52 protein-coding genes (2 of these 52 cut by a window edge) are annotated in these 55,772 nt (G+C 71.5%); 22 read left to right on the top strand and 30 right to left on the bottom strand.

Annotation, left to right across the window (positions count from 1 at the left end; genetic code table 11):
• The 4 genes in view from OWC43_RS16140 to OWC43_RS16125 are tightly spaced (at most 42 nt apart) and all read right to left on the bottom strand, a layout consistent with a single transcriptional unit that may run on beyond the window.
• Positions 1-385, bottom strand: partial view of an ABC transporter permease subunit gene (locus OWC43_RS16140; RefSeq protein WP_137830311.1) — the beginning only. Its footprint begins 392 nt before the window's first position; the window shows 385 of its 777 coding nt (coding positions 1-385); it begins with the start codon at positions 383-385; its stop codon lies off the left edge, out of view.
• Positions 382-1,308 carry an ABC transporter permease gene (locus OWC43_RS16135; protein WP_393957401.1) on the bottom strand — a complete coding sequence of 309 codons (927 nt, stop codon included), beginning with the start codon at positions 1,306-1,308 and terminating at the stop codon, positions 382-384. Before OWC43_RS16135 ends, OWC43_RS16140 begins: the two co-directional genes overlap by 4 nt.
• On the bottom strand, positions 1,305-2,384 hold the full coding sequence (locus tag OWC43_RS16130) for an ABC transporter ATP-binding protein (RefSeq protein WP_137830309.1): 1,080 nt from the start codon (positions 2,382-2,384) through the stop codon (positions 1,305-1,307). Before OWC43_RS16130 ends, OWC43_RS16135 begins: the two co-directional genes overlap by 4 nt.
• Before the next feature lie 42 nt (positions 2,385-2,426).
• Positions 2,427-3,119 carry a Crp/Fnr family transcriptional regulator gene (locus OWC43_RS16125; RefSeq protein WP_137830308.1) on the bottom strand — a complete coding sequence of 231 codons (693 nt, stop codon included), beginning with the start codon at positions 3,117-3,119 and terminating at the stop codon, positions 2,427-2,429.
• Between the two features lie 330 nt (positions 3,120-3,449).
• Here OWC43_RS16125 and OWC43_RS16120 point away from each other — a divergent pair, with 330 nt between their 5' ends.
• The 3 genes from OWC43_RS16120 to OWC43_RS16110 all read left to right on the top strand — a co-directional run bounded on the left by OWC43_RS16120 (position 3,450) and on the right by OWC43_RS16110 (position 7,241).
• The gene (locus OWC43_RS16120; RefSeq protein ID WP_171015509.1) at positions 3,450-3,701 is read left to right on the top strand and encodes a hypothetical protein; all 252 of its coding nucleotides are present in this window, start codon (positions 3,450-3,452) and stop codon (positions 3,699-3,701) included.
• Between the two features lie 82 nt (positions 3,702-3,783).
• Entirely contained in the window at positions 3,784-6,492 is a 2,709-nt protein-coding gene (locus OWC43_RS16115; protein WP_393957400.1) for a DUF2339 domain-containing protein, read from the top strand.
• A gap of 341 nt (positions 6,493-6,833) precedes the next feature.
• Entirely contained in the window at positions 6,834-7,241 is a 408-nt protein-coding gene (locus OWC43_RS16110; protein ID WP_137830306.1) for a hypothetical protein, read from the top strand.
• 113 nt (positions 7,242-7,354) lie between these two features.
• Here OWC43_RS16110 and OWC43_RS16105 read toward each other — a convergent pair whose 3' ends face one another.
• Both OWC43_RS16105 and OWC43_RS16100 read right to left on the bottom strand, forming a co-directional pair.
• Positions 7,355-8,656 (bottom strand): MFS transporter, encoded by a 1,302-nt coding sequence (locus OWC43_RS16105; protein WP_393957399.1) that lies wholly within the window; start codon positions 8,654-8,656, stop codon positions 7,355-7,357.
• A gap of 80 nt (positions 8,657-8,736) precedes the next feature.
• Complete coding sequence (locus OWC43_RS16100; protein ID WP_393957398.1) at positions 8,737-9,912, bottom strand: pyridoxal-phosphate-dependent aminotransferase family protein; 1,176 nt, start codon at positions 9,910-9,912, stop codon at positions 8,737-8,739.
• A gap of 147 nt (positions 9,913-10,059) precedes the next feature.
• Here OWC43_RS16100 and OWC43_RS16095 point away from each other — a divergent pair, with 147 nt between their 5' ends.
• A complete protein-coding gene (locus OWC43_RS16095; protein WP_393957397.1) occupies positions 10,060-10,797 on the top strand; it encodes a GntR family transcriptional regulator in 738 nt (245 codons plus the stop codon).
• 46 nt (positions 10,798-10,843) lie between these two features.
• Positions 10,844-11,062, top strand: a complete 219-nt coding sequence (locus OWC43_RS16090; RefSeq protein WP_393957396.1) for a hypothetical protein — start codon at positions 10,844-10,846, stop codon at positions 11,060-11,062.
• Between the two features lie 167 nt (positions 11,063-11,229).
• On the opposite strand, the gene OWC43_RS16085 is transcribed toward OWC43_RS16090, so the two are convergent.
• The 7 genes from OWC43_RS16085 to OWC43_RS16055 form a co-directional block, all read right to left on the bottom strand.
• Positions 11,230-12,102, bottom strand: coding sequence for an SDR family oxidoreductase (locus OWC43_RS16085; RefSeq protein WP_137830300.1), 873 nt, complete (start codon positions 12,100-12,102; stop codon positions 11,230-11,232).
• 257 nt (positions 12,103-12,359) lie between these two features.
• Positions 12,360-15,284: an FAD-binding and (Fe-S)-binding domain-containing protein gene (locus OWC43_RS16080; protein WP_393957395.1), complete on the bottom strand. Its 2,925-nt coding sequence runs from the start codon at positions 15,282-15,284 to the stop codon at positions 12,360-12,362.
• A gap of 173 nt (positions 15,285-15,457) precedes the next feature.
• Positions 15,458-16,834 carry a polyhydroxyalkanoate depolymerase gene (locus OWC43_RS16075; protein ID WP_393957394.1) on the bottom strand — a complete coding sequence of 459 codons (1,377 nt, stop codon included), beginning with the start codon at positions 16,832-16,834 and terminating at the stop codon, positions 15,458-15,460.
• A 235-nt stretch (positions 16,835-17,069) separates the two neighbouring features.
• Positions 17,070-18,503: an NAD-dependent succinate-semialdehyde dehydrogenase gene (locus OWC43_RS16070; protein ID WP_393957391.1), complete on the bottom strand. Its 1,434-nt coding sequence runs from the start codon at positions 18,501-18,503 to the stop codon at positions 17,070-17,072.
• A 78-nt stretch (positions 18,504-18,581) separates the two neighbouring features.
• Positions 18,582-19,184: a hypothetical protein gene (locus tag OWC43_RS16065; protein ID WP_393957390.1), complete on the bottom strand. Its 603-nt coding sequence runs from the start codon at positions 19,182-19,184 to the stop codon at positions 18,582-18,584.
• 30 nt (positions 19,185-19,214) lie between these two features.
• A complete protein-coding gene (locus OWC43_RS16060) occupies positions 19,215-19,859 on the bottom strand; it encodes a hypothetical protein (protein ID WP_393957389.1) in 645 nt (214 codons plus the stop codon).
• A gap of 95 nt (positions 19,860-19,954) precedes the next feature.
• A complete protein-coding gene (locus OWC43_RS16055) occupies positions 19,955-20,740 on the bottom strand; it encodes a class II glutamine amidotransferase (protein ID WP_137830296.1) in 786 nt (261 codons plus the stop codon).
• A gap of 305 nt (positions 20,741-21,045) precedes the next feature.
• Here OWC43_RS16055 and OWC43_RS16050 point away from each other — a divergent pair, with 305 nt between their 5' ends.
• Positions 21,046-21,432: a response regulator gene (locus OWC43_RS16050; RefSeq protein WP_137830295.1), complete on the top strand. Its 387-nt coding sequence runs from the start codon at positions 21,046-21,048 to the stop codon at positions 21,430-21,432.
• Between the two features lie 92 nt (positions 21,433-21,524).
• Here OWC43_RS16050 and rpsU read toward each other — a convergent pair whose 3' ends face one another.
• Positions 21,525-21,833 carry a 30S ribosomal protein S21 gene (gene rpsU, locus OWC43_RS16045; protein ID WP_137830294.1) on the bottom strand — a complete coding sequence of 103 codons (309 nt, stop codon included), beginning with the start codon at positions 21,831-21,833 and terminating at the stop codon, positions 21,525-21,527.
• A gap of 391 nt (positions 21,834-22,224) precedes the next feature.
• The gene (locus tag OWC43_RS16040) at positions 22,225-23,439 is read right to left on the bottom strand and encodes a polyhydroxyalkanoate depolymerase (RefSeq protein WP_393957388.1); all 1,215 of its coding nucleotides are present in this window, start codon (positions 23,437-23,439) and stop codon (positions 22,225-22,227) included.
• A 382-nt stretch (positions 23,440-23,821) separates the two neighbouring features.
• Between OWC43_RS16040 and OWC43_RS16035 the strand changes: the two genes are divergently transcribed.
• On the top strand, positions 23,822-24,478 hold the full coding sequence (locus OWC43_RS16035) for a glutathione S-transferase family protein (RefSeq protein ID WP_393957387.1): 657 nt from the start codon (positions 23,822-23,824) through the stop codon (positions 24,476-24,478).
• A gap of 109 nt (positions 24,479-24,587) precedes the next feature.
• Here OWC43_RS16035 and OWC43_RS16030 read toward each other — a convergent pair whose 3' ends face one another.
• A complete protein-coding gene (locus OWC43_RS16030; protein WP_393957386.1) occupies positions 24,588-26,078 on the bottom strand; it encodes an ATP-binding protein in 1,491 nt (496 codons plus the stop codon).
• Positions 26,075-26,797, bottom strand: coding sequence for a response regulator (locus OWC43_RS16025; protein ID WP_137830290.1), 723 nt, complete (start codon positions 26,795-26,797; stop codon positions 26,075-26,077). The genes OWC43_RS16030 and OWC43_RS16025 overlap by 4 nt, the downstream gene beginning before the upstream one ends.
• A gap of 349 nt (positions 26,798-27,146) precedes the next feature.
• Here OWC43_RS16025 and OWC43_RS16020 point away from each other — a divergent pair, with 349 nt between their 5' ends.
• The 7 genes from OWC43_RS16020 to OWC43_RS15990 all read left to right on the top strand — a co-directional run bounded on the left by OWC43_RS16020 (position 27,147) and on the right by OWC43_RS15990 (position 31,707).
• Positions 27,147-27,425: a type II toxin-antitoxin system RelE/ParE family toxin gene (locus tag OWC43_RS16020; RefSeq protein ID WP_393958573.1), complete on the top strand. Its 279-nt coding sequence runs from the start codon at positions 27,147-27,149 to the stop codon at positions 27,423-27,425.
• Positions 27,426-27,452: 27 nt separating this feature from the next.
• Positions 27,453-27,809: a HigA family addiction module antitoxin gene (locus OWC43_RS16015; protein WP_393957385.1), complete on the top strand. Its 357-nt coding sequence runs from the start codon at positions 27,453-27,455 to the stop codon at positions 27,807-27,809.
• Between the two features lie 159 nt (positions 27,810-27,968).
• Positions 27,969-28,250, top strand: a complete 282-nt coding sequence (locus OWC43_RS16010; protein WP_137830289.1) for an accessory factor UbiK family protein — start codon at positions 27,969-27,971, stop codon at positions 28,248-28,250.
• 405 nt (positions 28,251-28,655) lie between these two features.
• Positions 28,656-29,162: a YbjN domain-containing protein gene (locus OWC43_RS16005; protein WP_137830288.1), complete on the top strand. Its 507-nt coding sequence runs from the start codon at positions 28,656-28,658 to the stop codon at positions 29,160-29,162.
• Positions 29,163-29,261: 99 nt separating this feature from the next.
• Positions 29,262-30,116 (top strand): pyrroline-5-carboxylate reductase, encoded by an 855-nt coding sequence (gene proC / locus OWC43_RS16000; RefSeq protein ID WP_238308629.1) that lies wholly within the window; start codon positions 29,262-29,264, stop codon positions 30,114-30,116.
• A 68-nt stretch (positions 30,117-30,184) separates the two neighbouring features.
• Positions 30,185-31,027, top strand: a complete 843-nt coding sequence (locus OWC43_RS15995; RefSeq protein ID WP_393957384.1) for a TetR/AcrR family transcriptional regulator — start codon at positions 30,185-30,187, stop codon at positions 31,025-31,027.
• A gap of 101 nt (positions 31,028-31,128) precedes the next feature.
• A complete protein-coding gene (locus OWC43_RS15990; protein WP_393957382.1) occupies positions 31,129-31,707 on the top strand; it encodes a cytochrome b in 579 nt (192 codons plus the stop codon).
• A 10-nt stretch (positions 31,708-31,717) separates the two neighbouring features.
• Here OWC43_RS15990 and OWC43_RS15985 read toward each other — a convergent pair whose 3' ends face one another.
• Complete coding sequence (locus OWC43_RS15985; protein WP_393957381.1) at positions 31,718-32,608, bottom strand: LysR substrate-binding domain-containing protein; 891 nt, start codon at positions 32,606-32,608, stop codon at positions 31,718-31,720.
• Between the two features lie 130 nt (positions 32,609-32,738).
• Here OWC43_RS15985 and OWC43_RS15980 point away from each other — a divergent pair, with 130 nt between their 5' ends.
• Together OWC43_RS15980 and OWC43_RS15975 are read left to right on the top strand one after the other, a co-directional pair.
• On the top strand, positions 32,739-32,957 hold the full coding sequence (locus OWC43_RS15980) for a hypothetical protein (protein ID WP_393957380.1): 219 nt from the start codon (positions 32,739-32,741) through the stop codon (positions 32,955-32,957).
• 152 nt (positions 32,958-33,109) lie between these two features.
• A complete protein-coding gene (locus OWC43_RS15975; RefSeq protein WP_393957379.1) occupies positions 33,110-33,862 on the top strand; it encodes a sulfite exporter TauE/SafE family protein in 753 nt (250 codons plus the stop codon).
• A 115-nt stretch (positions 33,863-33,977) separates the two neighbouring features.
• On the opposite strand, the gene OWC43_RS15970 is transcribed toward OWC43_RS15975, so the two are convergent.
• From OWC43_RS15970 to OWC43_RS15955, 4 genes are all read right to left on the bottom strand, one after another.
• The gene (locus OWC43_RS15970) at positions 33,978-34,886 is read right to left on the bottom strand and encodes an AprI/Inh family metalloprotease inhibitor (RefSeq protein ID WP_393957378.1); all 909 of its coding nucleotides are present in this window, start codon (positions 34,884-34,886) and stop codon (positions 33,978-33,980) included.
• 2 nt (positions 34,887-34,888) lie between these two features.
• Positions 34,889-35,863 carry a 2-hydroxyacid dehydrogenase gene (locus tag OWC43_RS15965; protein ID WP_393957376.1) on the bottom strand — a complete coding sequence of 325 codons (975 nt, stop codon included), beginning with the start codon at positions 35,861-35,863 and terminating at the stop codon, positions 34,889-34,891.
• Between the two features lie 123 nt (positions 35,864-35,986).
• Positions 35,987-37,930, bottom strand: a complete 1,944-nt coding sequence (locus tag OWC43_RS15960; protein WP_137830975.1) for an AI-2E family transporter — start codon at positions 37,928-37,930, stop codon at positions 35,987-35,989.
• Between the two features lie 214 nt (positions 37,931-38,144).
• Positions 38,145-38,519, bottom strand: a complete 375-nt coding sequence (locus tag OWC43_RS15955; RefSeq protein WP_137830976.1) for a response regulator — start codon at positions 38,517-38,519, stop codon at positions 38,145-38,147.
• Between the two features lie 174 nt (positions 38,520-38,693).
• Between OWC43_RS15955 and OWC43_RS15950 the strand changes: the two genes are divergently transcribed.
• Positions 38,694-40,052 carry a pentapeptide repeat-containing protein gene (locus OWC43_RS15950; RefSeq protein WP_393958572.1) on the top strand — a complete coding sequence of 453 codons (1,359 nt, stop codon included), beginning with the start codon at positions 38,694-38,696 and terminating at the stop codon, positions 40,050-40,052.
• Between the two features lie 161 nt (positions 40,053-40,213).
• A complete protein-coding gene (locus tag OWC43_RS15945; protein WP_393957375.1) occupies positions 40,214-42,631 on the top strand; it encodes a response regulator in 2,418 nt (805 codons plus the stop codon).
• A gap of 138 nt (positions 42,632-42,769) precedes the next feature.
• On the opposite strand, the gene OWC43_RS15940 is transcribed toward OWC43_RS15945, so the two are convergent.
• The 3 genes from OWC43_RS15940 to OWC43_RS15930 form a co-directional block, all read right to left on the bottom strand.
• Positions 42,770-43,000, bottom strand: a complete 231-nt coding sequence (locus OWC43_RS15940; RefSeq protein WP_393957374.1) for a hypothetical protein — start codon at positions 42,998-43,000, stop codon at positions 42,770-42,772.
• 405 nt (positions 43,001-43,405) lie between these two features.
• Positions 43,406-44,098 (bottom strand): DUF1013 domain-containing protein, encoded by a 693-nt coding sequence (locus tag OWC43_RS15935; RefSeq protein ID WP_137830979.1) that lies wholly within the window; start codon positions 44,096-44,098, stop codon positions 43,406-43,408.
• 292 nt (positions 44,099-44,390) lie between these two features.
• Complete coding sequence (locus OWC43_RS15930; RefSeq protein ID WP_393957372.1) at positions 44,391-45,308, bottom strand: LysR family transcriptional regulator; 918 nt, start codon at positions 45,306-45,308, stop codon at positions 44,391-44,393.
• Positions 45,309-45,456: 148 nt separating this feature from the next.
• Between OWC43_RS15930 and wrbA the strand changes: the two genes are divergently transcribed.
• Positions 45,457-46,056: an NAD(P)H:quinone oxidoreductase gene (wrbA, locus tag OWC43_RS15925; RefSeq protein ID WP_137830981.1), complete on the top strand. Its 600-nt coding sequence runs from the start codon at positions 45,457-45,459 to the stop codon at positions 46,054-46,056.
• A gap of 258 nt (positions 46,057-46,314) precedes the next feature.
• Here wrbA and OWC43_RS15920 read toward each other — a convergent pair whose 3' ends face one another.
• A complete protein-coding gene (locus OWC43_RS15920) occupies positions 46,315-47,310 on the bottom strand; it encodes an L-threonylcarbamoyladenylate synthase (RefSeq protein WP_393957371.1) in 996 nt (331 codons plus the stop codon).
• A gap of 108 nt (positions 47,311-47,418) precedes the next feature.
• Here OWC43_RS15920 and OWC43_RS15915 point away from each other — a divergent pair, with 108 nt between their 5' ends.
• A complete protein-coding gene (locus tag OWC43_RS15915; RefSeq protein WP_393957370.1) occupies positions 47,419-49,182 on the top strand; it encodes an acyl-CoA dehydrogenase in 1,764 nt (587 codons plus the stop codon).
• A 66-nt stretch (positions 49,183-49,248) separates the two neighbouring features.
• On the opposite strand, the gene OWC43_RS15910 is transcribed toward OWC43_RS15915, so the two are convergent.
• The gene (locus tag OWC43_RS15910) at positions 49,249-51,489 is read right to left on the bottom strand and encodes a glycosyltransferase (protein ID WP_137830983.1); all 2,241 of its coding nucleotides are present in this window, start codon (positions 51,487-51,489) and stop codon (positions 49,249-49,251) included.
• A 10-nt stretch (positions 51,490-51,499) separates the two neighbouring features.
• Positions 51,500-51,820 (bottom strand): cupin domain-containing protein, encoded by a 321-nt coding sequence (locus OWC43_RS15905; protein WP_137830984.1) that lies wholly within the window; start codon positions 51,818-51,820, stop codon positions 51,500-51,502.
• A gap of 101 nt (positions 51,821-51,921) precedes the next feature.
• Here OWC43_RS15905 and OWC43_RS15900 point away from each other — a divergent pair, with 101 nt between their 5' ends.
• On the top strand, positions 51,922-52,089 hold the full coding sequence (locus OWC43_RS15900; RefSeq protein WP_171015543.1) for a hypothetical protein: 168 nt from the start codon (positions 51,922-51,924) through the stop codon (positions 52,087-52,089).
• Between the two features lie 78 nt (positions 52,090-52,167).
• Here OWC43_RS15900 and mutL read toward each other — a convergent pair whose 3' ends face one another.
• Both mutL and OWC43_RS15890 read right to left on the bottom strand, forming a co-directional pair.
• Positions 52,168-54,174: a DNA mismatch repair endonuclease MutL gene (gene mutL / locus OWC43_RS15895; RefSeq protein ID WP_393957369.1), complete on the bottom strand. Its 2,007-nt coding sequence runs from the start codon at positions 54,172-54,174 to the stop codon at positions 52,168-52,170.
• A gap of 56 nt (positions 54,175-54,230) precedes the next feature.
• Positions 54,231-55,457 carry an acyl-CoA dehydrogenase family protein gene (locus OWC43_RS15890; RefSeq protein ID WP_137830986.1) on the bottom strand — a complete coding sequence of 409 codons (1,227 nt, stop codon included), beginning with the start codon at positions 55,455-55,457 and terminating at the stop codon, positions 54,231-54,233.
• A gap of 138 nt (positions 55,458-55,595) precedes the next feature.
• Between OWC43_RS15890 and OWC43_RS15885 the strand changes: the two genes are divergently transcribed.
• Positions 55,596-55,772, top strand: the 5' end (the start) of a protein-coding gene (locus tag OWC43_RS15885; protein ID WP_137830987.1) for an ABC-F family ATP-binding cassette domain-containing protein. It continues 1,686 nt past the right edge of the window; the window shows 177 of its 1,863 coding nt (coding positions 1-177); its start codon is at positions 55,596-55,598; the stop codon falls past the right edge of the window.

Below are 55,772 nucleotides of genomic sequence, written 5' to 3'. Positions count from 1 at the left end.
TGGCGATGCCGCGATCCAGCCCGATGCCGACGAAGAGCAGCAGCAGCGATAGGCCGGTGATGACCTCGGGCATCACCATGGGGGCGTAGAGCAGGCCGGTATAGGCGCCGCGCCCGAAGAACCGCCCGTGCCGGTCGAGGGCGAGGGCGGCGAGGGTGCCGAGCACGCCCGCGATGGCGGCGGAGAGCAGCGCCACCTTGAGCGAGACGAGGGCGGCGGCGAGCAGCGGCCCGTCGGCGAACAGGATCGCGTACCAGCGGGTCGAGAACCCGCCCCAGACGGTGACGAGCTTCGAATCGTTGAAGGAATAGACGATCAGCACCAGGATCGGCGCGTAGAGGAAGGCGAGCGCCAGGGTCAGGGCGGAGCGGGCGAAGGGGCTCATCGTCCCCTCCCCTCGGCCGCCTCCTCCCGCCGCAGTTCCGCCTCGCGGAACAGCACGACGGGCACCACGATCAGGATCAGCAGCAGCACCGCGACGGCCGAAGCGAGCGGCCAATCGCGGTTGGAGAAGAACTCGCTCCACAGCACCCGTCCGAGCATGAGCGTGTCCGAGCCGCCGAGCAGGTCGGGGATGATGAACTCGCCGACCATCGGGATGAAGCAGAGCAGCGCGCCCGCCGCCAGCCCCGGCAGGGCGAGCGGCAGGGTGACGGTGGCGAAGGCCCGCGCCCGCCCGGCGCCGAGATCCGCCGCGGCCTCGAGGAGCGCCGGATCGAGTCGGCTCATCACCGCGTAGAGTGGCAGGACCATGAAGGGCAGGTAGGCATAGGTCAGACCGATCAGCACGCCGACGGACGAATCGAGCAGCGGCAGGGGCCCCGCGATCAGCCCGAGCTTCAGGAGCGCCCCGTTGAGCAGCCCCTCGGGCTTGAGGATCGCGATCCAGGCGTAGATGCGGATGAGGAAGCTCGTCCAGAACGGCACGATGACGAGCGCCACGAGGATCGGCTGCCAGCGCGCGGAGGCCCGCGCCATGGCGTAGGCGGTCGGCGTGCCGATCAGCGCCAGGATCGTGGTGGCGAGGGCGGCGTAGCCCAGGGAGGAGAGGGCGGCGTCGCGGTAGAGCGCGTCGCCCGCAATCATGTGGTAGTTCTGGAAGTCGAGCGCCTGCAGGAACTCGCTCCAGCCCTCGAGCCCGCCCTGCCAGTCGATCACCGGCAGATAGGGCGGCTGCGCCGTGGCGGGCGAGGAGAAGCTGATCTTCAGCGTCACCACGAAGGGCACGAGGAAGAACAGCACCAGCCACAGCAGCGGCAGCCCGCGCACCAGGCCGCGCCCGAGCCTGCGGGTCAGGCGCCCGCTCATGCCGGCAGGATCCGGGCGGAATCCGGCGGGATGGCGACGGTCACGGCCGCGCCCACGGCCGGCACCGGCCCCGGCGCAGGCAGGGCCGCGGAGGCGCGCAGCACCGAGCCGTCGGCCATGGCGATCCGGGAGCGGATGCGGTCGCCGAGGAAGGTCGCCTCGACGAGCGTGCCGGGCAGCCCCGCGGCGGCCCCGAGGCTCAGCCGCTCGGGCCGCACCGCCACCACCACGGCGGCGCCGGCCGCCCCCTCCCCGCTCGCGCGGATCGGCCCCAAGGCCGTCTCGACGGTGCGGAGGCCGCCGGGCTCGGCGGGCCCGAGGCGGCCCTCGATCAGGTTCACATCCCCCAGGAGGCCGGCGACGAAGCGGCTGGCCGGGCGCTCGTAGAGGTCGCGGGCCGGGCCGATCTGGACGAGGCGCCCGCGCTCCATCACGCCGATCCGGTCGGCCAGCGCCATCGCCTCCTCGGGGTCGTGGGTGACGACGACGAAGCTGGTGCCGAGCCGCCGCTGGATCGCCCGCAGCTCCCCTTGCGTCTCCTCGCGGAGCGTCCGGTCGAGGGCGCCGAGCGGCTCGTCGAGGAGCAGGATCTTGGGCTCGCGGGCGAGGGCGCGGGCGAGGGCCACCCGCTGGCGCTGCCCGCCCGACAGCGTGTCGGGTTTGCGGGCCTCGAAGCCTTCGAGCCGCACGAGCTTCACCAGCCCGGCGACCCGCTCGGCCGCCTCCCGCCGGCTCAGGCCCAAGCCCTTGAGACCGTAGCCGATATTGGCCGCCACGCGCATGTGCGGGAACAGCGCGTAGGACTGGAACATCATGTTGACCGGCCGCCGATGCGGCGGGAGCGCGGTCAGGTCCGCCCCGTCGAGCCGGATCGTGCCGGCATCCGGCGCCTCGAAGCCGGCGACCAGCCGCAGCAGGGTGCTCTTGCCGCAGCCCGAAGGGCCGAGCAGGCAGACGATCTCCCCCTGGGCGAGGTCGAGCGAGACCCCATCGACGGCCGTGTGGGCGGCGAAGCGCTTGGTGATCCGCTCGATGCGGAGCAGCGGGGCGGCGGGAAGGGGCGTGGGCGCGTGCAAGGTGATCGGGTCAGGGGCTCGGGGCGACTCGGTCGCTCAGTATCACGCGTCTTCCCGCAGCGCCTCCTGCACCCGCGCCTCCAGCAGGTCGGGGCGGCGGATGACGAGGGCGCCGCGGGTGCGGTCGATCAGCCCCTCGCCCGCCATCACGGTGAACTCGCGGGTCACCTGCTCGCGGCGGCAGCCGATGCGGGCGGCGAGGACGTGGTGATAGGGCGGCGGCGTCACGACCCGCTCGCCCTCGTGTCCGGCCCGCGGCACCGAGAGGCGCAGTAGCTCCGCGTAGAGGCGGTGGCGCAGGTCGAGCAGGGCATGCTCCATGAGCCGCGTGTTCAGCTCGCGCACGCGCTTGGCGAGCAGCCGGAACAGCCGGTCGGCGATGGGCTCCGAGGCGAACACGATCTGGCGGAACACGGCGGCCGGCACCACGCAGACCTCGCCCCGGGTCAGCGCCGTGACGTTGGCCGAGCGGCCGATCCCGTCGAGGGCGGCGAGTTCGCCGAAGAAGGCCCCCGCCCGCATCTCGCCGAGGATGACCTCCTTGCCCGATTGCGAACGGTTGAGGATGCGCACCTCGCCGGTGGCGAGGAAATACACGTCGGTCGAGATGTCGTCGTAGTCGACGAGCGTCTCGTTCTCGTCGAAGCGCCGCCAGTGGCAGCGCGTCTCGTAGGGGGAAAGATCGACACCCGGTTCCTTGAAGAACGGGATGCTCGCCAAACGGCCTGTCGCCACGCCTCGGAAACCTTCTTCGCGCGGACGGGATCGTGGAGCCGGCGCTCCGGCGGGTCAAGCCGTCGCGCCCGGTCGAGACACCTTCGCCGTGGATGAGTGTCCCGACCGTATTCTCGATGCTGTCGCCACAAGACGCGCCACGCGTATCGGACGACGACATACAACCGAATGACCAGACTCGGAACGAACAAGCAACGACGCTCACGCATTCATGAACTGATCGAGCATGCAACAGGTTTTTTGCCAGCTCTTAAAAAATTTCCGCGTGCTTTCCGGAAATCCTAACCGTATCGTTAATGCATGGAGCCGCTGCGGTCGCGGAGATAGTCGATGATGAGCACGGACCGTGATTTATTTCTTCAAGACGCGTTCGAGGTAGGACTGATTTCGTCGGACGAAATCGCAAGCTCGATTGGTTGTCTCGTGTGGGATTCTTCACCGAACGGCGTCGACGTCGAAGTCGATCCGGGCGCCGTCATCCCCGACACCGTCCATCTCTCGATCGCATCGCTGGCCATCGATCGGCCCTGCGCCGTGGTGGAGCGCGAGGGCTGCCGGCTGCATCTCGCCTATACGCGCTGACGGCCCGGCTGTGAGCGTCCACACGCGCGCCGCCCCCGCACCGCGTTAAGGTCGCCGCCTTCCGAACCGGACGGCCGGCCCCATGGACGACAGCCTTCTTCTCCTTCTCGTCCTGATCGGCCTCGGCCTCGCCGTGTCCGGACCCGCGGGCCTCGTCGCGGCACTGGTGCAGCGCGGTCGCGTCGCCGATCTGGAGCGGCGCCTCGCCCGGCTCGAAGGCGGGGTCGCCCCAGGACCGCGATCGGAAACGATCCCGCCGGAGACGGGGCAGCCGGACGCCGTCCGCGCCGCGGCACCCCGCGCGCAATCGACGCCGCCTCAGCGGAGCCAGGTCCCGAAAATCGCGCCGGAGCGCATACCGGCAACACCGGAGCAAGCCGCCGCGCGACCGGGCGCGCCGCGCCCCTCCCTGGAGGAACGGTTCGGCACCCGCTGGACCGTCTGGATCGGCGGGCTGGCGCTGGCCTTCGGCGGCGCCCTGATGGTGCGCTACTCGGCCGAGCAGGGAGTCTTCGGGCCGGGCATGCGCGTCGCGGGGGCCATCGCGCTCGCGCTCGCGCTGCTCGCCGCGGGCGAAGTCCTGCGGCGGCGCCTGCGCGGGACGATGGCGGGCCCCGATTCGCTTCCCCCGTCGATCCCGACATGGCCCGACGTGCCCGCCGTCGTCACCGCCGCCGGCATCGCGGCCCTGTTCGGGGCGCTCTACGCGGCGCACGCCCTCTACGGCTTCCTCGGGCCGCTCGCGGCCTTCTCCGGGCTCGCGGCGACGGGACTCGCCGCCATGGCCGCGGCCCTCCTGCACGGGCCGGCGCTGGCCGGCCTCGGCCTCGTCGGCGCGATGGCGACGCCGCTCCTGATCGGCGGTGGGTCGGCGAGCCTGTGGCCGCTCGCGCTCTACCTGCCCGTGGTGGCGGGCAGCGCCTACGGCTTCGCGTGGCTCAGGGGCTGGCGGGCGCTGGCCGTGGCCGGCGGCCTCGGTGCGGCGGCCTGGAGCGTGCTGCTGGCTTTCCACGCCGCGGGGGCCGGACCGGCGCAGGCGCATCTCGTGCTGCAGGGCGCGCTCGCGGTCCTCGTCCTCGCCGTTCTGCCGGGCCGGGGCACGGCGGATGCGCAGGCGCGGCCCGACCGCTTCGCCGCGGGGGTGCTCGCCGGCTTCGCTCTCGTCGCCGGGGCGGTGCTCGGCCTGACCGCCGACGCGGGAGCGGGCGCCGGCTGGATCGCGGCGGCCTTCGCCGCATCGGCCCTGCCCGCCGCCGCCGGGTTCCTCGCCGCCCCGGCCGCCCTCGGCCTGCCGGTGGCGGTCGGGGCCCTCGTCGCCACCCTCGCGCTCTGGCCGGAAACGGGCGAACCCGCGCGCGGCCTGCTCGGCCTGTGGCACGGCATCGACGCGCCGGGGACGATGCTGGGCTTCGCCGCCCTCACCGCCGCCACGATCGCCGCCCCCGGAGCCCTGCGGCTCCTCGGGGGCAGCCGCCTGCCCTACGCGACCGCCCTCGCCTATGCCGCGGGCGCGGCGCTCGGTCCGCTGGCGGCCCTGACGCTTGCCTTTCTGCGCCTCTCCGACGGCGCGGTCGCGCCGGGCTTCGCGGCGATCGCGGGCGGCCTCGGCGCCGGCTTCTGCGGGCTGGCCGCCCTCTGCCGCCGGGAGGCCGGACGCAGGCCCTCCCCCGCCCTCACCCTCGGCCTCGGCACCTTCGCGGCGGCCTCGGTGGCGGCCCTGTGCCTCGGGCTCGTCTTCGCCGTCTCCGGCGGATCGCTGACCCCGGCCCTGGCCGCCGCCGCTCTCGCGACGGCGCTGATCGCCCGCCGCCTCGACATCCCGGCCCTGCGCGTCTGCGTGGCCGGGCTCGCCGTCTTGGTGGCGGTGCGCCTCGCCTGGGACCCGCTGCTGACCGGCCCCGGCCTGTCGGCGACGCCGATCCTCAACGGGCTCCTCCTCGCCTACGGCCTGCCCGCGCTCTGCCTGGGCCTTGCCGCCCGCGCGATCCGCCGGGGCGCGGCGGATGGGCCGGAACAGGTCACCCAGGCGGTGAGCCTCGTTCTGGCGGCCCTGCTCGTCTTCCTCGAGATCCGCCACGCGCTCCATGGCGGCGACCTCGCCGCCCCGGATACGAGCCTGCTCGAACAGGGGCTGACCACGCTCTCCGCCCTCGGCTTCTCCCTGGTGATGGGGCACGTCTCGGGCGCGGGCGCCTCGCCGGTCGTCCGGTTCGGGGGAATCGCCTTCGCCGTCCTCGCCCTGGTGCAGGGCGGGCTCGGTCTCGGGCTTGCCGTCAACCCGCTCCTGACCGACGAGCCGGTGGCGGGCGGCCTCCTCGTCAACGACATCCTCCTCGCCTACGGAGCACCGGCCCTGGCCGCCCTCGCCCTGGCCCGGACCGCGCCGGGGCGTCGTCCGCGATGGTTCGTGCGGGCCGCGGGGCTGTTCGGCCTCGCCCTCGCCTGCCTCGGCACGGGGCTGGCCGTGCGCCACGGCTTCCAGGGGGAGCGGATCAGTCTCGATCGCGGGACGAGCCAGGCCGAATGGTACGCCTATTCCGCGGCGGGGCTCACCCTCGGCCTCCTCGCGCTCGCCGTCGGGATCCGGCGGCGCTCGACCCTGCCCCGCCTCGCCTCGGCGGTGCTGATCGGGCTCACGACCCTCAAGGTGTTCCTGTTCGATCTCGCCGGGCTGGAGGGCCTGTTGCGGGCCCTCTCGTTCCTCGGTCTCGGTGCCTGCCTGATCGGCATCGGTCTCGTCTATCAGCGCCTCGTCTTCGCGCGGCCCGCGTCGGCGAGCCCGGCCGGGTGAGACCATCCCATTCCGGGACCGCGATCGAGACGGCGCCTTGAGGGCCGGCTAACCTGAACCGGTCATTCTCTTCCTCGGAGCCGCGTTGCGTATCGGCTCCGTCGTGCGGACACGACACGCCCCGCCGTTCCGAGAGGACGGCGGGGCTGCCCGCCTCCGGCGCGCCGGCTTCCCGACCCATGGCGGATCGGCAGGTCGCTCGGCCCACCCCTGACCCAAGCGGATCGGTTTCATCCCGTCGGCATCGTAGCGAGCGGGCGGGACGCGCCGTCTTGCCTTAAGGTTTCCATCATCTGTCGCCGGAGAAACGATCCGGAAGACGGCGGAACAGGACAGGCGCGATGACGGGTGAGACGGGCAAGCCGGCGGACGAGGACGATCGGGCGGTCGAGCGGCTGACGCTCTACATGCTCAAGGAAACCTACGGCGCGGCGGCCGCGGCGCTGATGCGCATGAACCCGAAGGCGGCGGGGGACCTGTTCCAGGCCTTCGAGCGCCAGATCGCCGAGGCGCTGGAGCGGATGCACATCCACCGCTCCGAGGGGCCGGACTCGACCGCCATCGCCGTGGCGGTCGGCGGCCGCATCGCCGACATCCTCGACCACGCCCATCGCCGCCAATTCGAGGCCCGCACCGCCGCGCCGCCGCCGGCAGAGGATCCGACCCTCAGGGCCGCCCGCGAGGCCGGCATCTCGCAGGACGCCGTCGAGGTCCTGGCCACCCTCCAGCACCGATGGCCGAAGGGTTAAAGCCTCGGCCCGAACGGCGGATGCCGGCTTTCGGCAAAACGCCGATGCGGCAGAAGAATCCGGAGAAGCGTCCCGGCACCCCGCCGAATCGGCGCCCCTTCGGAATCCCGGTCCTATTCCGCCGGCACGGTCCGCGGCGGCGACGGATCGGGCGCATCGAGGAAGGGGCGTTCCGGGTGCATCGTGAAGGCGAGCCCCGCGCCGAGGATCAGCAGGCCGATCGAGCCGGCGAACGGCAGGATCCAGTTGCCGGTCACGTCGACGATGAAGCCGAACGTCAGCGGCGAGACGATCGCGGCGAAGGCCGAGCCGAAATTCATCAACCCGCTCGCGGTGCCGGCATAAAGGGGGGCGATGTCCATCGGCACCGACCAGATCGGCCCGATCACGAGTTCCAGGAAGAAGAAGCCGCCGGAGAGCAGGAGCGCCACCAGGGTGAGTTCCTTGGTGAAGAAGACGCCCGCGAGGCAGGCGGCGGCCCCCAGCATGCCGAAGGCGATCACGTTGCGGCGCGCCTTCTGCAGGTCGCCGGTCCTGCGCAGGATGCGGTCCGAGGCCAGCCCGCCCAGGGTGTCGCCGATCACGCCCGCGAAGAACACGCCCGAGGCGAACAGGGCCGAGTTCTTGATGTCGAGGCCGTAGCCGTCCTTGAAGAACGAGGGCAGCCAGTTGAGGTAGAGCCACAGCGACCAGCCGTAGCAGAAATAGGTCAGCGTGACGGGGGCCATCCGCACCACGAGTCGGCGCCACGGCACCGGAGGCTTGACCGCGGGTGGGGCGGCGCGGTCGCGGATCGCGAGGCGGGCCAGGTCCGCGTCGGTCACGCCCTTATGCGTGCGCGGATCGTCCCGGTAATAGGCGAACCAGACCACGACCCAGACGAAGCTGACGAGGCCCAGGATGACGAAGGCCCCGCGCCAGCCGACGAAGCCCATCAGCACCACCACGAGCGGCGGCGTGATGGCGTTGCCGAAGCGGGCGAAGGAGTGGGTGATGCCCTGCGCGAAGCCGCGCTGATCCTTGGCCACCCAGGACTGCATGGCGCGGGTCGCGGTGGGAAAGGTCGCCCCCTCGCCGAAGCCGAGGGCGAAGCGGGCCAGGAACAGCGAGACCACGCCGCCGACGAAGCCGGTGGAGATGGTGGCCGCCGCCCAGATCAGGCCGCAGAGGAACAGGGTGCGCCGCGCACCCCATTTGTCGGCCATGGCGCCGCCGACGATCTGGAACACCGCGTAGGGGTAGGCGAAGGCCGAGAAGACGAGGCCGAGCTGGGTGTTGGTCAGCCCGAGTTCGCCTTTGATCGCCGGCCCGGCGGTGCCGACATTGACCCGGTCGACATAGGTGATGAAGTACATCAGGCAGAGCAGGAACAGCACCATGCCCGGCGCCGTCACGCGGCGAGGGATCGTGATCATCGGCGGTTTCCTCCGGTTCTTCGGACAACCGCCCCAGGGCCGTATCGGGTGCACGGCTTTCCCGAAGCGCGGGTGATCGGTCAGCCGTCGAGGCCGGCCCCCAGGCTCGCCATCGCGGCGAGCACGCCGCCGGGCCGGTGCGGCACGCGGGACGCGGCGAGCGCCATCTCGACCCCCGACAGGGCCCCCATCAGGGTCAGGTCGTTGGTCTCGCCGAGATGGCCAATGCGGAAGATTTTGTCGGACAGCTTCGACAGGCCGGCGCCGAGCGAGAGGTCGAACCGCTCGAGCGCCACGGCGCGGAAGGCGTCGGCCCCCCGTCCCTCCGGCATCATCACGGCGGTGAGCACCGGCGAGTGCTCGTCCGGATTCTGGCACAGGACCTCCAGACCCCAGGCCTCCACCGCCGCGCGGGTCGCGGCGGCGAGCCGGGCGTGGCGGGCGAAGACGGCGTCGAGCCCCTCCTCCCTCAGCATGGCGATGGCCTCGCGCAGGCCCCAGAGCAGGTTGGTGGCCGGCGTGTAGGGGAAGGTGCCGGAGGCGTTGGCCTTCAGCATCTCCTCCCAGTCCCAGTAGGACCGGGGCATCGTGTTGTGGCGGGCGGCGGCGCGGGCCTTCTCCGAGATCGCCGTGAAGCCGAGGCCCGGCGGCAGCATCAGGCCCTTCTGCGACCCGCTGACGGTGACATCGATGCCCCATTCGTCGTGGCGAACATCGACCGAGGCCAGGGAGGAGATGGTGTCGACGAGGAACAGGGCCGGGTGGCCCGCCGCGTCGATCGCCCGGCGGATCGCGGCGATCCGGCTCGTCACGCCGGTCGAGGTCTCGTTGTGGACGACCATCACGGCCTTGATCGACCGGGCGCGATCCTCGGACAGCCGGGCCTCGACCGCGGCGGGATCGACGCCGCGGCGCCAATCGCCGGGCACGAACTCGACCTCGATGCCGAAGCGGGCCGCCATCTGTCGCCAGAGCGTGGCGAAATGGCCGGTCTCGAACATCAGCACCCGGTCGCCCGGCGAGAGCGTGTTGACGATCGCCGCCTCCCAGGCCCCCGTGCCCGAACCCGGATAGATGATCACCGGACCCTGGGTGCGGAACACCCCGCGGATGCCCTCCAGTACCTCGCGGCCGAGCCGGGCGAATTCGGGCCCGCGATGGTCGATGATCTGCCGGTCCATGGCACGCAACACGCGCTCCGGCACCGGGCTCGGCCCGGGAATATGCAGGAAATGGCGTCCGGTCCGGCCCGTCATGGCGTCTTCTCCCCGGCGCCGGGTTCGTGCTCGGCGCGTCTCCGCGTCAAAATTGCATTCAAAATTGCGGGACACAAGCCGTATCATGAGGGCAATTCTGCCGTCGACCTCGGTCGAGGCCGCTGCTACCAATCGCCGATGTCCGCCATGACCCTCGCACCGATCGATTCGGACGGCACCGACGCCGCCGCCTCTCCGACCCTCGGCCCGCCGCCAAAACCGCAGGAAAGACTGGTGCCCTCCCTGCACGACGAGGTGCTGGCGCGGCTGCGCGACTTCATCGTCGAGGGCAATCTCGCCGCCGGGGCGCGGGTGCCCGAACGGCTGCTCTGCGAGCGCTTCGGCATCTCCCGCACCCCCCTGCGCGAGGCGCTCAAGGTCCTGGCTTCCGAGGGGCTGATCGAACTGCTGCCGAACCGCGGCGCGCGGGTGCGCCGGATCGACGAGCGGGAGCTGGTGGACCTGTTCGACGTGATGGGCGGGCTCGAGGCGCTGGCCGGCCGCCTCGCCTGCGAGCGGGTGACGGCGGAGGACTTCGCCGAGATCGAGCGGCTGCACCACGCGATGTACGGGCATTATCTCCGCCGCGACCTGCACGGCTACTTCGCCTGCAACCAAGCGATCCACGACCGCATCGTCGAGGCCGCCGGCAACGCCGCACTCAGGGCGACCTATGCGGGCTTCGCCGGGCGCCTGCGCCGGGTGCGCTACTCGGCCAATCTCGACGCAGACCGCGACCGCTGGGGCGAGGCGATGCGGGAGCACGAGGAGATCCTCGACGCGCTCCGCCGCCGGGCGGGAGCGGAACTCGCCGACATCCTGTTCCGTCACCTGCGCAACAAGCGCCGGGCCGCCGCCGACCGCGAAGCCCAAATCTCCGAGTAGCCGGCTCAGAACGCCCCGGATTTTGCATGCATTTTAGCGGATCAGAATGCCGCGTTTCTCCGCCAATCTCAGCCTCCTGTTCACCGAACGCCCGCTGGTCGAGCGCTTCGCGGCGGCGCGGGACGCCGGCTTCGACGCCGTCGAGATCCAGTTCCCCTATGCCGAGCCGGCGGAGCGGCTGGGTGAGTGCCTGCGCGAGAGCGGGCTGCCCCTCGTGCTGCACAACCTGCCCACGGGCGACTGGGCGGCCGCGTATCGCGGCTGAGAAAGCGCGGGTCGCCCCCATATCAAAGGGGCGACCCTCGCAGGCGCGTCCTCAGGCATGTCCTGCCGAAGGGGAGCGCCGGGGACTGCGCGGCCGGCCGGAGCTCTCCTTCGAGGCCGAGCCGATTTTGGCCCCTCGGGATGAGGGATCGGCTCGGAAGGTGTCCGTCACAGCACCGGCATCGCGCCGGCCACGGTGATCAGCGCGCCGGAGGTGTAGCTGCTCTCCTCGGCGGCCAGCATCACGTAGGCCGAGGCCAGTTCCGCCGGCTGGCCGGGGCGGTCGAACGGCACTTGGCTGCCGAAGGTCTTCACCGCGTCCTGGCTCATTCCCGAGGGAATGAACGGCGTCCAGATCGGTCCCGGCAGCACGCCGTTCACGCGGATACCCTTCTCGGCGAGCAGCTGGGCGAGGCTGAGCACCATGTTGCTCAGCGCCCCCTTGGTGGCGCTGTAGGCCATCAGCGTCGGCATCGGGTGCTTGGAATTCACCGAGGAGGTGAAGATCACGCTGCCCCCCGGCGGCAGGTGCGCCAGGGCCGCCTTGGTGGCGTAGAAGCTGCCGAACACGTTGGTGCGGAAGTGTTTCTCGAACACCGCGTCGTCCAGCGCGTCGAGGCCCCGGTTCGGCTCCTGGAAGGCGGCGTTGTTCACGAGCACGTCGAGGCGGCCGAACTCCCGGGCCGTGCGGTCCACGATCTCGCGGGCGAAGGCGGCATCCTTGATGTCGCCGGGCAGCAGCAGGGCGCGCTTGCCCGCCTTCTCGATCCATTGGCCGACCGCTTCCGCGTCCGCCTGCTCCTCGGGGAGATAGGCGATGGCCACGTCGGCGCCCTCGCGGGCATAGGCGATGGCGACCGCCCGGCCGATGCCGCTGTCGCCGCCGGTGATGAGCGCCGCCTTGCCGGTCAGCTTGCCCGCGCCCTTGTAGCTCTCCTCGCCGTGATCCGGCTCGGGCTCCATCTTCGGCGTCTTGCCGGGGAAGCTCTGGGGCTGCGCGGGAAAGGGCGGGCGCGGATATTTGGTCAGCGGATCGGTCATCACGGCTCCTGTCGTGGATTGCCGCGACAACCGGGCCCGCCCGTCCCTGTTCCACCCCGCGCCGCTGGGCCGCGGCTTCCGCCGAAGCGGGGCTTCGGGTGTTTGTCCCCGCCTCGGCTTGCCCGACAGGCCGACGACGGCCCCTCGGACCGATGTCTCAGAGCACGATGCGGAAAAGTGGAATCCGGTTTTCCGAAATCATCTTGCGACATGAATAGATAGATCGTGCTGCTGTTTCCCCGAAACAGCAGCACGATCTAGAGCGCCGCGTCGAGCACGCGGGCGACGTGGATCGCCTCGCGCCCGAGGCCGTCATGGATCTGATGGCGGCAGCTCGTGCCGTCGGCGACGACGAGGTCGTCGGGCCCGGCCTTGCGGAGGGCCGGGAACAGCGACAGCTCGGCCATGGCGAAGGACGCGTCGATCGTGTCGGCCCGGTAGCCGAAGGCCCCGGCCATGCCGCAACAGCTCGATTCGATCACCCTGACGTCGAGCCCCGGCACGTGGCGCAACACCGTCTCCACCGCCCCCATCACGCCGAAACTCTTCTGGTGGCAATGGCCGTGCAGATGCGCGACGCGGCCCCCCTGCTCCCGGAGCGGCAAGCGGATCCGGCCCGCCGCGAGATCGGCGGCGAGCAGTTCCTCGAACAAGAGACTGCGCTCCGCCAGCGTCTTCGCCTCGTCCCCCGGCAGGAGCGACAGGAACTCGTCGCGGAAGGTGAGGAGGCAGGAGGGCTCCAGCCCGACCACACGCGCACCGGCGCGCACGAAGGGCAGGAGCGCGTCGAGCGTCCGGCGCGCCTCTTCCCGCGCCCGGTCGGTCTGGCCGGAGGCCAGCCACGTGCGGCCGCAGCAGAGCGGGCGCCGGCCCTTATGGGCCAGCACGCGGTGCAGGCGGTAGCCCGCGGCCGTCAGAACCCGCTCGGCGGCCTCGAGATTCTCGCGCTCGAAGGCGCGGTTGAAGGTGTCGCCGAACAGGACGATGTCGCGGACATCGTCGACCACGTCCTGCGGGTGCGCCGGCTCGCCGGCTTCGCGCCAGGGCCGCCGCCAGGCCGGCAGCGAGCGCCGCGCCGAGAAGCCGAGACGCTCCTCGCCGAACTTCGCCAGGATGGCGGAGCGGTTGCGCAGGTTGAGCAGGGGGCTCAGCGCTGCGGCGATCCCGGCGAAGCGCGGCATCTCGGCTACCAGGCGCTCGCGCAGGGGCAGCCCGTGGCGGGCATGGTAATGGTGCAGGAACTCGATCTTCATCTTGGCCATGTCGACGCCGGTCGGGCATTCCCGGCGGCAGGCCTTGCAGGACACGCACAGATCCATCGTGCGCTTCATCTCCGGCGACAGGAACGCGTCCTTGCCGAGCTGGCCGGAGATGGCGAGGCGCAGGGAATTGGCCCGGCCCCGCGTCAGGTGCTGCTCGTCGCCGGTGGCACGGTAGGAGGGGCACATGGCGCCCCCGGCGAGCTTCCGGCAGGTGCCGTTGTTGTTGCACATCTCGACCGCCGGGCCGAACCCGCCCCAATCCGACCAGTCGAGGGCCGTCCGCGCCGGCTCGGTCACCTCATAACCGGGGGCGAAGCGCATCAGCGTGCGGTCGTCCATCTTCAGCGGGCGGACGATCTTGTTGGGGTTCAGACGGTTGTCGGGATCGAAGGCGTCCTTCACCGTCTCGAAGGCGCGGGTGAGCGTCGGGCCGAACAGCGGCTCGACGAATTCCGAGCGCGAGATGCCGTCGCCGTGCTCGCCCGAATAGGAGCCCTTGTGCCGGCGCACCAGCTCCGCGGTCTCCTCGGCGATGGCGCGCATCGTCGCCACGTCGCCCCCGTCCTTCATGTTGAGGATCGGGCGCACGTGCAGGCAGCCGACGGAGGCATGGGCGTACCACGTGCCCCGCGTGCCGTGCCGGGAAAACACCTCGGTGACGGCATCGGTGTAATCGGCCAGATGCTCGAGGGGGACGGCGCAATCCTCGATGAACGAGACGGGCTTCCGGTCGCCCTTCATCGACATCATGATGTTGAGGCAGGCCTCCCGCACCTCCCAGACCGCCTTCTGGCGGTTGGCCTCGACCACCTCGACCACGGCGTCGGGAAAGCCGTGATCGGCCATGCACTGGTCGAGGCGCCGCAGATCGCGCTGGAGCGCGGCGAGGTCATCGCCCGCGAACTCGGCGAGCAGCAGGCAGTTCGGGGTGCCCTTCGTGATGTCGGCGAGGGTGGTGCGGAACAGCGGGATGTCGGCGCCGAGGACCAGCACGTTGTTGTCGACGAGCTCGACCGCCACCGGATCGAGGCCGACGATCGCCTGCGTCGTCTCCATCGCCGCGCGGAACGAGGGGAAATGGCACACGCCCATGACCCGGTGGGCGGGCAGCCGCGAGAGCTTGAGCGTCACCGCCGTGGTGGCAGCGAGCGTCCCCTCCGATCCGACGAGGAGATGGGCGAGGTTCGGCCGCGGCTCGATCAGGCTGTCGAGGTTGTAGCCGCCGACCCGCCGCTGCACCTTCGGGTAGACCCGTTCGATCTCCCCGCGATGCGCGTCGGCCAGGGCCAGCATGCGCCGGGCGAGATCTTCGGCCCGGGGGCCGCCGGACACCGCGGCGGCCTCGTTGCCGGTGAGCCCGAAGCCGAAGGCGCGCCCGTCGTGGAACAGGGCCTCCAGCCCGAGGACGTTGTCGCTCATCTTGCCGTAGCGCAGGGAGCGGGCGCCGCAGGAATTGTTGCCCGCCATGCCGCCGATGGTGCAGCGGGTCGCGGTCGAGGGCTCGACGGGGAAGAACCAGCCATCGGCCCGCAGGCGCGCGTTCAGCCGTTCCAGCACGTGGCCGGGCTCGACCGTGACGGTGCCGGCCTCCGCATCGTAGGCCAGGACCCGGTTGAAGTGGCGCGAGCAATCGACCACGAGGCCGGAGCCGATCGGCTGGCCGTTCTGCGAGGTGCCGCCGCCGCGCAGGATCACCGGAAGCGCGTGATCGGCCGCGACCTTCAGGGTCGCGGCGATATCGTCGGCGCTTTTCGGGAAGACGACGCCGGCCGGCATGATCTGGTAGATCGAGGCATCGGTCGCGTAGCGCCCGCGGGTGAAGGCGTCGAAGCGGACCTCGCCCTGCAGAACCTCCGCGAGCTTGCGCGGCAGCCCCGCCGCATTGCGGGCCGTCGCCCGCGGACTGGCTGTCGCGCCCAAGTCGAACCTCCCCTCGCCACGCCGGTCCCGACGTTTTTGAATTCATAATTCAGCGAAAGGGGTGGGTCAAACAGCGATCCGCCCCGGGGGGCGCGACAAGAGATGCCGGCTTTCCTCACGAGGACGGAAAGCCGGCATCCTCGGGATGAAGCGGTTGGGCAGAAGGGACGGGATTACCCGATCCGCTGCTCCGGACGTTCGTTCGGGGTGGGGGCGTCGCGCCAGACGGCCCAGTCGGGGCGGCGTGCACGGGGCGGCACGGCGTGGCGTTGCGGTTGGGCCAGCGCCGGCTCGACCGGCAGGAGGATCGGGCGCGTATCGACCTCCGACGCCCTCTCCGGGGCCGGGCGGGCCGCCTCCATGCTGCGCTCCATGAAGCCGCGCATCAGCGGCACGATCTCGGCGCGGAAGCGCGCGCCGTTGAAGATGCCGTAATGCCCCGCTCCCGGCTGGAGGTGATAGGCCTTGGCGCTCTCGGGCAGGTTCACGGCCAGTTCCAGCGCGGCCCTGGTCTGACCGATGCCGGTGATGTCGTCCTTCTCGCCCTCGATCGCCATGAGGTGACAGCGGCGGATGGCCCCGAGATCGACCTTCCGGCCCCGGTGATGGAACACGCCGCGGGGCAGCTCATGATCGATGAAGACCCGGCGGATCGTCTCAAGGTAGAATTCGGCGGTGAGGTCCATCACCGCGAGATACTCGTCGTAGAAGGCGCGGTGCTTGGCCGCCGAATCGCCATCGCCCCGGACGAGATGGTCGAACATCGCGTGATGCGCGTCCGCGTGGCGCTCCAGATTCATGCCCATGAAGCCGGCGAGCTGCAGGAAGCCCGGATAGACCGCGCGCCCCGCCCCCGGATAACCTGGCGGCACGGTGTGGATGCAGTTCTGCTCGAACCAGGGAAACCCCTTCTCGGTGGCCAGCGCATTCACAGCGGTCGGCGCGCGGCGGGTGTCGATCGGACCGCCGATCACGGTGGCCGAGCGGGGCACCAGCGGGTTCCCCTCCGCCTCCATGCGGGCGATGGCGGCCAGGACCGGCACCGAGGGCTGGCACACCGCCGCGACGTGGAGATCCGGCCCCAGCGCCTCGAACAGCTGGATGCAGGTATCGACGTAATCGTCGAGCCCGAAGCGGCCGGCAGCGAGCGGAACCTGCCGGGCATCCGTCCAGTCGGTGATGACGACCTGATGGGTCGGGAGGAAGCCTTCCACCGTGCCGCGCAGCAGCGTGGCGTAATGGCCCGACATCGGCGCCACGATCAGGAGCTTCGGGCGCGCCGCAAGCTCGGGACCGGGTTCGCCGAAGGCGACGGCGCGGCAGAACGGGCTTTCCCAGACGACGCGCTCGGGCACGCCGAGACGGAAGTCCGGCTTGGTGTAGACGCGGGTGGCGCGCTCGAACATCTCGCAGCCGGCGGCGACCGCGCGGCTCTGCGGCGCGTAGGCCAGCGGGTTGAACGGGTTCTCGCAGGCGATGCGGGTGGCTTCGGCGGCCATGCGCAGGGGCGCAAGCCACAGATGTCCAGCCTCGTAGAGAGGATACAGCAAGCGAGCACTCCCCGGAGCAGCTCGCAGACCCAAGCTGTCCTTATCTTCATGATGCTGAGGATTAAACTCGCATCGCCTGCAGAAAGTTTCCTTTGCTCAAGAGACCACTGGGGAAAACCAGAGTTATTGTGCACCGCCGCATCCCCGGCTGGGGCGCGCTTTCCCGTCCGAACCCCTCGTCCGTCATTCCGGGGCGCGGAGCGAAACCGGAACGACGTTGTGAGGAGCGAAGGCCTCAGGCGCTCGCCTGGGTGACGAACTTCGTCACCAGATAGGCCTCGATCGCCTCCGAGCCGCCCTCGCTGCCGTAGCCGGATTCCTTGACGCCGCCGAAGGGCGTCTCGGGCAGCGCGATGCCGTGGTGATTGATCGAGATCATGCCGGATTCGACGCTCGCTCCGACGCGGGTCGCGCGGGTGGCCGAGCGGGTATAGGCGTAGGCGGCGAGGCCGTAGGGCAGGCGGTTGGCTTCCGAGAGCGCCTCGTCATCCGCGGAGAAGCGGCGGATCGCGGCGATGGGGCCGAACGGCTCCTCGTTCATGATCCGCGCATCGAGCGGCACATCGGTGAAGACCGTGGGCTCGAAGAAGTGGCCCCGATTGCCGATGCGCTTGCCGCCGGTCCTGAGCCGGGCGCCCTTGGCCTCGGCATCCGCCACGAAGGCTTCCATCGCCTCGACCCGGCGGCCATGGACCAGCGGGCCCATCCCCGTATCGGGCTCGAGCCCGTCGCCGACCACGAGAGCCTCGGAGGCCGCCACGAAGCCGTCGACGAAGCGGTCGTAGACGGTGTCCTGCACGAGGAAGCGGGTCGGCGCGACGCAGACCTGACCGGCATTGCGGTACTTGTTGGCCGAGAGCACCCGCACGGCGGTGTCGACATCGGCGTCGTCGAAGACGATGGCCGGGGCATGGCCGCCGAGTTCCATCGTCGCCCGCTTCATGTGGCGACCGGCGAGGGCGGCCAGGTCCTTGCCCACTGCGGTCGAGCCGGTGAAGGTGATCTTGCGGATGACCGGGTGCGGGATGAGGCGGCCGGAGATGGCAGCGGGATCGCCGTAGACCAGGGCGAGGGCATCCCCCGGCACGCCCGCATCGAGGAAGGCGCGCACCAGCTCGGCGCAGGAGGCCGGCGTGTCCTCGGGTCCCTTGAGGATCACCGAGCAGCCGGTGCAGAGCGCCGCCGAGATCTTCCGCACCGCCTGGTTGATCGGGAAGTTCCAGGGCGTGAAGGCGGCGACCGGCCCGACCGGCTCGCGCGTCACGAATTGGAGCACGCCCTCCGCGCGCGCCGGGATGACCCGGCCATAGGCGCGCCGGCCTTCCTCCGCGAACCACTCGATGATGTCGGCGGCGACCCCGGTCTCGACCCTAGCCTCCGCCAGCGGCTTGCCCTGCTCGCGGGTCATGGTGCGGGCGATCGGCTCGAGGCGCTCGCGCATCAGGGCGGCGGCCCGGCGCAGGATCTTGGCCCGGTCGAAGGCCGAGATCCGTCGCCACGCGGCGAAGCCCCGCTCGGCCGCCGCGAGCGCCGCGTCGAGATCGTCCTGCGTCGCCACCGCGACCCGGCCGATGGTCTCCCCGGTGGCGGGATTGAAGATCGGCAGGGTGTCGCCGGCCCCGCCGCCGCGCCATTGGCCGGCAATGTGAAGCGAAACGTCGAAATCCATGAGCCGTCTCCTGGGCGGGGAACGGCCCTTATCTAGTCGAGCGGCCGCGGCTTGGGGACCGGGCGGGGCTGAAGGACCTTATCCACCCATCCGCCATTGCGGCGTCGGCTCGGGCGGCGACGGCTCGCCGTGCAGCGCCCTCGCCTGCTTGGCCCGCCGGACCACGTCGTCGAGGAAATCGTCCTCGACCTGGACCGGCCCGCCCTTCAGGCGCTTCATATCGATGAACGGAATGAAGACGGATCGCCCGTCGCCATCCAGAAGCCAGAGCGCCGACGTGTTGAGCGACGGGATTTCGAGGATGCGCGGCTCGTAGATCTCCGCACGCCCGGCGGCCTGCACCTCGCAGAGATGAGCCGCCTCGATCAGGCGTCCGGCGTTCTCGTTCTGCGACAGGCTGGCGAAGCGCAGGGCCTCGTCGGCGGTCTCTCGCAGATCGGCGAAGGCGGCTTGCCCGCGGCTCTCGATCAGGTAGCGCCAGCCGACCTGCTCGGCCTGCACGAGGTCGTCGCGATCGGTGATCTGATCGAGGGCGAGGCGGTAGAGCGGCAGCGGCTCCGACAGGTCGATGCTGGCGCCGCCGAGAAGCGCGTCCGGGTCCGCGGGGCCGCTCAAATCCCGCAGGGCCCGCCCCACCAGACCGGCCCCCCGCTCGGGACCCTTTCTCAGGCTCAGTGCCATGTCACGTGTCCCCTGTCGCTTCCCCCGATATCACGCGCCCAAAGTGTCCGGATCCGGCGTGAAATCCGTGTCGGCTGCGGCCAGAACAGCGCCGCCCAGGGCCGCCGCGGGTACGGTGAGGTAGGTGTGGGTCCAATCTCCCCCCGATTGGTAGGCGATCGGAAAATCATCGAAGGCAACCTGCGATTCAAGGAAAATCGGATCGGAGACATCGATGTACCGGCGGCCTCCGGGCCCGACGAGCCAGCCTTTGATCACGGCGAAATGTCCGCCGCCGCCGTACCAGCCGATCCGGCATCCGACCGGCGAACCATCGGCGACGCGCGCCTGGATTTCCGGGAAACCGAGCGTCCCGGGCCTCATGCTCTCCAGGTTGCCCGTGATGGTCAGGACGCGGTCGAGATACCAGGGCTGGTCGCACTTCGCGGGATCATCGGCACCGTCGGTGCAGCAATCGCTCCGCCCCAGGGCGATGCCCGCCAACTGGCATTGCGTGCGGGTCCGTGTGGCGTCGTAGAAGCGCTCGACGGCCACGCCGACCGCCGACCAGCACCAATTGTCCTGCTGCTGGCGCTCGACCGTGATGGGAATGCGACCCTGGACCGGCGCGGGCGCTCCGCCGAGGGACGCGACGGCGACGCTCGCCTGCACCAGCGGCACCGCCTTGGGGGACAAGAATCCGGGTATCGGCATCGGCAATCCGAAGATGCGCCCCGGCACGAAGCCGAAGCGCCAAAACCGGATTCAACCTAAACGTGTTCCGATGTGTTTCAAGCCGCCGCGCGGCCGGCTTCCGGTCGGCTCACCACCGCGCGGAAACCCCGGCGTGCCCGGAGCGTACCGCCCTTGGGCACCACCTGCCAGCCCTCGCGGCAGCCGTCGATCGGCTCGGACACGACGGTGAGGCCGCGCTCGCTCTCGCGATAGTAGAGGCTCGGCGGGCGCCCGTCGCAGGCCCAGCGGAAGGCGGTGAGGCTGTCGCCGTCCGTGAGCACGGCGGTGAAGCGGAAGGGCTCCGCGATGCGCGCGGCCTGCATCAGGTCGCGCACGGTGGCGCAGGTCGTCTCCATGGCGGCGACCGGGTCGGTCTCCAGCCCATGGGCCAGGGCCAGCAGGAAGATTGCCTCGGAATCGGTCGTGCCGCGGCGGGTGTCGTAAAGGTCATCCGGGATCAGCGCCTCCAGGCGCCGCTTGATCCGGTGATAGCCGCCGATCTGGCCGTTATGCATGAACAGGTGGCGGCCATGGGCGAAGGGATGGCAATTCGCCCGCGTCGTGGCCGTGCCGGTCGCCGCCCGCACATGGGCGAAGAAGGTCTTGGCCCGCACCTGCCGGCACAGGTTGACGAGGTTGTCGTCCGACCAAGCGGGACAGACATCGCGATAGAGACCGGGCTCGGCATGCTCGCCGTACCAGCCGATACCGAAGCCGTCTCCGTTGGTCTCGGTCTTCGCTTCCGACGCGTGGAGCGATTGATGCACCAGCGAGTGCGTCGGGGCGCAGACGAGTTCGTTCAGGAAGACAGGCTCACCGAGATAGGCGAGGAAACGGCACATGGCGGAACGTCGGCCTCCTATGTCTCCTGGTTCGAGCGGTGCAAGACTCGGTCCGAAAGGGCCGCTGCCCGTCACCGGCTTGTTACAATCCGATCCGTTGCGTGAACAGGTCGTTAAGAAACATCATTGCGCCGGCTGAACGTGAAGCGACGCCCGGCCCCTGAACCATTCATTCGCGGGCCTGTTGTCGCAGAGCAACCTTCGGCAGCACTCGTTGCCGTGTGTCGGGTTCAGCCCGCGGGTTCCACCCGTCCGGCGCCGCGTCGTCCCGCGCCGGTCCTTCCTTCGTCGCCAGAGGAGCCATCATGCCCCAAGCCCCGTCCGACTGTCCCGTCGCGCTCGTCGTCGAGAACGACGAGGCCGCCCGCGATCTCGCCGCGGCGCTGATCGAGGAGACCGACCTCGACGTCATCGCCTGTTCGAGTGCGGAGGACGCGCTGGCGGTGCTGGAGCGGGACGACGTCACCGTCGCCATGGTGGTCGCCGATACGCGGCTGTCGGGGAAGATGGACGGGGCGACCCTCGCCCGCACCGTCGAGGATCGGTGGCCGCAGGTGCGGCTCGTGGTGACCTCCGAGGGGACGCCGCGCGCCGACCTGCCGCCCCACGCGGTCTACATGAGCAAACCCTGGCTTCCCCTCGACCTCCTGCGGCAGGCCGAGCGCGCCACCCTCACCGCCCGGGCGGCCTGATCCCGGACACGAAAAAGGCCCCGCTCACGGCGGGGCCTTTTTCGTGTCGGATCCACGAGGAGCCGGGCCCGGAGACCGGGCCGAGGCCGGCCTCAGGAGGCGACGGCGGGCGTCGCGGCGGCGGCCGGCTGCTGCGAGAAGCTCGGGGCGCCGGGGCGACGCGGAGCGCCGGTACGGGGCTTCGGCTTCGGCGCGGCGATCAGGCCCTCGCGGATCGCGGTCTTGCGGGCCTGCTTGCGGGCGCGGCGGACGGCCTCGGCCTTCTCGCGCGCCTTGCGCACGGAGGGCTTCTCGTAGGCCTTGCGCTGCTTCATCTCGCGGAAGATGCCCTCGCGCTGCATCTTCTTCTTGAGGACGCGAAGCGCCTGGTCAACGTTGTTGTCGCGAACGAGTACCTGCAACGGAATCAACCCCTGAGTTCTGCTGTTTCGGACCGCGCCGGCCTCGGATTCCCGGCCGGACCGGGAAAAAGCCGTCAGGCGCCTCGGTCCCCGGTTTCCATTCCGGGGGAGGCGTCGCGACGGCGGCCGAATCGGCGCGAATGAATTGCACCTGGGCGCGCGACTTACACGAAGCCGGCTCCGGTTGGAAGTGTGCGCGGAAGACAAGGCCTTCCGAAAGTTTTTCCCCACACGGATCTCGCCCCTCCGTGACGCGTCCGCCATGGTGCGGAACCGGGGGTCGCGGCGACGGGATTGTCAGCGCCGCTCGCCGCTTCCCCGGCCGTCCTTCGAAGGGGTCCGTCGGCGAGCCCGGAAGGACGGCCGAGGGATGCCCGTTTGCCGGCCCGCCTCAGGCGTGGGAGGCGATGAAGTTGCGCACCAGCGGGTAGGTCTGCCCCTCCCACTTGCGGCCGGAGAACACGCCGTAATGGCCCACCCCCGCCTGGAGGTGATGGCTCTTCATATGCGGCGGCAGGCTCGAGCAGAGGTCGTGGGCCGCCATCGTCTGGCCGACCGCGCAGATGTCGTCGCGCTCGCCCTCGACCGTCATCAAGGCGGTGCGCCGGATCGCGCCCATGTCGATCCGCTCGCCGCGATAGGTCAGCTCGTTGCGCGCGAGCGTATAATCCTGGAACACGGTCTTGACCGTCTCGAGATAGAACTCGGCCGTGAGATCCAGCACGGCGAAATACTCGTCGTAGAAGGTCTCGACGGCGCGGGCCTTCTCCGCATCCCCGTCGACATAGTTCCAGAACAGGTTCGCATGCGCGTCCTGATGGCGCTTGGCGTTCATCGCGACGAAGGCCGACACCTGCATATAGCCGGGATAGACCCGCCGCCCGGCACCCTTGTGCCGCCCCGAGACGGTGGCGATCAGGTTCTGTTCGAACCACTCGATCGGCTTCGAGGTGGCGAGCTGGTTCACCGAGGTCGGGCTGATGCGGCAATCGACCGGCCCGGCCATCAGCGTCATGCTGCGGGGCTGGGCCTGGTTCTTGGTATGCGCCATCACGGCAGCGGCGGCGAGCGCCTGCACCGCGGGCTGGCACACCGCCATGAGATGGGCGCCCTCGCCGATCGCTTCCATGAAGCGCACGACGTGATCGACATAATCGTCGAAGCCGAAGCGACCTTCCGAGACCGGCACGTCGCGGGCATTGTGCCAATCGGTGATGTAGACGTCGTGATCGGGCAACAGCGTGCGCACCGTGCCGCGCAGCAGCGTGGCGAAATGGCCCGACAGGGGGGCGAGCAGCAGAACCTTGGGCTGGGCGGTGTCGATGTCCTTGCGGAAGCGCAGCAGCGTGCCGAACGGCGTGGCCAGCACCGGCTCCTCGACGACCGGCACCTCGCGGTTGCCCACCGTGACGGCGTTGATGCCGTAGGCGGGGCGGGCGAAGGTGAGACCGGCCCGCATCATCATCCGGGCGCCGGCCGACCACCACTTGGCGCTATCGTGCCAGGGCGTGCGCATCCAGGGCGCCGCCACATCGTGGATGAGGCTGCCCCACTGGCGCGTCTGCCGGGCGATGTCCGACTGGACATCGAAGGCTTGATACAGCATCGGGTCAAACTCCCAGCACGAACGTCCCGATGCCCGGCGTCGTCCGGTGCACTTTATCCAGTCCGCGGCCGTCGCCCCCGCGCCGCGATTTCGGGCGGTCCAGGCTAAGCCGTTCGAAGAACCGCGCAACCGACCAAAAGTACACAGATGCAGCCTGTGTCGAGATTGCATCACACTGCGTGCACGGTCGTCCGGAGAACATTCGTTTCCCGTGTCGCGCCATCGGCTTGGCCCGTCTCTCTTCCCGTCTCTCTTCCCGTCGCTCTTGGGGACCGTGCCCCGCCGCGAGGCGCGGGTCCGATACCGCCGGGCCGACGGCGGGCCGGGGATCCGGCACAAGTCTTGGATCGCCGGACCCAAGACCCATGCGGGAGAAAAGGCCATGGCCGAGGCGACGCTCACGATCTCCAGCCGGAACTATTCTTCCTGGTCCCTGCGCGGTTGGCTGCTGTGCCGGATGGCCGGGCTCGACCTCGCCGTGGAACTCCTGCCCGGCAGCGATGCCTCGACCCGAGCGGAGCTGCTCCACCTGTCGCCGTCCTTCCTGGTGCCGCGCCTCGACCATGGCGGCATCGCGGTCTGGGACGCGCTCGCCATCGCCGAATATCTCAACGAGATCCGTCCCGAGGCCGGCCTCCTGCCGGAGACGCCCAGCGAGCGTGCCCGCTGCCGCTCGGTCTCGGCAGAGATGCATGGCGGCTTCATCAACCTGCGCTCGGCGCTGCCGATGAACCTGCGCAGCCTCCACCGCGGCTTCAAGATTTTCAACGGCGCCAAGGGCGACATCGAGCGCATCTGCGTGATCTTCGAGGATTGCCTGTCGCGCTCCGGTGGGCCGTTCCTGTTCGGCGCCCGGCCGACCATGGCGGACGCGATGTACGCCCCCGTCTGCACGCGGTTCCGCACCTACGACGTCGCCCTGCCCTTCACCGCCGCCACCTATCGCGACACGATCCTGGGCTGGGACCTGCTCAACGAATGGGCATCCCTGGCCGAGCATGAGCCGGACGAGATCGAGGAACTCGATATGGAGTTCTGATCCGGCGTCCGCTCGATGCAAGCCGGATCAGCGCGCTCGCGCGGCGCTTGAGCGAAGCCCGCATCCGCCATCCCATAGGGCTCGACCGGATGGGGCCCGAGGGGCGCCCTCAGCCGCCGCGGCTCGATGCGGCGAGCGGCAGTTCGATGCGGGCGCAGAGCCCCCCTCCCTGGCGGTTCTCCAGGGTCAGGCGTCCGCCATGACCCTCGACGATGGCGAGCACGATCGACAGGCCGAGGCCGAAGCCGGTCGCCGCGTTGAGGTTGCGGGCGCGGTCGCCGCGCACGAAGGGCTGGAGCATGGCGTGGCGCTCGGCCTCGGGGATGCCGGGCCCGTCGTCCAGGACCTCCACGGCGACGCCGGGGGGCTCGCTCTGTCTCGCGGGTCCCATGAGGATGCGGGCGCCGCCGCCATATTTCACGGCATTGTCGACGAGGTTGGTGAGCGCCCGCTCCAGGTCGTCGGGGCGGCCGCGCACGAGGACGTGGCGGCTGCGCTCCAGGCTCACCGCCGCGCCGATATCGATGAAGCCGTCGCAGACGGTCTGGACCACGGAGGCGAGGTCGATCAGCAGCGGCTCGCCCTCGCTCGCACTCCCCTGTCCGTCGCGGACGAAGGAGAGGGCGGATTCGACGAGGCCGTTCATCTGATCGAGGTCGCGCAGGGTCATCTCCCGGGCGCGGTCGTCCTCGATGAACTCGGCGCGCAGGCGCAGGCGGGTGATCGGGGTGCGCAGGTCGTGGCTGATCGCCGCCAGCATCTGCGTGCGGTCGTCGAGGAGCCGCAGCACGCGGGCGCGCATCCGGTCGAGGGCGCGCGCGAGCGCCAGCACCTCCTCCGGACCGCGCTTGGGCAGCGGCGGCGGCTCCTCGGCGGTGCCGAAGGCTTCGGCCGCCGCCGCGAGCCCGGCGAGGGGCGCGGTGAGCGCCCGCGTCGCCCAGAACAGCAGCAGGGTGAGGCTGACGCCGAGGAAGACGAGGGTGAAGATGATGGCGCCCTGCCCGAACAGCGGGCGCGGGTGATCGTCGGGGAGCGCCGCCCGCAGCCGGGCGCCCGCGGGCGTGACGAGCCCGAGCGAGAGGAGGCCGGCCTCGTTCCCCGCGGGGGAAAGATCGACGAGGGCGAGATCGCGTCCGAATCCTTCCCGGAGCCGGACGACCAGGGGATGGCGGTCGATCGCCCGCTCGACGGCCTGCTCTTGTCCCTGCCCCTGCTCATGGCCCGGTGCCGGTCCTCGCGCTCCGGCGGGCGCCGCGCCGTCCCAGGGGGCGATGCGCAGGGTCGGCAGGCTGCGCGCCCCCGCGCGCAGCAGGGCGTCGCGCTCGCCGGGCTCGGCGGCGTCGAGGAGGCGCGCCAGGGTCGCGAGCCGGGTCGCGGCCACGCCGGGATGCCCGTCCGCCCGCCAGGGCTCGCGCAGAACCAGCACCGCGACGGTGGCGAGCACGTGGGCCGCCAGCATCGCCGCCACGACGAGGAGCGCGATCTGCCCCGCCGCGCTCCGCGGGCGCGACCAGACCGGCCATCGCCGGGGCGCCGCGGCGGAGGAGGCGGCAGGGGACGCCACGGATGACGGCAGGGCGGTGGTGCGGCCGGTGCTCATGAGCGGGCGATCTCCGGCGCGAACAGGTAGCCGCCCGAGCGGATCGTGCGGATGATCTCGGGATTGCGCGGGTCGGCCTCGATCTTCTGGCGGATGCGCGAGACCAGCACGTCGATGCTGCGCTCGAACGGCCCCGCCGCCCGCCCCTGCGTCAGGTCGAGGAGCTGGTCCCGCGAGAGCACCCGGCCCGGCCGCAGGCAGAGCGCGTGCAGGAGGTCGAACTCCGCCCCCGTCAGCGAGAGACGCGCGCCTTCGGGACTCAGCACCTGCCGCAGGCCGGCATCGAGCGTCCAGCCGGCGAAATGGAAGCGGCGCACCCCTTCGCCGTCCTGCGGCTCGGCGCCCTTGCGCCGCAGGATCGCCCGGATGCGGGCGAGCAGCTCGCGCGGATTGAACGGCTTGCCGAGATAATCGTCGGCGCCGATCTCCAGCCCGACGATGCGGTCGATCTCCTCCGACTTCGCCGTGAGCATCAGGATCGGCACCTGCGAGGAAGCCCTGAGGCGGCGGCACAGGCTCAACCCGTCCTCGCCGGGCAGCATCAGGTCGAGGACGATCAGATCGACGCGGGCATCGGCCAGAACGCGATCCATCTCGCGCCCGTCGCCGGCCACGCTCACCCGGCACTCGTTGGCGCGCAGGTAGCGGGCGACCAGCGCGCTGATCTCGCGATCGTCCTCGACGACGAGGATGTGGGGGGTGGGGGCGTTCGCGCTCATGGCGCGTCCAGTCTTACGCCCGCTCCGGCCCGGCGCGGAAGCGGGTGGACGGCGCGCGATTGTCACCCTCCGTTTCGGCGATGGCGGCCGGACATGTTCGGTAACAGAGTGGCATGGCGGTTCGGGACCGCGCTCGTCCCGGACCGAACGCCCGGAATCGGGCATCCATCGATGGATCGACCGCGCCGAAAACGGTGGCGGTCAGGAATACGCCACGGCCGACATCGTCCCCTGATCGCGACGACCAGCACAGCTCAGCGCCAGATGTATCACTGGAAGATACATATGACTTGAACGATGTATCACCGCGAGATACATTCTGCGCTCCGGAGCGGGTGGGCTCGTGACGATCCAGAGCTTCCATGACAGCTTGACCGAGGCCGTTGCGCAAGGTCGGCGGCCGCGAGGCTTTCCGGCCGACTTGTTCAGGGTGACGCAGCGCAAGCTCGCTGCCCTGAACGCCGCGGAGATACTGGACGATCTCCGCTCGCCGCCGGGCAACCGGCTCCACGCCCTGGAACGCGACCGCCTCGGACAACACGCGATCCGCATCAACGACCAGTTCAGGCTCTGCTTCGTCTGGACCGAGGCCGGGCCGGAGCGCGTCGAGTTCACAGATTACCACTGAGCCGCGACCGGCATGGATGCCCCAGCGATGACCGCCTCCCAGAACCTGACGCTCGCCGCCCTGCGCAGCCTCGACCTCGAACAGGCCGAAGCCGCGCATCCGATCCATCCAGGGGAAATCCTTCGCGAGGAATTTCTCGTTCCACTCAATGTGTCAGCCGGCGCAGTCGCCCGTGCCTGCGGCGTGCCGCGCACCCGCATCGAGCGGATCGCCACCGAGGCCACCGGCATCTCGACGGATACGGCGCTCCGGCTCGGGCGCTATTTCGGCACCACGCCCACCTTCTGGCTCAACCTCCAACGCGCGTTCGAACTCCAGATCCTGGAGCGCGAGATCGGAGCCGAGATCGCCCAGATCGCCCCGCTCACGCGGGACGCGGCCTGACCACGGCAACGCGCTCCGCCACCGGGATCGGCGGCGCGCTTCCTGTTTGGGCGCAAGCGGGCGCCGTCCCGGCATCGACGGCCGCTCGATTGCCCCGCCGCCCGCGGATTCTTATGTCGGAGCATGCCCGCAACCGTGTCGGGCTCGGGAGGAGAACCCATGCAGAGCTCGAACCGCCTCTTCGACGACGTCGCCCGGATCTTCACCGACGCCGCCGGGGCGGCTCAGGGGGTCCGCCGCGAGGCCGAGACCCTGATCAAGGGACAGGCCGAGCGCCTCATCCGCGACATGGATGTCGCCACCCGCGAGGAGGTCGACGTGCTGCGCGACCTCGTCGCCGCCCTGCGCAGCCAGAACGACGCCCTCGCCGCCCGGGTGACCGCCCTGGAGGCGCGCCTCGGCACCGAGGCCGGCACGGCGGGCAACACGGAAGCGGTCTGACGCTTTCACCGGACCGATCGCTGCGGCGGAAGGAAACCGAAGGCGTCGTTCCGGATTCCCCTCCTGCCGCGGCGGCGCGATCCGGCGCCGTCCCGCACGATCGCAAGAGGCCGGATCGTCCGGATTCGAATGATCTTTGCACAGGAAGCAGCGGTGGACAGCCTTTGTTGCCCACTGCTGATGCCGGGACGACGCTTTGAAGCACGCCGGGGCTGCGGGCTATAAACGTCGGGTAGACGATTCGCCCCGTCGGAACAGACCGACCGGACCGCGGGGCCTCGTGAAATCTGATCGAAACCCTCCGCGGGACGGAGATCGACGGAACTCGTCCGGGTTCCGCCACGGCCCTGCTTTGCCCGCCGGCCCGATCGGACCCGTCCGACCGTGCCGACAACTTGGATCGCCATGACCCAGCTCAGCCTCATCGAAGCCAACGACCGGTCCGAGCACCCGATCGACGTCGTCGAGCGCCTTGCCTCCCTGCGCGACTGGATCTTCGATCGCATCGAGACCGACGAGATGTCGGTCTCGGTCTCGGGGCGCTGGGCCGAATACCATGTCGCCTTCACCTGGATCGAGGAGGTCGAAGCCCTCCACGTCGCCGCCGCCTTCGATCTCAAGGTGCCGGAGCGGCGCCGCGCCGAGATGCTGCGCCTCGTCTCGCTGGTGAACGAGCAGCTCTGGATCGGCCATTTCGATCTGTGGTCGTCCGACAGCGTGGTGATGTTCCGCCACTCGCTCCTGCTCAATGACGGGCTCGCCCCGACGCAGGGCCAGTGCGCGGCGCTGATGAAGGCCTCCACCGATGCCTGCGAGCGCTACTTCCAGGCGTTCCAGTTCGTGCTCTGGGCCGGCAAGTCCGCCCGCGAGGCCCTCGACGCCGTGCTGTTCGAGACCGAAGGCGAGGCCTGATCCGGGCTCGAGCCCGGCGCCGACCCGACCCGCGCGCCGGCACCGACCGCACCCCTTGATCGCGGGGCGATCCGGTGGGATCGAGGGCGCATGACGGACATGCCCGCTTCCCCCCTCGCCGCCGCCTCCCTCGCCACCTTGCCCGCCCCCCTGGTCCTCGTCGGCGCCGGCAAGATGGGGGGCGCCCTGCTGCGGGGCTGGCTCGCCGGGAGCCCCGCGGGCGGGCTCGACCCGGCCGCGGCGGTGGTGATCGAGCCGCACCCCTCCCCCGAGATCGCCGACCTCTGCGCCGCGCGCGGCCTCCGGCTCAACCCGGACCGGCCCGAGCCGGCGGGCGTCCTGGTGCTCGGCTTCAAGCCGCAGGGCCTCGACACCGCCGCGCCCTCGCTCGCGCCCTGGATCGGCGAGGGCACGCTCGTGGTCTCGATCCTGGCCGGCAAGACGATATCCGACCTCAAGCGCCGCCTGCCCGGCGCCCGCGCGGTGGTCCGGGCGATGCCGAACCTCCCCGCCAGCATCGGCCGCGGCGCCACCGGCGCGGTGGCCAGCCCCGAGGTCGATGCGGGCCAGCGCGCGGCGGCCGACGCGCTGCTCGCCAGCGCCGGGCTCGTCGCGTGGCTCGACGACGAGAGACTGATCGACGCGCTCACCGCCGTGTCGGGCTCGGGCCCGGCCTACGTCTTCCTCCTGGCCGAGGCGCTGGCGGAGGCCGGCATCGCGGCGGGCCTGCCGCCGGATCTCGCCCAGAGCCTCGCCCGCGCCACGGTGGCGGGCGCGGGCGCGCTGCTCGACGCGGATCCGCGCGCGGCGGCACAGCTGCGCAAGGACGTGACCTCGCCCGGCGGCACCACCGCGGCGGCACTCGCCGTGCTGATGCGCGCGGGCGGCCTGCCCGACACCCTGCGCGACGCCGTCGAGGCCGCGCGGGTCCGGGCGGGCGAATTGTCCGGTTGAGCCGCTCCGGGGTGCAACCCCGCGCGACCGCGCCTACATACCGGCGAAGCGAGCACGGAGCACGGATCATGGACGAGGCCCGGAAGGACGAAGCCCAGAAGGACGGGGTCCAGGAGCTGAAACCGGGCAAGTCCAAGTCCGGCAAGACCGGATCGGACGAGTCCAAGGCGGGTGGAGCCAAGGCAAGCGCGTCCAAGGCGAGCGCATCCGTATCCGGTCCCGAAACCACGGCGAAGAAGCCCGATTCCCGCACGGCCGCCGTCGAGGCCCTGATGCGGCTCGCCGCCGAGCAGCCCTGGAACGACATCGAGATCGGCGACATCGCCCGCGAGGCGGATCTGAGCCTCGCCGAGCTGCGCGAGCTGTTCCCCTCCAAGGGCGCCGTGCTCGGCGGCCTGTCGCGGATCATCGACCGGGCGGTGCTGGACGGCGACACCAGCGACCTCGCCGACGAGCCGGCCCGCGAGCGCCTGTTCGACGTGCTGATGCGCCGCCTCGACGCGATGACGCCCTACAAGGCGGCCCTGCAACGGATCAGCTTCGCGCTGCGCGGCGATCCGCTCTCGATGCTGGCGCTCAACGGCGTGGCGCTCAATTCCCACCGCTACATGCTGGCCGCGGCCGGGATCGACACCGAGGGTCCGCTGGGGCGCCTCAAGATCCAGGGCACCGTCCTGGCCTTCGCCCGCACCGTCGAGGTCTGGCTGGACGACGAGGATCCGGCGCTCGCCCGCACCATGGCCAAGCTCGACCGGGAGATCCGCCGCGGCGAGACCTTCATGGAACGGGCCGAGGATGCCCGCCGCCTCACCGCCCCGCTGCGGGCCATCGGCCGCGCCCTGATGGAACGGCGCCCCCGCCGCGCGCATCGGGAGCGCAGCGCCGACGAGGATCCGGCGGCGGCGATCTGAGTCCCACACGCGGATGTGATGTCCCGGACGGCCTTCCCGCCATAGGTGAATCGGAGGTTCGGCGGCGACGGTCTGTCGCCCCGCGTCCCGGGAGGATGGCCATGGATACCGCCGCCCAACGTGACACCGCCCTTCGCTCCGTCGGCGGCCCCGCCCGCTACGGCCGCATGGCTCAGGCCCTGCACTGGCTCACCGCGCTCCTCGTCGCCGCGGTGCTGCCCTTGGCCTGGATCGCGACGAACCTCGCCAAGGAGGACCCGGCCAAGCCGATCGTCTTCCAATTCCACAAGTCGGTGGGGCTCACGATCCTGGCGCTGGTGGTCCTGCGCATCCTGTGGCGCGCCCTGCATCCGCCGCCGCCCGACACGGTCGAGCCCGCGGGTCTCGCCCTGATCGGCCGGATCAACCACTGGCTGCTCTACGCGGTGTTCCTGCTGATGCCGGTGAGCGGCTACCTGCTCAGCGCCTATAACGGCAACACGACGCAGTTCTTCTATCTCTTCCCGATCCCCGGCTTCGCCAAGGACAAGGCGCTGCAGGAGACCTTCGCCTCGGTGCATCTCGCCGGGCAATACGCGGTCTACGCCCTGGTCGGACTGCATATCGCCGCCACGATCTGGCACGCCGCGATCCGCCGCGACGCCGTGCTCGCGCGGATGCTGCCGGGCCGATCCGGCTGAACGCCCGCGTTCACGCGCTCTCCGCGAGCAGATGGTCCACGAGCTGGCGCGCATGCGCCGGCAAGGCGGAAAACTTGCGGGCGGCCAGGACGAGGTACCGGCAGGCCCAGGGATCGCTCAGCGGCACGATCCGGATCGCCGCCGTCTCCCTGGCGCGGAGCGCCGCGGCCTCGGGGACGATGGCGACGCCGACGCCGCGGGCGACCATCCGGCAGACCGCGTCGAGCCCGCCGAGCCGCACCCGCAGCTTGAAGGGCCGGCCGGCGCGGGCGGCATGGCCGGCGAGATAGGTCTGGAGCGAGCGGCTGTGGCTCAGGCCCACGAAGGGCTCGTCCAGAACCTCCCGCAGGGCGACCGCCGCCCGCTCCGCCAGGGGATGGCCCTCGGCCACCACGAGGACGAGCCGGTCGGGGCGCAGGCGCCGGGTCTCCAGATCGGCGAGTTCGGTGGTGTCGGCCACGACGCCGAGATCGGCCAGCCCACCCGCCACCGCATCGACCGTCTCCCGGCTGGTGCGCTCCTCCAGATCGACATCGACGCTCGGATGGGCGGCGAGGAACCCGGACAGGGCCTCCGGCAGGAAGGCCGCGACGGCGGCGGTGACGGAGAGCAGGCGGACATGGCCGCGCAGGCCGCGGGCATATTGCCCGAGTTCGCCGCGCATCTGCTCCAGTTGCGCCAGCACCGTGCGGGCGTGATGCGCCACCGCGAGCCCCGCCGGCGTCGGGCGCACCCCACGGGGGCGGCGCTCCAGGAGCGGGACGCCGCCGTCGAGCTCCATGCCGCGGATGCGCTCGCTCGCGGACGCGAGGGCGAGGCCGGCGCGCTCCGCGCCGTGGGTGATGCTCTCGGCCTCGACCACGTGGAGGAACAGGCGGAGATCGGTCAGGTCGAAGCGCAAAGGCTTTGGTCCTCCGGTGGGCCATAATCCTCCGGCGGCGGCACGCGGGCAAGAGCCTTCGGCTCAGCCGAAGGCTGGGACGGGCGACTTCCGCATTGTCGCGCGCGTCCGCTCCGCCGAAGCTCGGCCCATGGCACAGCAGGCACCCACCCTCGTCTCGGGACGTCTCCTTCTGGAGGGCGCCACGATCGTCCTCGCGGCGCTCACCGCCCTGTCGGCCTTCGCGATCAAGACCGAGGCCGCGCGGACCTGCGCGGTCCCGCAGGTGGCGGCTCCGGCGCAGTTGGCCACCGCATCCGATCCCGATCCGGAAACCCTGTTCCGCGATGTTCTGATGCTGGGCGACTGAAGTCTGCCCGGATGCGCCGACCGCACGCAGAGTCTCCGGGCTTTCCCCGCCGGCCCGGCGCGCGGTGCCCTCGGGATGGCGCCCCGCGCACCGGCCTCGTCCCCACCGCGCGACCCGCCTGACCGCACGCCCGCCCCTGCACCGGACACTGTATGCCCCTCCCCCTCGACCCTTCGGCGCTCGCCATCGCGGCCTTCGCCTTCCTGCTCGCCGGCTTCGTCAAGGGCGTGGTCGGGCTCGGCCTGCCGCCGGTGGCGGTGGGGCTGCTCAGCCTCGTCATGACGCCCGCGGAGGCGGCGGCGATCCTCGTGGTGCCGGCCTTCGTCACCAATGTGTGGCAGCTCGTGGCGGGGCCGCGCTTCGGGACCCTGGCGCGGCGCCTGTGGCCGCTTCTCGTGGCGAGCACCCTGACGACGCTCGCCGCGGGGGCGCTGCTGCACGGCCGCTACGGGCGCGAGGCCACCATCGCCCTGGGCGTCGCGCTGATGATCTACGCCGCCTACGGCCTCGCGGCCCTGCGGCTCGCCGTGGCGCCGGCGACCGAGCGCTGGCTCGCCCCCCTGATCGGGGCCGCCACCGGCGTGGTGACGGCGGCCACCGGCGTCTCGTCCTTCCCGGCCGCGCCCTATCTCGGCGCGCTCGGGCTGACCAAGGACGACCTGATCCAGGCGCTCGGCCTGTCCTTCACCGTCTCCACCATCGCGCTGGCGATCGCGCTGACGGGCAGCGGCGTCCTCAATCCGACAATCGCGGGCGTCTCGCTCGTCGCCCTCCTCCCGGCCCTGGGCGGGATGTTCATCGGCGGCTGGGTGCGGGGCCGGGTCAGCGATCCGGTGTTCCGAAAGGTCTTCTATGTCGGCCTGCTCGGCCTCGGGGCGCACCTCGCCGCGCGGGCGATCCTCTAGAGCACGATGCGGAAAAGTGGAATCCGGTTTTCCGGAATCATCGTGCGACCACAAACAGATAGAGCGTGCCGCTGTTTCCGTAGAAATGCAGCACGCTCTAGAGGCTCCGGCGGCGTTACGGCTCGACCTTCCTGAGCACCAGCGTCACCCCGATATCGGGGTCGCGGCGCCAGCGCCCGTCGCCGAGGGGGACGAGATTCACCGCGTGGCCGCGGCGGGCCTTGAGCGTCAGGAGACCGGCGGCGTAGCGCCAGGCGACGGGATCGAACACGGTGATCCCGCTGTCGCGGCAGCCGGGCAGGATGCGCAGCGGAGCGTCCTTGGGGGCGTCCTTGACCGTGTCCTTGGCCAGCCCGTCGGGCGGCGACAGCTCCACGCGGCAGACGTCCTTCTGCGTGGCGCGGTCGAGGGCGTAGAGGCCCGGCGCCGGCCCGTCCACCGGGGGCGCCGGAGCGACCGCCGGCTCCGCCGCCGCGGCGGGCGAGGCCGCAGGACTCTCGGCCGCCGGCCGCATGGCGGCGATCTGGAGCGGCACGAGGCTGTAGCGGTCGCCGTTCCCGGCGGTGGCGCCGAGGCTGCGGCCGTCGGGCTCGCGGGCGAAGCTCAGGATCGGCCGCGCATTGCCGTCGATGAGGCGCAAGCCCTCCTGGACGTAGAGCCAGCCGGCGATGCCCGACAGGATCGGCAGCGCCCGGCGGCATCCCGCGGGGAAGCGCACCACCCGGCCGCTCGGGCCGCTCTCGGCGGAGAGCGTCAGCACGCAGCGGCGCGGCCCGCCGGTGATGGCCAGATCCCAGGTGCCGACCGCCCCGGCCAGGGTGTCGGGCAGCGTGACGGCGAAGGGAGCGCCAGGGGCGGCGTCCGGAGGCGCCGCTTCCGGGGGAACGGCGCGGGTCGCATTGCCCCGTCCATCCGAGGGCGGCGCGGCGTCCTGCGCCGAGGCCGCGACGGAGACGAGGGACAGCAGGGCGGCGAGGGCGAGGGCGGTGGAACGCGGCACGGAACGCATCGTCATGGAACCCATCGTCACCGCCCGCCCCGCGCCGGCGTCTCCGGGACCGGGGTCAGGGGCGCCTGCCCGTCGAACCACGCGAACAGGTTGTCGGTCAGAAGCCGGCCCATGGCCGCGCGGGTGTAATGCGAGCCGGAGCCGACATGCGGCAGCAGCACCGTGTTGTCGAGGGCGGCCAGATCCTCCGGAACGTGCGGCTCGTTCGCGAACACGTCGAGACCGGCACCCAGGATCGTGCCGGCCTTGAGCGCGGCGGTCAGCGCCGCCTCGTCGATCAGGCTGCCGCGGGCGATGTTGATCACGATCCCCTCCGGCCCCAGGGCCGCCAGCACCGCCGCATCGACGATGCCCCGGGTGTCCGGCCCGCCGGGGGCGGCTACGATCAGGATGTCGCTGGCGGCGGCCAGCCCGATCAGGCTGTCGTGATAGGCGTAGGGAACGTCGTCCTGCGGCCGCCGCCCGTGATAGGCGACGTGCACGCCGAAGGCTTCGAGCCGCGTGGCGATGGCCCGGCCGATCCGCCCGAGGCCGAGGATGCCGGCCCGGCGCTCGCGCAGGCTCGTGGTGAGCGGGAAGCTCGCCTGCCGCCACTGGCCCGCGCGCAGGTAGCGGTCGGCCTGCGGGATGCGCCGCACCGTGGCGAGCAGGAGGCCGAGCGCGAGGTCGGCCACCTCGTCGGAGAGCACGTCGGGCGTGTGCGTGACGCAGATGCCGCGGCGCGCGGCCTCGCCGACATCGATGGTGTCGTAGCCGACGCCGAAGCTCGACACGATCTCGAGGTTCGGCAGACGGTCGAACAGGGCGCCATCGATCGGGGTCATCGCGCCGACGGCGAGGCCGCGGATGCGGGGGCCGATCTCGGCCAAAGCCGCGTCGCGGTCGGGCGCCGCGTCCAGCCGATGCAGGCGGAAGCGCTGCCCGAGCCGCTCGGCCACGTCCGGCCGGGTCTGGCGGATCAGCAGGATCTCGGGCCTGTCGTCAGATGTCACCCGGGGTGCCTCCCGCCTGTCCGGAGTCGTGCCGGAACCTTGCCGGAACCTTGCCGGAGTAGTCCCGCGCCGGGCGGCGGTCCAGCGCGCGATTCCCCTCCCCCTTGCGGAGAGGCGGCCGCCCTACTCCGCCGCCTGACGCATCGGCTCGGGCGTGGCCCGCGCCTGCTCCAGGGCGGCGCCGAGCGCGTCGCCCAGCGAGGTGACGAGGCGGTCGGCGGCGATCTGTCGCCGCAGGCGCCCGAGGGAGGCCGGGTCGCGCTCGCGCCAGAAGCCGACCAGCACGCTCACCCCCGGCACCGCCTGCCGGGCACGGCGCAGGGTCAGACGGACCTGCGAGAGGGAGATCGGGTCGAGATAGGAGAAGCAGATCATCGCCGGCCGCTCCCCCGGCGGCAGGGCGGCGAGGTCCTGCCGGGACACCACCCGCGCGGTGAGGCCGTGGCGGGTCAGGGTCTGGGCCAGCATGAGCGTGGCGGCCTCGTCGAAGGCGCCCCCGCTCGTCACGCAGAGGACCGGCGCGGCACCGCGCCAGCCGGGCGCCAGATCCTCCGACCGCAGGACGACCGCCGCGTCGCTCCGGTCCGGCCCCACCGCCGCGAGGGCGGCCTCGGCCTCGGCGCTGCCGGGCTTCTGCCGCCGCCGGCCGAGGAGGGCGAGGCCACGGCCCCGCACCTGGCCCAGCGTCTCGACGACGGCGCGCACGTTGGACCCGACCTGCGCCTGCCGGTCCCGGTCGAGGCTGCCGCGGGCGGCGTCCTCCTGCGCCATCCGCAGGGCCGCCAGCGCGACCTCGTCGTAATAGGTCACGAGCGCCCGCTCCTTCAGGAACAGCCGCCCCTGCTCGATCGCCTCGTCCGGATCGCTCGCGAGCATCCGCTGATAGAAGATCTCCTGGGGCCCCAGGGCCGGCCGGTCGCCGAGGATCACGTCGAGGAACCACAAGCGCTCGACATGGCGCCCGAGCACCACGAGGCAGACGGTGAGCGGCGTCGCCAGCAGGAGGCCGATCGGCCCCCACAGGAAGGTCCAGATGGTGGCGGCCAGGATCACGGCCATCGGCGAGATGCCGGTCGAGTGCCCGTAGAGCAGCGGCTCGACCACGTGGCCGGCGATGGGCTCGACGATCACGAACAGGAGCGCGACCTGGATCGCCATCGACCAGCCGGGATCGACCGCGACCGCGATGGCGAAGGGCAGCACCGCGCTGATGACGGCGCCGATATAGGGCACGAAGCGGGAGATCGCGGCGATGACGCCGAACAGGATCGGGCTCGGCACGCCGATGGCCCAGAGCCCGATCCCGATCACCACGCCGAAGGCGAGGTTGAGGATCAGCTGGGCCAGGAAGAGCCGGCTGAGGCGGCCGGTGGCGTCGTCGATGGCCGCGGTGGTGCGGCGCAGATCGCTCGACCCGGCCAGCCGGATCGCGCGGTTCCGCAGATCCTCCCGCTGCAGCAGGATGAAGATCGTGAACAGCAGGATCAGGCCGAGGGTCGCCAGCGGATGCAGCACGCCGCCCGCGACGGAGCCCAGCGTCTTGAGCACGCCCGAGCGCGGCGCGTGGATCTCGACCTGCATCGGCCGCTCGGCGGTGCCGAGCCGGGCGTCCCCGGCGGCCTCGGTGGCGGGGGGCTGCAACTCCTTGCCGAGTTCCTCGGCCATGTCGAAGAAGCCGGAGAAGCTGTCCGACAGCCCGCCCCGCTCGGCGGTGGCGGCGCGCAACGCCGTGATCTTGTCGCGCAGGGTCAGCGAGTAGCGCGGGAGATCGGTGGCGAGCTGGGCCGCCTCGCGGGCGATCAGGCCGCCGACCGCGGCCAGGATGCCGAAGGCCAGCAGCACCACGACCAGCACGGCCGCGACCCGCGGCACCCGCCAGCGCCGCAGCGCCCGCACCGCCGGCAGGAGGACGAAGCTCAGGAGGATGGCGAGCGCCACCGGCACGAGGATGTCGCGGCCGAGATAGAGCGCCCCGGCCAGCGTCACGACGAGGAGCAGCGAGGCGAGCGCCGTCACCACCGGCAGCGCCCGCCGCATCAGGCGCGCCGTGACCGGATCGTCGCTCATCGAACCATCGCCTGTGTGTCGGGAAGGGCAGCGTCGGCCTCCGCTTCTCCCACCCGCCCCCTCATCCTGAGGTGCGAAGCGGAGCGGAGCCTCGAAGGAGGGTTCCAGGGATCGCGCGCATACGGGAGCCCTCCTTCGAGGCCGCTCACGCGGCACCTCAGGATGAGGGGGTGCGGGGGAGAAAGGGTGGTGGAGGCGCCTGCCCCTCCCACGCTCAGGACGCCGCTCCGATCGCGGCGCCGATCTGGGTGAGGAGCTTGGGGAAATCGATCGGCTTGGCGTGATAATCGTCGCAGCCGGCCTGGATCGCCTTGTCGCGGTCCCCCGACATGGCATGCGCCGTCAGCGCGATGATCGGGATCGCGCGGGTGTCGCCGCCGGCCTTGAGGGCGCGGGCGGTCGACCAACCGTCGAGCACCGGCAGGTTCATGTCGAGAAGGATCACATCGGGCTGGGCGGCGCGGGCCTGTTGAACGCCCGCCTCGCCGTCATGCGCCAGCACCACCTCGTAGCCGCGGCGCTTGAGGCGCCGGGACAGGAAGTCCCAGATCTCCTCGTGGTCCTCGACCAGCAGAATCTTGCCCGACACGCCCGCCCATCCCCTCTCGCGCCGATGCGGCGCGTCGCACTAACGCGCGGAACGCCCGCCGGTCGCACAATCGCCGCGGTGCAAGCATCTCGCCATCGAGGGCGGCCTGCCTGTATCGATCGTGCGGGCGGCCGGCGGACGGCGCGAGGGTGGGATATGGTGCGGGACGCGGGCGTGCAACATGGTGGGGCGGAGGACGATCCGCGCGTCGCCGCCCTTCTCGCGCAGGTCGGTGCCGGCGCCGCACCGCTCGACGGCGCGGGCCGGGCCGGACTCGCCGGGCTGGCTCTGGGGCGTGCCGCGCTGGAATCCCGGATCGACCCCCTCGCGCCGCCCCGGTGGTGGGCCGCGGGCTCCGGCGGGCTCGATCTCGGCGGCGCCGACCTCGCGGAGGCCAAGCTGGAGGAGACGGACCTGTCGGGGGCCAATCTCCGGCGGGCGCGGCTCGGCGGGGTCCTCGCCCGATCGGCGGGTTTCGAGGGCGCCTGCCTGGAGGAGGCGGACTTTTCCGAGGCCGACCTCTCCGGGGCGCGCTTCCGCGGCGTCGCGGGCGGGCAGGCCGATTTCGGCGCGGCGATGCTGGAGGATGCCGATTTCTCCGAGGCCGTGATGCGCTTCGCCTCCTTCCGGAAGGCGCTCCTCGACGGCGCCCGCTTCCCCGGAGCCGACCTGTGGGGCACCGACTTCACCGGGGCGGATGCCGACGATTCCGTGTTCCGCGCCGCCCGCCTCGACGAGGCGAACCTGTCCGATTGCAACCTGACGGGGGCGGATTTCGAGGGCGCCAGCCTGAAGAAGGCGCGCCTCGTCGGCTCCCGCCTGCGCGGCGCCAACCTCGCCGGCTGCCGCCTCGACGGGGCGGATCTCTCGGACGCCGATTTCTCCCGCACCAGCCTCGTGCGGCTCGACCTGACCGGCTGCCGGCTGCAGCATGCCCGCTTCGCGGGCGCGTGGCTGGAAGGCGTGCGCTTCTCCCACGAGCAACTCGGCGGCGCTGTCGGCGAGGAGGCGGCGGGCGAGTACGAGGCGGCGCAGGCGAGCTATCTCGCCCTCGAACGCAACCTCCAGAGCATCGGCAACCATGTCGGGGCCAGCTGGGCCTATAAGCGCGGACGCCGGATGGGCCGGCGCCACGCGGGCGTCCAGGCGCGCCAGGCCCTGTCCGCCCGCGATCCGCGCGGCGTGATCGCGCACGGCTATCGCTGGATCGCCGACCGCTTCGTCGAGTGGCTGTGCGATTACGGCGAGAGTCTCTCGCGGATCGCCCGCGCCTTCCTCATCGGCATCATCCTGTTCGCGGGCGCCTACGGGGCGACCGGCGGCCTGTCGCGGGAGGGCAGCGGCGTGCCGACCTACAACCCCCTCGACCTCGTGAGCTACAGCGCCCTCAATATGTTGACCGCCAATCCGCCGGAAATCGGGGTAAAGCCCGAGGGCCGGATCACCAACCTGCTCGTCGGCGCGCAGGGCGCCGTTGGCATCGTGCTGATGGGCCTGTTCGGCTTCGTGCTCGGCAACCGGCTGCGGCGCTAGAGCATCGGCCCGAAAGGCGGGGACCGGCTTTCGGAGCAAGCCGATGCGGCACAGGAGCCGAGGGCATCGGCCCGAAAGGCGGGGACCGGCTTTCGGACCGAGCCGATGCGGGGCGGGAACCGGGGGCGGACGATGGAGAACGACACCGTGGGAGCGACACCGTGACGGCACGCGACGACCACCCGCTTCCTTCACCGGTCCCTTCGCCGGTTTCTTCCCCAGTCCCGCCGAGGGAGACCGATTTCCGCAACCTTGCCGATGCGCTGCCCCAGCTCGCCTGGATCGCCGACGGCACGGGCAACCTGTTCTGGTACAATCGCCGCTGGTACGACTACACCGGCACAACGCCGGCCGAGATGGCCGATCACGGCTGGCGCCGGCTGCATCACCCGGACCATCTGGACCGTGCCGCCGCCCGCTTCTCCGCCTGCATCGCGGCCGGCGAATCCTGGCAGGACACGTTCCCCTTGCGCGGGCGCGACGGGCAGTACCGCTGGTTCCTGTCGCTCGCCGAGCCGGTGCGGGGCCCCGACGGCACGGTCGAGCGCTGGTACGGGACCAACACGGACATCACCGAGACGCGTCAGGCGCAGGACGCCCTGCGCCTCTCGGAGCAGCGCTTCCGCGCCCTGATCGATGCGTCCGCGGCGGTGATCTGGAACACCACCGCCGCGGGCGAGCTGATGCCGCCGCAGCCGCGCTGGGCCGCCTATACGGGCCAGAGCGAGGAAGCCTATCAGGGCTGGGGCTGGGTCGATGCGGTCCATCCCGACGACCGCGCCAGGGCCGCGGAAGTGTGGGCCGAATGCGTCGAGGCGGTGCGCCCCTACGCGATCGAGTACCGGCTGCGCCGCCACGACGGGGAATGGCGCGACACCGAGGTGCGCGGCGTGCCGGTGCTGGCCGAGAACGGCACGATCCGCGAATGGGTCGGGCTCAACATCGACGTCACCGTGCGGAAGGAGGCCGAGGCCGAGGCGGAGCGCGCCCGGGCGGCGGCGGAGGCCGCCAACCTCGCCAAGAGCCAGTTCCTGGCCAACATGAGCCACGAGCTGCGCACGCCGCTCTCGGCGGTGATCGGCTATTCCGAGATGCTCGGCGAGGAATTGGAGGATCTGGGCCAGGCGGAACTGCTGCCGGACCTGCGCAAGATCGAGTCCTCGGCCCGCCACCTGCTCGGACTCATCAACGACGTGCTCGACATCTCGAAGATCGAGGCCGGGCGCATGACGCTCTCCGCCGAGTCCTTCGACGTCGCCACCCTGATCGACGACGTCTCCGCCGCCACGCAGAGCCTGATCGCGAAGAAGCGCAACCGCTTCCATCTCGATCTCGGAGACGAGTCCGGCGACGGCCTCGGCACGATGCATCAGGACCAGCTGAAGCTCCGGCAATCGCTGATCAACCTGATCGGCAACGCCGCCAAGTTCTCGGAGGACGGCGACATCACGCTCACCGTGCGCCGGGTCGCGGAGGACGGCACCGACTGGATGAGCTTTTCCGTCTCGGATACCGGCATCGGCCTCACGGACGAGCAGATGGGCCGGCTGTTCGAGCGGTTCAGCCAAGCCGACGAATCGACCACGCGCCAGTTCGGCGGGACCGGGCTGGGGCTGGCCATCACCCGTGCCTTCTGCGAGCGCATGGGCGGGGGCATCGGCGTGACGAGCCGCTTCGGCGAGGGCGCGACCTTCACGATCCGCCTGCCCGCCGAGTTGGCGGTGCGCGAGGAGGAGGAGGCGGCCGAGACCGTGGCCGCCCGCGTCCACGAGATCACCGCGGGCGAGGCCCATCTGCACGACGTGGTGCTCCTCGTCGACGACGACCCTGCCGCCCGCGACCTGCTCCAGCGCTTCCTCGAGCGCGAGGGGTTCCGCGTGCGCACCGCCAATGACGGGCGGGCCGGCCTCACCCTGGCGCGCGCCTTGAAGCCGCGGGCGATCCTGCTCGACATCGAGATGCCGCGCATGGACGGCTGGGCGGTGCTGCACGCGATCCGCACCGATCCGGACATCGCCGAGACCCCGGTCATCATCACGAGCGTCGTCAACGAGTTCAGCCTCGCCCACGTGCTCGGCGCCACCGACTATCTCGTCAAGCCGGTCGATTGGAGCGCCCTGAAGGAGGCGATGGAGCGCTACCGGCCGGCCGAGCAGGAGGGCAGCGTGCTCATCGTCGACGACGACGAGGATGCCCGCGAGCGGGTGCGCCGCACCCTCCAGCGCGACGGCTGGCAGGTGCGCGAGGCGGGCAACGGCGCCGAGGCGCTGGAGAGCCTCGATGCGGCGAGGCCGAGCCTCATCCTACTCGACCTGATGATGCCGGTGATGGACGGTTTCGCCTTCCTCCGGGCCCTGCGCGGGCGGCCGGACGGCAACGTGCCGGTGGTGGTGCTGACCGCCAAGGAGATCACGCCGTCCGAGAAGGAGAGCCTCGGCGCCCAGGCCGACCGGCTGATCATCAAGGGCTCGATGAGCCTGGCCGAGATCGGCCGGCAGCTGCGCGACCTCTACGCCCGCCACGACCGGACGCCCCTGCCCGGGGAGATCCAGGGCCTGATCGAGCGTCTCCCCTCATAGGGAACCGTCCCGGATTCCGGATCCGGGATGATTCTCTAAAATCCTGTACTGCAACATCTTTTCCGAAAGGCGGGCCCCCACCTTTCGGGCGGATGCTCTGGGGCGGCCTTCGGCACGGCGCCTTGGGGGCCGCGCGGATCAGATCGCGAGGGCGCGCTTGCGTGCCTGCTTCACGAGCGTCAGGGTCTCGCGGAACTGCCGGCGGTCCTGCTCGGCCCCCGCCCCGTTGACGATCCGCACGTTGCGATACCCGGCTTCGGCCCAATCGTCGGCGAGGCACATCGCGCTCGCCGCCTGATGCCGGGTCTGGCGAAGCAGCTCCGCCCCCGTCTCGGCCAGGATGATGAATGGCTGCGCGCAGTAAGACATCGGACGCCTCCTCGATTGCTAGAGCATCGGCCCAAAAGTGGGTGCCGGCTTTCGGAGGACAGCCGATGCGGCACAGAAACCGAGAGAAACGTCGCGACACCGCGACGTTTCTCTCAGCCAACGCGCCCACGAGATCATTCGCCCCGCGCCCCAAGAATTAAATCATCCATCGACAGAGAACATCCGCCTGCAGCACGCTTCGTGCCAAATATTGGCCGATTTCCGCAGGACGAAACGCGCCCATGCACGGAGCGAGGCTGTGCCTCGGTCCGTCAAAACCGATGATCGCGGCATGAAAAACCCCTCGCCCCGGATCGCGTCCGGAACGAGGGGTCTTGGGTCACGGTCGGGGGCCCGTCGCCGCGAAGTCGAGGTTCGGGACGACGAGCCGGGAGTGAAGCGGAACTAGTCCTCGTCGTCCTCGTCGATGCGGCTCATGCCCTTGAGCTTGGCGAAGACCGCGTCGGCGTTGAGATCCTCGTCCTCCGCATCCGCCTCGGCGGCCGGGGCGGTGGAGACCTCGGTCGGCAGGAGCTTGGCGCCGCCATCGGCCTGGACCACGGCAGGGCGGTCCTTGGCGGCGCGCTGCACCTCGAAATCGAGATCGATCTGCGAGCACAGGCCCAGCGTCACCGGATCGAGCGGCGAGAGCTGGCTGGAGTTCCAGTGGGTGCGCTCGCGGATCTGCTGGATCGTCGACTTGGTGGTGCCGACGAGGCGGATGATCTGCGCGTCCTTCAATTCGGGATGGTTGCGGATCAGCCAGAGGATCGCGTTCGGCCGGTCCTGGCGGCGCGACAGCGGGGTGTAGCGCGGCCCCTTGGTGGTGCGCTTGACCTCCGGCAGCTTCACCTTCGAGACGGCGACCTTGAGCCGGTAATGGGGGGCCTTCTGCGCCTTCTCGATCTCGTCGCGGGTGAGCTGGCCGGTGGTGATCGGGTCGAGACCCTTGATGCCGGCGGCGACCTCGCCGTCGGCGATGCCCTTCACCTCGAGCGGGTGCAGCTTGCAGAAATCGGCGATCTGCTCGAAGGCCAGCGAGGTGTTCTCGACGAGCCACACGGCGGTCGCCTTGGGCATCAGCGGACCTTGGGACATCGGGCAAACTCCAGACGAATCGCGTGTCGTTCGGGACGTCGCGCCACGGGTCGGGCTCGGCGGAAACGGGCTTCCCGCGACCTCCGGCTTCGAGCCCGGAGGATCCCATGTCGCGATGAATGAGGGGATGGGGGCTTATACAGGCGGAGAGGCCCCCGGCGCAATTGTATTGATGTCCTCTCGATTGCCTCAGGCGCCGGCGGCCGCGTGCGCGGCCTTAGGCTGCAAGCCGAGGCCCGCTGCGGGCGGCGCCGTTCGCGCCGAGCCATCCCGATGCCCTTGCCTGCGCGCCTCAACCACGGGTGACCGCGGCGTGTTGCGGGGTCTCAAAAAACCCTTCCGCCATCCGTCCCTCCAGGGCGGGCCGCAGCGGCGCGATCTCGGCGGCGGCGTGCTCCAGGAAGGCGCGGACCCGCACCGAGCGGCGCAGGTCGGGATGGGTCAGGAGCCAGAGTTCGGCCGCCAGGTCGGGCTCCGGGCCGGACAGGCGGCGCAGAGCCGGATGCGGATCGGCGACGTAGCAGGGCAGCGCGCCGATGCCGATGCCCGCCGCCACCGCCTCGCACAGGCCCTGGACGGTGTTGATCCGCAGCGCGACCCGCTCGGGCGGGGCGCGTTCGGCGACGAAGCGGGCGAACAGCCCCCCGGCCACGCCCTCGTCCGGACTGACCCAGGGCGGGTCCGCGGCAAAATCGCCCTCGACGGGACCGTAGACCGCCCAGGCCACGCCCGAGAGGCGCCGCCCGACGAGGTTGGCCGGCGGCTCGCGGGTGGCGCGCAACGCCACGTCCGCATCGCGCCGCGACAGGTTCAGCGCCTCCTCCGACACGACGAGGTCGAGCCGCACCCGCGGATAGCGTGCCCGGAAACGGGCCAGCATCGGCATCATGAGGTCGATGGCGAGGCCCGCGGGCGCCGTTACCCGCAGGATCCCCGAGGGCACCGAGGCGCGGTCGGCGACCTCCCGATCGAAGCGGGCGGCCTCCTCCTCCATCCGGGCGGCGGCGGCCACCATCGCCTCGCCCGCGGGCGTCGGCACGTAGCCGGAGCGATGACGCTCGAACAACCGCGCCCCGAGTTCCGCCTCGAGCGCCGCCAGCCGCCGGAAGGCGGTCGACGGATTGATCCCGAGCTGGCCCGCCGCGGGCGCCAGGGCGCCGCATTCGGCGATGGCCCGTACGAGGCGGAACTCGTCCCACGCGACCGTCATCGCCCGCCCCTCCCGGCATCACGCTCTTGCATCCGTGCAAGGATCATCTTGCAGACGAGGGCATTTCTGCAAGCGGGGCGAGCCCCCATACTCCGTTCGCATTCGACGGGGCCGCGGGTCTGCGGCCGGACACGAGGAGTTGCGCGCGATGGCGAAGGTACTGGTTCTCTACTACTCTTCCTGGGGCCATGTGGAGCGGATGGCGGAAGCCGTCGCCGAGGGCGCCCGCGAGGCCGGGGCCGAGGTCGCGGTCAAGCGCGTGCCGGAGCTGGTGCCCGAGGAGGTCGCCAAGCAGTTCCACTACAAGCTCGATCAGGCGGCGCCGATCGCCACCGTCGAGGAACTGGCCGATTACGACGCGATCATCTTCGGCACGCCGACCCGCTACGGCAACATGGCCGCGCAGATGAAGCAGTTCATCGACCAGACCGGCGGCCTCTGGGCCAAGGGGGCGCTGGTCGGCAAGGTCGGCTCGGCCTTCACCTCCACCGCCTCGCAGCATGGCGGCCAGGAAACCACGCTGACGAGCTTCCACACGGTGCTGTTCCACCACGGCATGGTGGTGGTGGGCCTGCCCTACAGCTTCGGCGGCCAGAACGGCGTCGAGCAGGTGAAGGGCGGCTCGCCCTACGGCGCCACCACCATCGCCGACGGCGACGGCTCGCGCCAGCCGAGCGCGGTCGAACTCGACGGCGCCCGCTTCCAGGGCCGCCACGTGGCCGGCATCGCCGCCAAGCTCGCGGGCTGATTCTCTCGGAAGGGCGGGACGAAACATTCCGCCCCTCCCCTCATCCTGAGATGGCGGCGCTGAGGGTTGCCCTCGGAGGAGGGCGCAGGAGGGAACAAACTCTTCTCTTGCTCTCACAACGGCTTGCGCTGCGGACAAGAAAAAAGGCTCGGATTACTCCGAGCCTTGAAGGGAAAAGGCCATTGGGGGCTGAACTGGCCTTCGTGACCGGACAATGCCCCGGCGGCCGATGGGTTCCGAAAAATCTGCGAAAAAGATTCAGCGCGGCGCGGCGGCCCGGCGCAGCCGGTCGTTGATCGCCTCGCCGAGCCCGGCCTCCGGCACCGGTGCCACCGCGATGACGGAGGCGCCCGAAGCGTCGAGGCGGCGCAGGGCCGAGAACAGCCGGGCGGCGGCCTCCTCCGCGATGCCCGCCTCGCTCAGGTTCTCGGCGGCGCAGGCCTCGGCCAGCCCTTCGGGCCGGAACGCACCGAACAGCAGCACCGCCTCGCCGGGGGCGATCCGCGTCGCGTCGAGCCGCACCCCGGCCCGCGGCGCGTAATGGGAGGCGAGCAGGCCCGGTCCGACCGGTCGCGCGCCGACCTCCCCGCCGGTCTCGGGTGAAAAACCCAGGACGGCGGCGAGGGCCTCGCGGGTCACCCCCCCCGGCCGCAGCAGCCGGGGCGGCCCGCCGAGGCAGGCGACCACGCTCGATTCGACCCCGACCGGGCAATCGCCTCCGTCGAGAATGGCGGCGATGCGTCCGTCGAGATCGGCCAGCACATGCGCGGCGCGGGTCGGGCTGACCCGGCCCGAGCGGTTGGCCGAGGGCGCCGCCACCGGCCGCCCGACCCGCGCCAGGAGGTCGCGGGCGAGCGCATGGCCCGGCACCCGCAGGGCGACGCTGTCGAGACCGGCCCGGGCGAGATCGCAGACCGTGCCGCCGGGCGCCACCGGCACCACCAGCGTCAGCGGCCCCGGCCAGAAGTGTTCCGCGAGTTTTTGGGCGTGCGCGTCGAAGACGCCCTGAGCCATCGCGGCCGCGCGCGTCGGCAGATGCGCGATCAGCGGGTTGAAGCTCGGCCGCTCCTTGGCGGCATAGATGCCCGCCACCGCCGCCGGATCGGTGGCGTCGGCGCCGAGGCCGTAGACCGTCTCGGTCGGCAGCGCGACGAGCCGCCCGGCCGCGATGAGGGCGGCGGCCTGTTCGAGGCCGGCGGCATCCGCGGACAGGCGCCTCGTGGGCGGCGGGGCTGTTGACGGGAATCCGTCCATGTCGGAGGGGATGGGATCGCTCGTATCGGGGAACAGGCGCCCTAGCCTTCCCCGGTGCGGGCCGTCAAACGGCACGCGCGTCAGCAGCGCCAGGGACAGGCTCGCCCCATGACCTATCGCCCCCCCGTCGAGGAGATGACCTTCGCGCTCCGCCACGTGGCGGGGCTCGACGCGGTGCTGGCGGGCAGCGGCACCGATCTCGCCCCCGAGGACGCGGCCGCCATCCTGGAGGAGGCGGGCCGCTTCGCGGGCCAGGTGATCGCCCCGCTGAACCGCGCGGGCGACCGGCACGGCACGCCCCTCGCGGACGGCGCCGTGACCACGCCGCCGGGCTGGCGGGACGCCTATCACGCCTTCGTCGCGGGCGGCTGGAACGGCGTGCTCGCCGCGCCCGACCATGGCGGCCAGGGCCTGCCGCACCTGCTCGCCGCCGCCTGCACCGAGATGTGGAACGGAGCCAACCTCGCCTTCGGCCTGTGCCCGCTGCTGACGGCGGGCGGGATCGAGGCGCTCGCCGCCCACGGCTCCGACGACCTCAAGGGCCGCTATCTCGAGAAGCTGGTCACGGGCGAGTGGACCGCGACCATGAACCTGACCGAGCCGCAGGCGGGCTCGGACCTCTCCGGCCTTCGCACCCGCGCCGAACCGAACGGGGACGGCAGTTACCGGATCACGGGGGCCAAGATCTACATCACCTACGGCGAGCACGACCTCGCCGACAACATCTGCCACCTCGTGCTGGCCCGCCTCAAGGACGCGCCCGCCGGCACCCGCGGCATCTCCCTGTTCCTCGTGCCGAAGGTGCTGCCGGACGGCACCCGCAACGATCTGCGCTGCTCCGGCATCGAGCACAAGCTCGGCATCCACGCCTCGCCGACCTGCTCCATGGCCTTCGGCGACGGCGGCGGCGCCACCGGCTGGCTGATCGGCGAGGAGAACCGGGGCCTGGCCTGCATGTTCACGATGATGAACTCGGCCCGGCTCAATGTCGGCCTGCAGGGGGTCGGCGTGGCCGAGGCCGCCACGCAGAAGGCGCTCGATTACGCCCGCGAGCGTCGCCAGGGCCGCGCCCCGGGGGTGGCGGAGCCCGTCAGCGCCATCGCGGCGCATGCCGACGTGCAGCGCATGCTGCTGACCATGAAGGCCTATACCGCGGCCGCCCGCGGGATCTGCTACCTCACGGCGCAGGCCCTCGACGCCGCGCACGGGGCCGAGGGCCGCGTCGCGCATGACCGCGCCTCGCTGCTGACGCCGGTGGCGAAGGCCTTCTCCACCGACATCGCCAACGAGGTGACCTCGCTCGGGGTGCAGATCCACGGCGGCATGGGCTTCGTCGAGGAGACCGGCGCGGCCCAGCTCATGCGCGACGCCCGCATCCTCGGGATCTACGAGGGCACCAACGGCATCCAGGCGATCGACCTCGTCACCCGCAAGCTGCCGCTCAACGGCGGGGCCACGGTGGGCGCGCAGATCGCGGCGATCCGGCGGGTGGCGGACGGGCTCCTCAAGGACGGCCATCCCGGCTTCGGCCACGCCGCCCCGCGCCTGCGCGAGGGCATCGGCCATCTCGACCGCGCCACGGGTTTCCTGCTCAAGGCCCTGGGCTCCAACCGGCCGCAGGAGGCGCTGCCAGGCGCGACGCCCTACCTGCGCCTGTTCGGCCTCGTCCAGGGCGCGGCCTGCCTCGCGCAGGCCGGGCTCGCATCGAGCGCGGCGCTGAAGGCCGGGGAGACCGATCCGGCGCATGCCGCGCGCATCGCCCTCGCCCGCTTCTTCGCCGAGAACCTGCTGCCGGCCACCTCCGGCCTCGAACAGGCGATCCTCACCGGTGGCGGCTTCGCCGACGACCCGGCCTTCGCGCTGGCGGGGTGAGGCTTCGCGCCTGCCCATCCAACCGCCTCACCCTGAGGTGCCGCGAGAGCGGCATCGGCTCCTCGCTCAGAACCGCGCCGGATCCAGCTCGAAGGTCGGCGGCAGCGCCTCGAACCACTCGCCGTAATAGGGATCGCGCGGGATCGCCTGCGCCCAGCGGGCGCGGAACCGGTCGTGCTCGGCCGGATCGACGGTGCGGGCACGGTTGCGGCTCTCGTAATGGTAGAGTTCGGCCTCCGCGCAATAGACGCTGCGCAGGCCCCGCTCGCGCAGGCGCAAGCACAGGTCCACGTCGTTGTAATTGACGGCGAATCCCTCGTCGAAGCCGCCGACAGCCTCGAAATCGGCGCGCGCCACCATCACGCAGGCGCCCGTCACCGCGAGGTAGTTGCGGTTGCCCGCCGTCGAGAAGAAATGGCCGGGATCCTCGCGGGGATAGGTGCGGCGGGGATGGTCGGGGGTCGCGTCGAGGACGCTGACGCCGACATGCTGCAACTCGCCGGTCTCGAACAGGAGCTTGGCCCCGACGGCGCCGACGCCGGGGATGCGGAGAAGCGCCAGCATCGCCTCGATCCAGTCCGGCGCGATGATCTCGACATCGTCGTTGAGGAAGATCAGCACCGCGCCCGTCGCGGTGCGGGCGCCGAGATTCATCTTGGCGGCGACGTTGAATTCCGGCCGCTCCCACGTCACCGAGCGGGCGCCGTGGCGCTCGATCGCCGCCCGCGTCTCGGGCCGCAGGTCGCCGTTGTCGACCGCGACGATCTCGATCCGCTCGTAGGTGCTCGTCGTCCGGATGCTGGCGAGGCAGGCGGCCAGGAGATCGACCGTTCGGCCCCGCACGGTGCTGTCGCGCCCCGCCGTCGGGATCACGATCGAGACGAGCGGGCGCTCCCGCAGCGTCCGGCGCAGGTGGAAGCTGCCGGCGAAGGCGGTGGGGCGGACGCGGTCGAGCCCGCCGGTGCGCCGGGCCCGGTCCTCCAGGGCGCGGATCGCGGCAGCGACCACGTAGCCCTTGTTGTCCATGGCCTGGGCGGTCGAGCCGGGGATCGCCCGCCAGTGGTAGAGCACCTGCGGCACGTGGCGGACATGGCGCGCGTGCTCGGTGTAGCGCAGCACGAAATCGTAATCCTGCGCGCCCTCGCATTCGGCCCGGAAGCCGCCGATCCGGCCCACGAGGTCCATCCGGTAGAGCGCCAGATGGGCCGTGTACATGCAGGCCTCCAGCGTCTCGGGCGACCAGTCGGGCTTGAAGAACGGCTCGTAGCGCGCGCCCTCGACGGTGATCTTGTCCTCGTCGGAATAGAGGAAGTCGGTCTCGGGCGCCGCGTTCAGCGCCGCCACCAGGGCGTAGAGGGCGTGGGGGGGAATCGTGTCGTCGTGGTCGATCAGGGTGAGCCAGTCGCCGGTGGCGAGCGCCAGCGCGTCGTTGCTCGCCGCGACGATGCCGCCGTTCTTCGTCCGGGACCGGAGGCGCACCCGCGGCTCCTCGGCGGCCAGCCGCGCCAGCATCGGGGCGATGTGGGGCGCGGTCGAGGCGTCGTCGCAGAGGCACAGCTCCCAATCGGGATAGGCCTGCGCCCGGATGCTGGCGAGGGCCGCCGCGAGATAGGGCTCGGGCGTGTTATAAACCGGCATGACGATCGAGATGCGCGGGCGCAGCGCGAAGCCGGCGATGGCCGCGCGCATGGCCTCGGGGGCAAGCAGGGCCGGCCGCTCCACCCGCTCGATCCAGGCGGCGTAGGAGGCCGAGGCCGGCCGCGGCCGGGCGCTGTCCCAGAAGTCCCGCCACAGGGCGGCGGGCGGGCGCGAGAGGCCGAGCCGGGCGAGATGCGGGATCAGGGCGGCGGGGCGGCGCTCGGCCTCCGGCAGGCGCGCCACGAGCCGCCGGGCGACGGCGCCGGCCGCTCGGACAAAGCCCAGGGGTTCGAGGCTCGCCCGCGACAGGCGAAACCGCCCGCTCGCAGCGAGCGGATCGAGGCGCAGGCCCCGCACCCGGCGCGGCAGGCGGATGAGATCGTCGACGCTCCCGTCCTCGCGGAGTTCGAGGCGCATCGCCGCGTCCTCGCGAAAGCCCGTCCCGTCATCGACGTAGAGGAGCGGGACGAGCTTGGCGGTGCCGAGCGGCGCGAGATCGAGCCGCAGCCGCACCCAGCCACCGGCGAGGCGGAACGGGAACAGCCGCCCGCCCCCGGGCCGGGTCAGGCGGAATTGCGGATCGGAGCCGGTCGAGCGCCACAGGCCCTCGCCCTCCGGCTCCACCTGCCCCTTCGGCTCGATCTGACAGAGGATCTTGGACGCGATCATGCCCGCCGGGTTAGCCTCTCGCGAGGTGAACCGCGAGCCAGATCGTCGGATCGGCGGTGCGCTCGACGCGGTGACGGCGACCGGCTGCGATCAGTACGTGGTCGCCCGGCCCCAGATCCAGCGGCTCCGGCACGTCCTCGAAGCGGAGCGTGGCCGCGCCCGCCAACACCGCGACCCACTCGTCCTCCGCCTGATCGTACCAGAAGCCCGGCGGACTCGCCTGCCCGCGGGAGACGATCCGCTCGATCCGCGCCCCGGGGGCCGCGGCGAGCGTCGCGAAGACCTCCTCGGCGGCGCCCGCCGGCGGCAGATCGGCGAACAGGTTGGTCATCGCGCCGGCCCTCCTCGTGAGCGTTCGTGATCGCCGCGGATTGCGACCGATGCGCCCGGGCGGCGTTGACGAGCTAGTCCGAACCGCCCGCGAGACGCGCCATGCCCGACCACGATCCGCCGCCGCTCCCGCCCGCCGACCCGGATGCGGGCCTGCCGACCCCGCCCAGCCCCGGCCGGATCCCGCCGCCGAAGCTGCCGCCGGAGCCGGTGCAAGACCCGTCCCCTGCCGAGGGCGGCGATTCCGGCCCGGCCTCGGAGCCCGTTTGACCGGTTCCGTCCGTCAGATCCCCCGTCCGTAGACATGCCTGCCGTCGCCAGGCGCGTCCGAGAATGGCGGCGGATTGTCTAGCGCCGCCCGAACAACCGCTCGATGTCGGACAGACCGAGGGTCACGAAGGTCGGGCGGCCGTGGTTGCACGAGCCGGAGAGCGGGGTCGCCTCCATCTGGCGCAGGAGCGCGTTCATCTCCTCGGGCTTGAGGCGGCGTCCGGCGCGGATCGAGCCGTGGCAGCTCATGCGCGACAGGAGCGCGTCGAGGCGCCGGCTGACCGGGTCGGGATCGCCCGCGCCGGCCGGGCCGCCCTCCTCGACGCCGCTCGCCTCCAGCGCGTCGAGCACGTCGAGGACGAGGGTCTTCACCGAACCGCCGGCCAGCGCCGCGGGCACCGCCCGCACCAGCACCGCGCCGGGGCCGAAGGCCTCGAGCGACAGGCCGAGCCGTTCCAGCTCGGGGGCGGCCTCGACGAGACGGTCGGCGGCCTCGGGCGCCATCTCGACGACGTCGGGGATGAGGAGGCCCTGGCGCGCAACGCCGCCGCCCGCCCGCTCCGCCTTCAGCCGCTCGTAGACAAGGCGCTCATGGGCGGCGTGCTGATCGACCAGCACGATCCCGTCGCGGGTCTGCGCCACGATGTAGGTGCCGTGGATCTGGGCACGTGCCGCGCCGAGGGGATGGGCCTCGGCCCACTCGGACTCGGATTCCGGCAGGGGACGCAGGTCGGCGCCGGGAGGGGCGAGATCGGGAGCGGGGTCCGGCGCGGCGGGATCGGCGGAAAACGGCGCCTGCGGCGTCTCGGAAAAGCCCGGCCAGGCCGGCCCGTCGGGCGACGACGGGTGAGTTCCGGCAAGGGGCGCGGAGACCGGCGCGCGCCAGCCCGAGGGCGCAGCGACCGAGGGCCCGGAGAACAGGGTGCGGGCCGGGCGCGGCATGAGGCTCGGGGCGGAGGCGCCCGAATGGACGGCGAAGCGGGCCTCGCCCACCGGTCCCCCGCCCGGCCGCAGGGCGTCGAGGGCGGCCCGCGCGCCGGTGGTGGCGGAGCGCGCCCCAGCCCGCCGCAGGGCCTCGTGGATCGCGCTGACGACGAGCGCGCGCACCAGCCCCGGCTCGCGGAAGCGCAATTCGGTCTTGGCCGGATGCACGTTCACGTCGACGAGGCCGGGCTCGCAGGCGAGGTAGAGGGCGAGCACCGGATGGCGGTCGGAACTCATCGTGTCGGCATAGGCCCCGCGCACGGCGCCCAGCAGCAGCCGGTCGCGCACGGGGCGCCCGTTGACGACGAAGTGGATATGGGTGCCGACGCCCCGGTGGAAGGTCGGCAGGCCGACATGGCCTTCGAGGGAGAATCCCTCCCGCGCCATGGAGAGCGGCACGGCGTTGCCCGGAAAGTCCGGCCCCAGCACGCTGCCGAGCCGGCGCAAGCGCGCGGCCTCGCCCGGATCGCCCTCGGCGGGGAAGACGGTGGGGCTGCCGCTCTCGGTGCGCAGGGTGAAGCGGACCTGGGGCTGCGCCACCGCGAGCCGCCGCAGCACCTCCGCGACGGCCGCCGTCTCGGCGCGGTCGGATTTCAGGAACTTGAGCCGGGCCGGGGTCGCGGCGAAGAGATCGGTGACCTCGATGCGGGTGCCGCGGGAGGCGGGCGCCGGCCGCACCGGGCCCTTGGCGCCGGATTCGACCGTGAGGCTCACCCCCTCCCCGTCGGCGGTGCGGGAAGTGATGGCGAGCCGCGAGACCGCCCCGATCGAGGGCAGCGCCTCCCCGCGGAAGCCGAGGGAGCCGATCCGGGTGAGGTCGCCGTCGGGCAGCTTCGAAGTGGCGTGGCGCTCGACGGCGAGGGCGAGATCGTCCGCCCCCATGCCGATCCCGTCATCGACGACCCGGATCAGGCGGCGCCCGCCCGCCTCGATCGTCACCTCGATCGCGCGCGCGCCCGCATCGACGGCGTTCTCGACCAGTTCCTTGACGGCGGAAGCCGGCCGCTCGACCACCTCGCCCGCCGCGATCCGATCGACCAGGATCGGATCGAGACGGCGGACGCCGGCGCGCGGCGGCGGGAGGGCGGAGGCGGCGGACATGTCCCGGAATATAGGAGCCGGCCGCGGCCCCCGATAGGCGCCGGGACGGGCTGTCCTCACCCCCGCGGCAGCATCCGGTCGCTGATGATGCGGCGCTGGATCTCGCTGGTGCCCTCGAAGATCGTGGTCAGCCGCGCGTCGCGCCAGTAGCGCTCGACCCGCCGCTCGGTGGTGTAGCCGTTGCCGCCGTGGAGTTGCATCGCCTGGTTCGTCACCTTGACCGCCATCTCGGTGGCCAGGAGCTTTACCGCCGCCGATTCGCTCTCCGCCGGCAGGCCCTCGTCCAGGAGGTGGGCAACCTGCTGCCAGTAGGCGCGGGCCTGGGCCACCTCCGCCGCCATGTCGGCGAGCGCGAAGCGCAGGGCCTGGAACTGGCCGATCGGCCGGCCGAACTGCTCGCGCTCCTGAAGATACGCGGTGCAATCCTCGACCGCGGCGCGGGCGACGCCCACGGCGCGGGCGGCGGTGTGGACCCGGGCGATGTTGAGGCCGCGCTGGACCGAGGCGAAGCCGCCGGCATCGGCATCCGCGCCCTCGTCGCCGTAGAGGCCGGTGAGCCGGTCGCGCTCGGGCACGCGGACCCGATCGAGCTTGAGCTCGAAGGTCAGGAAGCCGTGATAGCCGATCTTGTCGATGACCGTGCCCTGCATCCCCTCGGGGAAGGTGCCGGGCTCCTTGAGCACGAGGAAGGGCTCGAGACCGGCCGAGCGGGATTCGCCGGGCTCGGGATCGCGCACGCGGGCCAAGACCTCGATGAAGTCCGCGCCTTGCGCGAAGCCGGCCCAGCGCTTGGTGCCGGTGAGATACCAATGGTCGCCCTCGCGCACGGCCCGGGTCTGCACGCCGGCCAAATCCGAGCCGGCGGTGGGCTCGGACAGGGCGATCGAGCCGATCCATTCGCCCCTGGCCGACTTGCCGAGCAGCGCCTTGCGGCGATCGTCGTCGATCGTCTGCGTGCCGAGACCCTGGCCGCGGGCGAGGATCGAGCCGGTGGAGAGCCACGCGCGGGCCAGCTCCTCGGAGATCAGGCAGTACTCGAAGACGCCGAGCCCCATGCCGCCGTACTCGGCGGGAATCGTGATGCCGAACCAGCCCTTCTTCGCCATCTGCTCGATGAGCGAGCGGGGCATCTCGCCCTTCTGCGGGTCGAGTTCGTCGGCGAGCGGCAGGATCACGTCGCGGGCGAACGCCCGCGCCTCCTGCTGGAGGGCGACGCGACGGTCGGTGCGCCAGGGAGACAGGAGTTCCGGCGGGCGCGGCTCCATCACCTCCGGCTTGCCCATCGCTCGTCCCTCCCAGTCTTTCGCCTGCCACGGCATCGCTTGTTCGTCCGAGCCGAACGCCTGAGGCGGCGAAACGTTCGCGCGCCTCGCTCGAGAGGCATCTTGCGCTCGCCCCCGCCCGCCCCCAGAACGCGGCCCATGCTGCGCGTCAACGATCTCACCTACCGCATCGGCGAGCGGGTCATCCTCGACCAGGCGACCTTCGCGATCCCCGACCGGGCCCGCGTCGGGCTGGTGGGCCGCAACGGGGCGGGCAAGACCACCCTGTTCCGGGCGATCCTCGGCGACCTGCCGATCGACACCGGGGCGGTCTCG

It is taken from the genome of Methylorubrum sp. POS3 (assembly GCF_043352485.1).
Lineage (GTDB): Bacteria > Pseudomonadota > Alphaproteobacteria > Rhizobiales > Beijerinckiaceae > Methylobacterium > Methylobacterium suomiense.
This window is presented reverse-complemented; position numbering and strand designations above follow the sequence as displayed.

Coding starts and splice junctions, on each gene's coding strand:
- OWC43_RS16135 (WP_393957401.1), bottom strand. CDS start 1,308: ATGAGCGGGCGCCTGACCCGCAGGCTCGGGCGCGGCCTGGTGCGCGGG.
- OWC43_RS16120 (WP_171015509.1), top strand. CDS start 3,450: ATGATGAGCACGGACCGTGATTTATTTCTTCAAGACGCGTTCGAGGTA.
- OWC43_RS16115 (WP_393957400.1), top strand. CDS start 3,784: ATGGACGACAGCCTTCTTCTCCTTCTCGTCCTGATCGGCCTCGGCCTC.
- OWC43_RS16110 (WP_137830306.1), top strand. CDS start 6,834: ATGACGGGTGAGACGGGCAAGCCGGCGGACGAGGACGATCGGGCGGTC.
- OWC43_RS16105 (WP_393957399.1), bottom strand. CDS start 8,656: ATGATCACGATCCCTCGCCGCGTGACGGCGCCGGGCATGGTGCTGTTC.
- OWC43_RS16100 (WP_393957398.1), bottom strand. CDS start 9,912: ATGACGGGCCGGACCGGACGCCATTTCCTGCATATTCCCGGGCCGAGC.
- OWC43_RS16095 (WP_393957397.1), top strand. CDS start 10,060: ATGACCCTCGCACCGATCGATTCGGACGGCACCGACGCCGCCGCCTCT.
- OWC43_RS16090 (WP_393957396.1), top strand. CDS start 10,844: ATGCCGCGTTTCTCCGCCAATCTCAGCCTCCTGTTCACCGAACGCCCG.
- OWC43_RS16085 (WP_137830300.1), bottom strand. CDS start 12,102: ATGACCGATCCGCTGACCAAATATCCGCGCCCGCCCTTTCCCGCGCAG.
- OWC43_RS16070 (WP_393957391.1), bottom strand. CDS start 18,503: ATGGATTTCGACGTTTCGCTTCACATTGCCGGCCAATGGCGCGGCGGC.
- OWC43_RS16065 (WP_393957390.1), bottom strand. CDS start 19,184: ATGGCACTGAGCCTGAGAAAGGGTCCCGAGCGGGGGGCCGGTCTGGTG.
- OWC43_RS16055 (WP_137830296.1), bottom strand. CDS start 20,740: ATGTGCCGTTTCCTCGCCTATCTCGGTGAGCCTGTCTTCCTGAACGAA.
- OWC43_RS16050 (WP_137830295.1), top strand. CDS start 21,046: ATGCCCCAAGCCCCGTCCGACTGTCCCGTCGCGCTCGTCGTCGAGAAC.
- OWC43_RS16040 (WP_393957388.1), bottom strand. CDS start 23,439: ATGCTGTATCAAGCCTTCGATGTCCAGTCGGACATCGCCCGGCAGACG.
- OWC43_RS16035 (WP_393957387.1), top strand. CDS start 23,822: ATGGCCGAGGCGACGCTCACGATCTCCAGCCGGAACTATTCTTCCTGG.
- OWC43_RS16030 (WP_393957386.1), bottom strand. CDS start 26,078: ATGAGCACCGGCCGCACCACCGCCCTGCCGTCATCCGTGGCGTCCCCT.
- OWC43_RS16025 (WP_137830290.1), bottom strand. CDS start 26,797: ATGAGCGCGAACGCCCCCACCCCCCACATCCTCGTCGTCGAGGACGAT.
- OWC43_RS16015 (WP_393957385.1), top strand. CDS start 27,453: ATGACCGCCTCCCAGAACCTGACGCTCGCCGCCCTGCGCAGCCTCGAC.
- OWC43_RS16010 (WP_137830289.1), top strand. CDS start 27,969: ATGCAGAGCTCGAACCGCCTCTTCGACGACGTCGCCCGGATCTTCACC.
- OWC43_RS16005 (WP_137830288.1), top strand. CDS start 28,656: ATGACCCAGCTCAGCCTCATCGAAGCCAACGACCGGTCCGAGCACCCG.
- proC (WP_238308629.1), top strand. CDS start 29,262: ATGCCCGCTTCCCCCCTCGCCGCCGCCTCCCTCGCCACCTTGCCCGCC.
- OWC43_RS15995 (WP_393957384.1), top strand. CDS start 30,185: ATGGACGAGGCCCGGAAGGACGAAGCCCAGAAGGACGGGGTCCAGGAG.
- OWC43_RS15990 (WP_393957382.1), top strand. CDS start 31,129: ATGGATACCGCCGCCCAACGTGACACCGCCCTTCGCTCCGTCGGCGGC.
- OWC43_RS15980 (WP_393957380.1), top strand. CDS start 32,739: ATGGCACAGCAGGCACCCACCCTCGTCTCGGGACGTCTCCTTCTGGAG.
- OWC43_RS15975 (WP_393957379.1), top strand. CDS start 33,110: ATGCCCCTCCCCCTCGACCCTTCGGCGCTCGCCATCGCGGCCTTCGCC.
- OWC43_RS15970 (WP_393957378.1), bottom strand. CDS start 34,886: ATGGGTTCCATGACGATGCGTTCCGTGCCGCGTTCCACCGCCCTCGCC.
- OWC43_RS15960 (WP_137830975.1), bottom strand. CDS start 37,930: ATGAGCGACGATCCGGTCACGGCGCGCCTGATGCGGCGGGCGCTGCCG.
- OWC43_RS15940 (WP_393957374.1), bottom strand. CDS start 43,000: ATGTCTTACTGCGCGCAGCCATTCATCATCCTGGCCGAGACGGGGGCG.
- OWC43_RS15935 (WP_137830979.1), bottom strand. CDS start 44,098: ATGTCCCAAGGTCCGCTGATGCCCAAGGCGACCGCCGTGTGGCTCGTC.
- OWC43_RS15930 (WP_393957372.1), bottom strand. CDS start 45,308: ATGACGGTCGCGTGGGACGAGTTCCGCCTCGTACGGGCCATCGCCGAA.
- wrbA (WP_137830981.1), top strand. CDS start 45,457: ATGGCGAAGGTACTGGTTCTCTACTACTCTTCCTGGGGCCATGTGGAG.
- OWC43_RS15920 (WP_393957371.1), bottom strand. CDS start 47,310: ATGGACGGATTCCCGTCAACAGCCCCGCCGCCCACGAGGCGCCTGTCC.
- OWC43_RS15915 (WP_393957370.1), top strand. CDS start 47,419: ATGACCTATCGCCCCCCCGTCGAGGAGATGACCTTCGCGCTCCGCCAC.
- OWC43_RS15910 (WP_137830983.1), bottom strand. CDS start 51,489: ATGATCGCGTCCAAGATCCTCTGTCAGATCGAGCCGAAGGGGCAGGTG.
- OWC43_RS15905 (WP_137830984.1), bottom strand. CDS start 51,820: ATGACCAACCTGTTCGCCGATCTGCCGCCGGCGGGCGCCGCCGAGGAG.
- OWC43_RS15900 (WP_171015543.1), top strand. CDS start 51,922: ATGCCCGACCACGATCCGCCGCCGCTCCCGCCCGCCGACCCGGATGCG.
- mutL (WP_393957369.1), bottom strand. CDS start 54,174: ATGTCCGCCGCCTCCGCCCTCCCGCCGCCGCGCGCCGGCGTCCGCCGT.
- OWC43_RS15890 (WP_137830986.1), bottom strand. CDS start 55,457: ATGGGCAAGCCGGAGGTGATGGAGCCGCGCCCGCCGGAACTCCTGTCT.